Here is a 57,195-nt window from a genome sequence, read left to right as displayed (position 1 = left end):
TCAGACAGGACACCATGAACTCTCACGGCCGCCGCATCGCCCTGCTTCCCCTCGACGACCGCCCCGTCAATGTGCTGCTTCCCGCAGACGTCGCGAACGTTGCCGGTGTCGCTCTCGACGTGCCCGACGCCGCGATGCTGCCGAACTATCGCGAGCAGGGAGACACGGATGCTCTGGCCGCATGGCTGCGCGAGCGGGCGAGTGACCCCGACACGACGCACCTCGTCGTCTCGGTCGACATGCTGCTCTACGGCGGGCTGATCGCGAGCCGCACATCGCACGACCCGGTGCGCGACGTGATCGCGCGCCTCGACGTGCTGCGTGAGATCAAGCGGCAGCGCCCCGAGCTCACCATCTTCGCCGTCAGTCTCGTGATGCGCGCGAGCAACTCGTACTCCAATGCGGAAGAGCCTGACTATTGGAAAGACTACGGCAAAGACCTCCACGCCCTCGGGGGTGCGCTGCATCAGCAGCTCGATCGCACCGAGACCGACGGAATCGACACGCAGATCGAGGTGCCAGACGGCATCCTCACCGATTACGCCTCGCGCCGGGCGCGCAATCACATGGTCAACATGAACGCGCTGCTGCTGCGTAGCGAGGGAACTCTCGACTTTCTCGCGATCACGGCCGATGACACCGCGACGTTCGCCGCGGGTTCGGTCGAGCAGGTGTGGCTGCGGCACTGGATGCGCTTTCTGCCCGGCGCGCGTGACACGCTCATGTACCCCGGGGCAGACGAAGTGGGCGCGGCGCTCGTTGCCCGTGCGATCGCGGCCGAGAGCAGCGTTCGCCCCACCTTCGCCGCGCTCACTGCGCAAGACGGCGGGTTCGACCGGGTGCCGCCGTTCGAGAACGGGCCTCTCGGCGGCTCCGTCGACAGGCAGATTCGCGCGGCTGGCGCTGAGCGTGTTGCCGGAGAGCCCGACGCGGCGAATGTCGACGTCGTGCTCGTGCTTCACGCACCCGATCCGGATCGGCACGATATGTTCCGCGGCTACCCCGAGACCCCTGATCTGGATGCCGCCGAGGCGACGGTCGAGCTGGTGCGGCGCTCTCTCGACGAGGGCAGTCGCGTCGCGCTCGCCGACGTGCGGTTTCCGAACGGCGCCGATGCCGAGCTGCTGAAGCGTCTCGCCGCCGAGGGGCTGCTCGAACGTCTCGAGGCGTTCGGCGCGTGGAATACGGCGGGCAACACTATCGGCAGCGTCATCTCGCTGTGCGTCGCCGGTGAAGCGGGGCGTGCGTCGGGCAGGTTCGACGCCGAGGCATCACGTCGGGCGCTGCTGACTCGTCTGCTCGATGACTACGCCTACCAGGCGGTGATCCGCAGCGAGAAGGGGGCAGACCTGTTTCCCGACCGCTTCCCGCTGGCCGACGACGCTCGGGTCGAGCACGCCTGCGCGGTCATTCGCGACGACATGAACAGGATGCTGTGCGAGTCGCTGCCCGGCGGCGACTGGTCTGTCACATCGCTGACGTTGCCGTGGCGCCGCAGCTTCGAGGTGGCGATCACCCTCGAGCGCGCGTAGCGATGTGAGAGTGCGCCGAGGCAGCATCCTCGGCCGAAATGGAGTCGTGCGCGGCATCGATGAGGTCGGCGATTCGCTGCTCCATGCTGTTCAGCTCGGCGGCGCGCCGCGCGATATGCTCCCGCTGCGCTCGGAGCTTCTCGATGGTGTCGGGCGTCGCGACGCGCGAGTTCACGCACGAGAGCTGGTCGCGAATCACCTCTGTGGTGAGGCCGGCGCGAATCAGGTGCTGAATGAACTCGACGCGCTCGATAGCCGACTCGGGGTACCGGCGCTGACCTCCCGCTGTGCGCTCTGATGCCAGCAGGCCGCTCTGCTCGTAGTACCGAACGACACGCGGCGTGACGCCCGCGGCGGCGGCGACCGCTCCGATGCTCAGCATTGTTCGCTCCTCACTGCCTGCTCCTGACGAGCCTGACTGCTCCTGATACGGAAGCCGACGTCGTGCTCGGGCTTGACCGTGACACTAGCGTCATGTTCTACGGTGACCGTAACGGTTCTCGCTCCGGGCGTCGCAGCGGCGCAGCCAGCTTCCGATGGGAACAACCACTCCAGAGGTGAATCTGTTCCCCCCGGGCGTGGCCGCCAGCGGCATCCGGAATTCATGGGATAGCGCATACGAAAGGACATTGATCGATGCCAACTCTGTTCTCACGCATCATCTCGGGGGAGCTGCCCGGGCGGTTCGTCTGGAAAGACCCAGAGGTCACAGCGTTTCTCAGCACCTCTCCCCTGAAGCCCGGTCACACGCTCGTTGTTCCGCGGCTCGAGGTCGACCGGTGGACGGATGCCGACGGCGACACGCTGCGCCGGTGCATCGACGTCGCCCAGGCCATCGGTCAGGGTGTGCAGCGGGCGTGGGACGCCCCGCGAGCCGGCGTCGTCATCGCCGGCTTCGAGGTGCCGCACCTGCACATTCACGTGGCCCCGGTCTGGGGAATGCCAGACTTCGACTTCACCAAGGCCAATCTCGAGAAAGACGAGTCGGTGCTGGATGCCGCGGCCGAGAAGCTTCGCGCGGCCCTGCTCGAGCTCGGGTACGAGCAGGCAATGGACACAGAAGCCGGGGCGTGATGACGACAATGACACGAGAATTCAGACAGATGGATGCCGCGGCTTCGCCTCGCCTCGAACTCGCTGACCGCGTTGACGACGGCAGCACCTTTGATTACATCGTGTGCGGAGCGGGATCATCGGGATCCGTCGTCGCGGGTCGACTCGCGGCAGACCCGAACGTCTCGGTGCTGCTCATCGAGAGCGGCGGTGACGATGACGATGACCGAGTGCGTGACCCCGACCTTTGGCCGGCCAACCTCGGCACCGAGCGCACGTGGGACGACGTCACCGAGCCAAACGAACGTCTGAACGGGCGACGGCTCGCGTACGCGACGGGTCGCGGTCTGGGTGGCGGCGGGTCGATCAACGCCGGTGTCTGGGCGCGCGGGCACCAGAGCGACTGGAACTCCTACGCCGAGATCACCGGCGATGACGCGTGGGGATACGAGCATGTTCTGGGCCACTATCGCGACATCGAAGACTGGCAGGGCGCCGCCGATCCCGTGCGTCGCGGCATACTCGGGCCGATGCGCGTGCGGTCATCGCTCGACGTGCACCCGCTCTTCACCTCGTTTCTCGATGGTGCAGAGGCTGTCGGCATCCCTCGATTCGACAGCTCCAACGGCATCCTGATGGAGTCGGCGTTCGGCAGCGCCGTGCGCGAAGAGAACATTCACGACGGCGTGCGGCAGGCGCCATTCCGCCGATACGTCGCCGATCGTCTGGGGCAACCGAACCTCACGGTACTTCCGCACGCCACAGTCTCGCGCGTCGTGGTCTCTGGCGGCAGAGCTCGCGGTGTCGAGTTTGTGCACGACGGCACGCTGGTGCGCGCCAACGCCGAACACGACGTCGTGCTGTCACTGGGCGCGCTGGGCACCCCCGCCGCTCTCATGCGCTCGGGGATCGGCGACGAAGACGACCTTCGCGCCCTCGGCATCCCCGTTGTGCAGCACTTGCCTGGCGTTGGGCGCAACCTTGACGACCACATGCGCTTGCCCTGCATGTGGGAGGCGACAGGTGTGCCCCTTCCGATGCCCACGCGGAGTCAGGCGGTGGTCTTCGCGGAAGACGAGTCTCGCCCGGGCGCACCGGAGTTCGTCATGTATCTGTCGCCCGCGCCATCCGTCTCGCCCGAGAGCGCTGCGCAGTACCCGCCGCCCGAGCGGTGCTTCACACTGATGCCGGCGATGCGGCTGCGGCCAGAGAGCCGTGGGCGCGTGCGACTAGCGAGTACAGACCCGCTGATCAGGCCTCGTATCGAAACGAACTTTCTCGCTGACCCAGACGACATGCGGTCGGCACTGTCTGCCGTTGCTCTGGCCCGCGAGGTCGGCAACTCGGCGGCGCTTCGCCCCTTCACCGCGCGCGAAGTCTCGCCCGCGACGTCTGCGCGCGATGTCGTCGAGTCGTTCGTGCGGAACGCCGTCGAGACGTACTGGCACCAGAGCGGCACGTGCCGCATGGGCCTCGGTGACGGAGCCGTCGTCGATTCCCGCCTTGCCGTGTACGGAGTTGAGGGGCTTCGCGTCGCCGACGCCTCGGTGCTGCCCCACGTGACGGTCGCCAACACCATGGCGCCGTCCATCGTCGTGGGGGAGCGGGCGGCAGAGATTCTCATCGTCGAACAGGGTTGATTTGGGCAGCAGATCTCGTCGGTTGATCGACTCAGCGTTACTCGGTTCCAGACGCCGGTGAGTGGATGCTGACCAGTGCAGATTCCTCTCTGCGAGAACACGGCAGCCCACGACTTGACCCTGACATTAGCGTCACATTCTACGTTGGGTGTATCGCCTCCGCACCGGGTGCGGACTGGGCGAGATCACACGGAGAGGACGAAAGAAAAATGGTGGCACTAGACGGTGCAGTTGCGGTTGTGACGGGCGCGAACCGAGGCCTGGGTCGCGAGTTCGCCCGGCAGCTCGTGGAGCGCGGTGCGCGGGTATTCGCCGGTGCGCGCGACCCGCAGAGCGTTGACCTCGATGGGGTCGAGGCGCTGCCGCTTGACATCACGAACGCAGAGCAGGCTGCCGAGGCCGCACGCGTCGCCTCGAACGCATCCATTCTGATCAACAATGCCGGCGTCTCGACGCTCGCCCGCCTGAGCGACGGCGCGCTCGACGATATTCGTCAGGAGATGGAGGTGAACTACTTCGGCACCCTCAACCTGGTTCGTGCGTTCGCTCCTGTGCTCGCGCGAAACGGGGGAGGCGCGATGCTGAACGTGTCGTCTGTAATGGCCTGGCTCGCGCTCGAGCACTCGAACTCATACGGCGCATCTAAGGCTGCGGTGTGGGCGATGTCGAACGGGCTGCGCGTTGAGCTGGCGGATGCCGGCACGCAAGTGAGCTCGATGTTCCTGGCGAGCACGGACACCGACATGATGAGAGCCTTCGACATTCCGAAGCACCGGCCGGAAGACATCGTGCGCATCGCCCTCGACCAGTTTGAGGCGGGCACGCTGGAAATCCTGGCCGACGACGCGTCTATGGGGCTGAAGGCCGGGCTGTCGCACGACCTTGGAACGCACGCCGCGTAGCGAACGGGCACGATCAGAAGTGATCAGTCGCGTCGCTCGCACTCACGGCACGTCGGCTCAGACAGTACCGCCCGTATCGGGGATCGTCAGCGGGATGTGCCGCGGATACGCCCAGATGCCACCACGGTGTGCGTCTGGGCGTATCACCGTGAGCCCGGCCTCTTCGGCGATGAGGGCCCCGGCCGCCCAGTCGAACTCGTAGAGATCGGTTTCGACGAAGGCGCTCGTCGAGCCGTCGGCAGCCATGCAGAGGCCGAGAGCGGCCGAGCCGACACTGCGCACATCTGTGAAGTTCTGCATGTAGTGCGGCAGCTGGGCGAACTGCGTCGCCCGCATCTCGCTGCTGTACGAGAAGCCCGTGCCGAACAGCACGGTGCGCGCGTCGGGGTCGGGCCCGGTCAGCTCTGCCGTGCTGCCGCGAGAGACGCGCCACGCGCCCGCGCCCCGCTGCGCGTAGTACTCCTGGCGGAGGACAGGTGCGTTCACTGCGCCCGCGATCCAGTGGCCCGACTCGACATCTTGCACCGCAACAGACGAGCCGAAGTACGGGATGCCCGTGACGAAGTTCGACGTTCCGTCGAGCGGGTCGATTGACCAGCGGTAGCGCGAAGCATCATCGCCTGTCGCGTCGAGCTCTTCGCCCGTGATGGCGTCGTCTGGGCGGCGCGCGCTGATGTAGCTGCGGATCGTCTGCTCTGCGCGACGATCGACGTCGGTGACGACGTCGCCCAGCTCACTCTTCGCCGTCACGCTGATGTGGGCGCCGATGGAGTCGTCGAGAATCAGCGCTCCGGCCTGGGCGGCGCCGCGGGCGATGATGAGTAGCTCGTCGTCGATTGATGCAGCCATGTGTGCTCCGTTCACAAACAATGCGAGAACCTCACACGGTACCAACAGTGTGCGAGAAAATCTCAGCTAGGGTGGGAACAACGATGGGGACGCCAGAGAGGACAGCACCGGTGGCACTCGGCATCAACACGTGCTTCGCTGTGAAGCGGTGGACGCGACCAGACGAGATACTGCACATCGTCAGTAACCAGCTCGGCCTGCAGATGTGCCAGCTGAGCGTCGACACCCTGCCGTTGGCCGACCCTCGGTCGGCAGAGGCGCGCACGTACGTGCGCCAGTTCGCGCAGGCCGCCGAAGCCGCCGGCGTCGAGGTGCATTCGATCTTCACCGGCCTCGCCGCATATTCGACGAACCTGCTGCTGAGCGAAGACGTCGCCGCGCGTGACGCAGCTGAAGGCTGGTATGCGAGCCTGATCGAGCTCGGCGGCATCGCCGGAGCCCGCTCGGTCGGCGGGCACATCGGTGCGCTCACGATCGCGACGGCCTCAGAGCCCGCGCATCGCGAGCGTGCGCTCGATGAACTGCGCGAGCGGATGCTGCGGCTGTCGGAGCGCGCCGAGGCCGAAGGGCTGTCGACGCTCCTGTTAGAGAACATGGCGGTCGAACGTGAACCGGGGTCGCTGCTCGAGGATGCTGTGGAATGGGAAGCCTCGCTGGCGACAGCATCCGTTCCCTGGCAGCTGTGTCTTGACGTGGGGCACCCCGTGGCGATGGCGCCGAGTGACGACGATGACGCACTCGCGCCCTGGTTCGCCACACGCTGGACCACGAACCCCATGCTGCAGCTGCAGAACTCGCGCCCCGGCGCCGACATGCACGCGGGGGTCGACGAAGCCGACCCGATGAGCGGCGTGAACCCCGCCCGCGTTGCCGCGGCGCTCGCCGATGCGGGGTGGAGCGAGAGCCCGCTGCTGATCGAGGTCATGCCCGCACACGAGCTGCGCGACGACGCCGTCGTGCCGATGCTGCGCCGCACTGTTGATGTCTGGACGAAGGTGCTCGCCTGATGTCCAGCCACAGCGCGCCAGCTCGTGACACGACGGCGTCTGCGGTTCACTGCTACGCAGCGACCTCCGCGCGGTATGACCGCGCTGCTGACATGAGCTCTTCGACCCGCGATTGGTCGGCAGAGTTCTCGAACTTTCCATCCTTCTTGAAGAAGGTGCCCACGATGGCGCCGTCGGCGACAGAGAGCTGGTCGGCGACGTTATCGGCCTTCACGCCGGTGTTTACAAACACGGGCACATCGCCCGCCGCCTGCTTCACGATCGACACCGACTGCGTGTCTGTCGGAGCGCCGGCGGTGAGACCAGACACGCAGAGCGCGTCGGGCAGCGTTGCAAACACCGTCGAGCGGGCGATCGACGAGAGGTCGCGCTCGGCCAGGTATGCCGCTGATTCCGGAACGATGTTGAAGAACAGCTTGACGCCCCCGGCACCGATGCGATGACGATGACGAGAAACCTCACCGACGTTGGTGTTCCACAGGCCGAAGTCGCTCGCGTAGACGCCCGTGAAGATCTCGCGCACGAACGCGGCATCCGTCGCAACGGCCAGGTCGATCGACGCGCGAGCATCCCACAGAACGTTGACGCCGTATGGCACCGCGAGGTCGCTCGTCAGCTCGCCGATGACCCGGGCCATCGTCACCGACGTGATTCGCTCGGTGTCGGTCAGATACGGAAGGCTGAACTCGTTGGAGATCAGCACGCCGTCGACGCCGCCGCTTTGCAGGGCGTTCAGTTCGCGCTTCGCCCTGTCGACGATTGCGGCGATACCGGCGTTGGAGTCATAGCCTGGATCACCGGGCAGTGCGGAAAGATGAAGCATCCCCACAACGGGTTTCGGTGATGAGAAGACGTCGGGCAGCCAGTTGGTCATTGTTCCTCGTTTCAGCTCTGACGCAGAGGTGATGGTATGAATTCACAAGAGCCTAACCATAAGTGAACAATTAACACAAGAGAGACCCCGCGACGGGGTCAGAAGGGACGGATGCTATGGCGATGGAAGCCCACGAGCGTCGCGCACGTGTTGAGCAGCGGGTGCTTGCCGATGGAGAGGCGGAGTTTCGCACACTGGCCCTGGAGTTCGACGTGTCTGAGATGACGATCAGGCGGGATATCGAGCTTCTCGAAGAAAAGGGCAGCGTTCGCCGGGTGGTCGGCGGCGCCATCGCATCGCGCGGGAAGGCGTCAGAGCCGACGTTCACCTCTCGCGCGCTGATGGGTGCTCGCGAGAAGGCGCACATCGCGGCGGCGGCCGTGGAGCTGCTGAAGCCCGGCGAGACAGTCGCGCTCGACAGCGGCAGCACCGTGCTCGCCGTTGCACGTGCGATCAGAGGGCGCGGTCTCGGCCTCACGATCATCACTCCGAGCATTCTCGTTGCGCTTGAGCTTCACGATGAGCCGAATACGAAAATCGTGATGACCGGGGGAATGGTGCGCCCGGGCGAGCTCAGTCTTATCGGCGCGCCGTCTGTGGCGTCGTTCGCCCAATACAACTGCGACGTCTTCGTCATGGGCGTCGCCGGCGTCGATGGCAAACGGGGTCTCTCGGACTACAACAGCGAGGAAGGCGCCGTGAAGAAGGCGGCGATGCAGACGGCCGACCGCGTCATCGTGGTGGCGGATGCCTCCAAACTCGGCCGCGTGCAGCTGATGAACGTCGCCGGCCCCGGTGAGATCACCGCGCTTGTCACAGACGGGGATTCCGAAAACCCTGCCCTCACGGGCTTCCGCGCCGCTGGCGTTGCCGTGGAGTGCGTTCCCGCGCGCTGACGGCAGAACGCCGGCGTTACTCAATTGTTGTTAATTCACATGATGACGTCGTATTGACAAATTCACACAGATGCATTTAGGTTCCTGGGAGGGTGTCATTTAATCCCGTCACCGACCCGTGGTGAGGGAATATCACAAAGGAGTGCACATGCATCGGAAACTTACCTCGGGCCTCGCGCTCGGGGCCGTCGCCCTTCTCGCTCTCACCGGCTGCGGAACCGTCGGTGGCGGAGGCGGAGGAACAGACGACGGCGAAGCACTATCGCCCGAAGACATGACCATGGTCACTGTCGTGAAGATCACCGGCGTCGGCTGGTTCGACCGCATGGAGATCGGCGTCAATGAATTCGCCGAAGAGAGCGGAGTCGACGCGCGTCAGGAAGGCGCTGACGACGCGAGCCCTGAGAAGCAGGTTCAGATCATTCAGGACCTCATTCCGCAGGCGCCAACGGCGATCACCGTCGTTCCGAACTCGCCGAAGGCCCTCGAGACGGTTCTCGAGCAGGCGCGCGACCAGGGAATCATCGTCGTCACCCACGAAGCCGCTGGAATCGAGAACGCCGACATCGACATCGAAGCGTTCGACAATAAGGCGTATGGTGCCCAGATTATGGACAACCTCGCTGAGTGCACGGGTGAGTCGGGTGAGTACGTGACGTTCGTGGGCGGACTGACCGCGAAGACGCACATGGAGTGGGCCGCCGGAGCTCAAGAGCAGCAAGAGGCCGAGTACCCCGACATGAAGCGTGTCGAAGACCCGATTGAGACCAAGGAAGACGAGAACGTCGCCTACCAGCGCGCGAAGGAGCTGCTCGCGAAGTACCCCGATCTCAAGGGCTTCCAGGGCTCGGCAGGAACCGACGTCGCCGGCATCGCTCGTGCGGTTCAGGAGGCCGGTCTCGAAGACAGCGTCTGCGTGATGGGCACCAGCATCCCGTCAGTCGCCAAGAAATATCTCGAAGACGGATCGATCGACAAGGCGTTCTTCTGGGACCCGGCACTGGCCGGCAAGGCGCAGCTGAAGATCGCTGAGCTGCTGGCCAGCGGCAAGAAGATCGAAGAGGGCACCGATCTCGGGATCGAGGGCTATGAGTCGCTGACGAAGCTTGACGGCTTCGACAACGTCTACGTCGGAGATGCCGCGATCGAAGTTGACGCAGATAACGTCGACGACTTCGACTTCTGATCCTTTTCACCCCAGGCTGGCGGTGGGGCTCGCAGGAGCCTCACCGCCGAAAGGACAACAATGGCCGAACGCAATGAAGCGCCCGTTCTCGAAGTGCGCGGCATCGTCAAAGTCTTCGGAGGAGTGACGGCACTCGACGGTGTATCCATGTCGCTCCTGCCCGGGCGCGTGCACTGCCTCGCCGGTGAGAACGGCAGTGGCAAATCCACGCTCATCAAGATCATCAGCGGCGTGGATACCCCGGATGCCGGGGAGATTCTCATTGACGGCGAAGCGATGAGCGGCATGACGCCCGCCCGAGCGTTGCGAGCCGGCATCCAGGTGATCTATCAAGACTTCTCGCTCTTCCCGAACCTCACCGTGGCCGAGAACATTGTGCTTCCCGCGGCGATCGCCTCGCGCAAGAAACTGTTCAATCGGGCCAGAAGTCGCCCCGGCGCGCAGCGCATCGTCGACGAGCTGGGCCTCACCCTCGACTTGGACGCCGACGTCGAGAAACTCTCGGTCGCCGACCGTCAGCTCACGGCGATCTGCCGCGCTTTGGTGCAAGACGCCCGCATCCTCTTCATGGACGAGCCGACAACGGCCCTCACTCACTCCGAGGTCGCCAGGCTCTTCGGCCTCGTGCGCAAACTGCAGGAACGCGGCGTCGCCATCGTGTTCGTCAGCCACAAACTCGACGAAGTGCTCGAGGTGTCCCACGACATCACGGTGCTGCGCAGCGGTCAGCTCGTCGCCAGCGGAGACGCACGCGAGTACAGCGTGCAGTCGCTGACCGTCGCGATGACCGGGCGCGACGTCGACACCACACGCCTGGTGAACGACCTTGGCAAGCGAGGCGCGCCTCTGCTCGAGGTATCACGGCTTGACCTCCCCGGTGCCTTCACCGACATCTCATTCGACCTCGCGCCCGGGGAGATTCTCGGCATCACCGGGCTTCTCGGCTCCGGCCGCGGCGAGATCGTCGAGGCGCTGTTCGGCTTGCTGAAGCCCGAATCCGGAACCGTGACGGTCAACGGAGCGGCGCTGCGCCCCGGCAGCATCCGCTCATCGATCTCTGCCGGAATCGGCTACGTTCCCGAAGACCGGCTGACGCAGGGCCTGTTTCTCGAAAAGTCGATTGCCGACAACATCATCGCGGGGTCGCTCGACAGCCACGCGCGCGGAAAAGTCGTGCTCAGCCAGAAGCGCATCGCCGAGACGATCTCGACGCTGTTCACCCGACTGCGCATCAAAGCGCCAAGCGTCGCCGCGCCCGTGCGCTCGCTCTCGGGCGGAAATGCGCAGCGCGTCGTGCTGGCCAAGTGGCTCGCGACGAAGCCGAAGATCCTGATTCTCAACGGGCCAACCGTCGGCGTCGACGTCGGCTCGAAGAACGAGATTCTCACAATTCTGCGCGACGCGGCCCGCGAGGGCATGGGAGTCATCATGATCTCTGACGACGTGCCCGAGCTCGTCTCCATCTGCAACCGCGTGCTCATCGTGCGCCGCGGGTCTCTCGTCGCCGAGTTCGACAGCGAGCAGATCGAGGCACAGCGAATTCAGGAGGTGATGGCCGCGTGACACTCGCACAGCGCATGAAGACACTGGCGCCCCGGCTGGTCGGCGCGAACAACGAGGGCGTGCTCGCCATCATCATCGTCGTGCTCATCATCGTGATGAGCCTGCTCAGCCCGTCATTCTTCACCGTGCACACGCTGTTCTCGATCGTGCGCTCCGCACTCGTGCCGAGCATCCTCGCGATTGCCGTGCTGCTCGTCATCATCTCGGGCGGCATCGATGTCTCATTCGCCGCTATCGCGATCTTCGCCGCCTACACGACAGTGCACCTGGCGCAACAGGGGCAGTTCGATCCGGGCATCATCGGCATCCTGCTGTTCGCTTGCGCGATCGGAGCCGTGCTCGGGTTCGTGAACGGTGCGGTGATCGCGCGCTTCCGATTGCCGACGCTCATCGTCACCCTTGCCACCCAGGGCATTTTCCGCGGCATCCTTCTGGTCTACATCGGGTCGCGCTATATCGCGCAGCTGCCCGACAGCATGGCCGGTCTCTCGACGGCGAACCTCATCGCCATCGACAGCAGCCGCTCGTACCTGCCGCTTCTCGTGGTTCCCGTCGCCGTGATCGTGCTGATCGTTGCCTGGATGCTGCGCCGCACGATGTTCGGGCGCGGCATCTACGCCATCGGAGGCGACACCGAGGCGGCACGTCGTGCCGGCTTCCCCGTCGTGCGCTTCCAGATCATCCTCTACATGATGGTCGGGGCGATCGCGGCAATCGGGGGTCTCATCCACGTGATCCTGAACCGCAACGCGAACCCGCAAGACATCGTCGGCACCGAGCTCGACGTCATCGCCGCCGTCGTGCTGGGCGGCGCCTCCATCTTCGGCGGTCGCGGTTCGGTTCTCGGCACAGTGCTCGGCGTCGTGCTGGTGCAGCTCATCAACAACAGTCTGCTGCTGATGGGCGTTCCGACGGCGTGGCAGCGCGCAGCCGTCGGCCTGCTGCTCGTCGTCGGCGTGGGAATTCAAGCTCTCTCGGCACGGCGCGCGTCACGACGAACGTTCGTACTCGACACAGTGGAGGCGTAGCCCATGCCTATTCGCACTCATCAATCAGCAGCTGGGCAGGTCAATTCGCGCATCGACAACACGGTGCGCACGTGGATCTCGCACATTCATGTCGACCGCGGAATCGGGCGGATGCTGGTGCTGCTGGTCATCGCCTTTGCCCTGTTCGCCGTGCTGAACCCCCGGGTCTTCATGAACCCGCTGAATCTGCAGAACATCATGGTGTCGGCGCCCGAAGTCGGAATTCTCGCTATCGCGATGACTCTCGCGATGCTCACGGGTGGAATCGATCTTTCCCTCGTCTCGATCGCGAACCTCACGGCCATCACGATCAGCACGATGTACACCGGCCTCGTCGGCAGCGACCCGGCGCTCGCCGAATCGCTGGGCGGGGTGATCGTGCTCGTCGGCATCGCCGTCGGTGTGCTCGCCGGGCTCATCAACGCATTTCTGATCAGCACGGTCGGCATCACCCCGATTCTCGCCACACTCGCGACGATGCAGATCTTCAACGGCATCGCCATTGTGTGGACGGGCGGCAAGACCCTCTACGGCGCCCCGCAGGCGCTGTCTGCCGTGGGCAAGTCAACCGTCGCGGGCGTTCCCGTGCTGTTTCTGCTGTTCCTCGTTGTCGCCATCGTGATCGGGCTGCTCGTGAACCGCACGCCGTTCGGGCGAAAGACGCAGCTGCAGGGTGCGAACCCGACGGCGGCGCGCTTCTCCGGCATCCGGAGTGCATCAGTGCTGTACGGCACGTACCTCACCACCGGTCTGCTGGGCGGGCTCGCCGGTGTGCTGTTCGTCACACGCAACCCGACGGCCAGCGCCGACTACGGAACCTCGTACGTGCTGCTCGTCATCGTGATCGCCGTGCTCGGCGGAACGAACCCCATGGGCGGGTTCGCGACGGTCACGGGCGTCGTGCTCGCCACCCTCGTGCTGCAGGTCGTGCAGTCGGGCTTCAACGCGATTCGCCTCTCGTCGTACGAGTACTCGATCGCGCAGGGAGTCATTCTGATCGGGGTGATGGTGTTCGACCAGCTGCGGTTCCGACGACGAACGCGCTACGTCGCCTCGACGCAGACGCGTAACATCGCGTCGATGTCGAACGTCGGCGAGGATGCTGATGAGACCCCCGACACAGCAGGCGCAGACTCGGTGGAGACGAAGTGACGCAGTATTTTCTGGGAATCGACATCGGCACCTACGAGACGAAGGGAGTGCTCGTCGATACGGCCGGAGCTGTGTTCGCGACGGCACGCGCGCGCCACGGCATCTCGACCCCGCACCCCGGGCACGTCGAGCATGACGCACTGGATGTCTGGTGGAGCGACTTCACGCGCGTCTCTCGTGAGCTTGTCGGCCAGCTGGCGCCTGACGACGAGATTCTTGCGGTGTCGTGCAGCGCCATCGGGCCGTGCGTTCTGCCCGTCGACGCGCAGCTGAACCCGCTGCGGCCCGCTATCCTCTACGGCGTCGACACGAGAGCAGACGAGCAGATCGCCGATTTCGAGCGTCGCATCGGCGCGGACGAGATCTTCCGCCGCTCGGGCAACACGCTCACGAGCCAGTCGGCAGGGCCCAAGATCGCGTGGATCATCGAGAACGAGCCCGAGGTGGCCGAGGCGGCACGGTGGTACATGACGAGCCAGAGCTTTCTGGTGGCCAGGCTCACGGGCGAGGTGGTGATCGACCACGCGACGGCCGGCTACTATCACCCGTTCTACGACCTGGCACGGGGATGCTGGGATCTCACGGGCTTCACCGATCTGCTGCGCGTCGAGCAGCTGCCGGCACTGCGCTGGTCGAGTGAGGTCGCCGGGCAGGTCACAGCCGAAGGCGCTGCAGACACCGGCGTCCCTGAGGGCACTCCCGTGCTGACGGGAACGACTGATGCTGTTGCCGAGGCCATCGGGGCATCCGTTCTCGACGATGGCGACCTCATGCTCATGTACGGATCGAGCGGGTACATGATTCGCGTGGCGTCTGAGCCGATCGCCGACGCCGTGCTGTGGTCGGCGCCGTTCGCCTTCCCCGGCCGCTACGTTCTCGCCGCCGGAACTTCGACGGCCGGAACGGCGACACGCTGGATCGCGGACATGCTGGGGCTCGACGAGGGGGAAGGAGACGCGGCGCTCTTCACTGAGCTGATGCGTCTCGTGCACGACGCTCCGGTGGGGGCCGGCGGCGTCGTGCACATTCCGCACTTCAGCGGCGAACGCACGCCGTTTCACGATGCGGATGCCCGAGGCGTGTTCACGGGCATCTCACTGACGACGAGCCGGGCCGACATGGCGCGCGCCGTGATCGAGGGCGTAGCCCACTCGGTCGTCGCGGCCGTGCGCTCGTACGCCGAGATCGGCATGGAGCCGAAGCGGGTGATGGCGATCGGCGGCGGAACGAAGAACGACGTGCTCGTGCAGACGGTGAGCGATCTGCTCGGCTTCGACCAAAACTGCGCCGCAACGATCGGCGCTGCCTACGGCGACGCGATTCTCGCAGCCCTCGGCCTCGAGTCCACATCGCAGGCCGACATCCGCGACAACTGGGTATCGACCGACGCGACAGTCGAACCGCGTGCGAGCGATGACCCCGCCCTCACCACGCTGACCCGTGCCCACGACGAATTTATCGCAACCTACCGTGCGCTGCGCGGTGCCCGAACTGCCGAAGAGGAGACAACAGAATGAGCAGGTGGCCCGAGCTGGCTTCGCACCTGGCCAACGTCAACGAGGTGACAGAGGGGAGCCGCGTCAGCATCTTCATCACGTCGCCCGCCGTCGCCGATGCCGCCGACGCGTTCGTTCGCGAGGTGTATCGCCGCGGCGGTCTGCCGCAGGTGCAGTTAACAGACGAGACCTACGACAGGCATGCTCTCGACTTCGCGTCGGACGACGTGCTGAGCGCCCCGGGACCCATGGAGCTCGTGTCGATGAACTGGGCCGATGTGCACGTCTCGTTCCGCGGCATGGTGGTGCCGCCCGACAGCATCGACGAGCGCAGGCTCGGCCTGCAACGGGCGGGCAAGGGCACCGTGTCGACGGCGCGCTGGCAGAACACACGGTGGACTCTCGTGCGCGTTCCGAGTCCAGAGTGGGCCGAGCTGATCGGTGTGGGCTACACGGATCTCATGACCGAGTTCTTCGCATCGACGCTCGCCGACTGGCCAGCGCACAAGCGTTCGCTCGATGAGCTGTGTGCGCAGCTCGACGCGACATCGGTTGTGCGCATTCAGGATTCCGATACCGACCTCGTTCTCAATTGCGCAGGCAGAACCTGGGTGCCCTTCGCGGGCGACGCCAACCTTCCAGACGGTGAGATCGCGACGGCGCCACGTGAAGACGGCGTCGACGGCGGCATCCTGTTCCCTGGAACATTCTGGTTCGGCGGAGCCCGCATCACCGATCTCGAGCTCGAGTTCGAGCGCGGGGTGGTCACCGCAGCGAGCGCCCGCGAGGGAAGCGAGTTCGTCTCGCGCATCCTCGACACACCGGGAGCACGCACTGTCGGCGAACTGGGCATCGGCACGAACCCCGCGATGACGACGCTCACGGGCGACCTGCTGCTCGACGAGAAGATTCTCGGCACGGTTCACCTCGCCCTCGGGCGCTCATATCCGCAGTGCGGCGGGCTCAACGAGTCAACGATCCACTGGGATATCGTCAAAGATCTTCGCGGCGGCGGTAACCTGTTCGCCGACGAGACACCGCTCATCGAGAACGGTCAGGTGCAGCCCACGCTGACGCGCGAGTACTCCGGAGGATGACAATGCGAAAGATCATCAATTCAGCAGATGACTTCGTCGACGAGGTTCTTGACGGAATCCTCCTCGCACACGGCACTCGGCTGCGAGCGGCGACGAGTGACAGGCGGGCGCTCGTGCGGGCCGATGCGCCGGCGGAGGGCCGCGTGGGCATCGTCACCGGCGGCGGCTCGGGGCACCTGCCGTTCTTCCTCGGCTATGTCGGTACCGGACTCTGTTCGGCAGTTGCCGTCGGCAACGTGTTCTCATCACCCTCCTCGGCGCAGATTCACGCGGCATCCGTCGCTGTTTCATCTGGAGCCGGTTTGCTGTATCTGTACGGCAACTACGGCGGTGACGTCTACAACTTCGACATGGCCGCTGACCTCTGCCGTTCGGCGGGGATCGAGGTGCGCACGGTGCTCGGCATTGACGACATCGAGTCGGCCCCGGCGGGAAGCGAAGAGACGCGCCGTGGAGTCGCCGGTCTCGTTCTCGTGTACAAGGCGGCCGGTGCAGCTGCCGAGCGTCTGTACGATCTCGATGATGTCGAACGCGTCGCCCGCAAAGCGGTCGAATCGACGCGGACAATGGGGGTCGGACTCTCTCCGACCGTGCTCCCGGCGGCCGGAGAGGAAACCTTCTCGCTGGACGACGGTGAGATGGAGATCGGTGTCGGGATTCACGGCGAGAAAGGTACCCATCGCGGGCCCCTCGAGACGGCCGACCAAATCACCGATCGATTTATTGCCCAGCTCGAGACCGAGCTGGAGCTCACGGACGGTGCCCGAGTCGCCGTTCTTGTCAACGGGCTCGGATCGACGCCGCTTGAGGAACTCTACGTGGTGTACCGGCGCGTGCACCGTGTCCTTGCCGAGCGTGGCGTGACGATTGCGTACAAGCTGATCGGCGAGTATGTGACGAGCCTCGAGATGGCCGGTGCCTCCTTGTCAATCATGCAGCTCGACGATGAGCTGGAAGAGCTGCTGCATGATCCTGCGGCGTCACCGTTCTTTCAGCAGGGTGCAGTGGCAGACATCGACGTAGCACCGACATCCGGTCATGTGGATGCCGGTGGTGCAACCGCCGTGGACGTGGGGCGCACGGGAACGCGCAGTGTGCTGCGGGATGTTCTGCTCTCGGCGTTGCCGCGAATGAGTGCGCACACTGACGAGCTGCGCGACCTCGACGCGGCACTCGGGGACGGTGACTTGGGCATCACCGTGTCGGCAGGGAGCGACGCCGTGATTGGGGCGCTGGAGGGTCTCCCCGAAGACGCGGATGCACGCAGCATCCTGACGACTGCGGGTCTGGAATTCGCGGCGGCGAATCCGTCAACATTCGCCGCGCTTCTGGGCAACGGACTGATCGGCGCCGCCGAGATCTTCGAGCCTCAGGAAGATTTGACGTCAGGGCGGGTGTCGGTAGTGGTGCGCGCGGTCGTCGACCCTATTGCCGAAAGCGGAGGGGCGCACGTGGGCGACAAGACACTGCTCGATGTCCTGGATGCTGTTGCCGCAGCGCTTGAGCAGGGCGCGACGCCTGAGCGCGCCGTGGGCGTTGCGCGCGCAACTGTCGAGTCGACAACGCAGCTCCAGTCGAAGCGCGGCCGAGCGGCGTGGCAGCAGGAGCGCTCGATCGGGCAGGCCGACCCGGGCAGCGTCGCGGTGCTGCGGTTCATCGACGAGATCGTCAGAGCTGCGACGACCGCACGTTGACGGTTGGGGCAGTCGACAGGCGACGGGAAGGCTGGCTGTCGCGCTAGGCAGCGCAGTACTCGCGCAGGCGACCACTCCGTTCGTGTCTCCGAAGGGTTCAGCGTCGTTTGCGCGCTCGGTAGCACGGGCGATGAGCGACCACAGCGCTTCGTGACTGCAGGCGGAGCGGTTCTCTTTCTTGGCTCTGAGCCGATGGGGCCGTGACCGGTAACAATCGGTGTGGTTAGCTTGCGTTGCTGGTGCGCGCGTTGTACCTTAAGCACACAGGTCGGTTTACATAGAAATGACGTCTCAAATGGGTGCGCCATCGCCGACCCTCTTAGGAGCGATGATGAATAACCTCAATAGCGCGTCGGCGGTCACGAGCGAGCGGCACGAGAAACACAGCGGAGGACGACGCCGGGGCAGGGGTATGCGACTGCTGTGGCAACTGCTGGTCGTGCTCGCGGCTGTGGTCCTTGCCCGCCTGATCAGCGCGGCCGTCGGGGGCAACCCCTGGCTGACATTCGGCATCGGGTTGGCAACGGGTGTCTTGGCAATCGCGGTCTACGCCTGGGTAGTCCGGCGTACGGAGCATCGTGCTCCGGCGGAGGTGAGCCTGAAGAGTGCTGCGCCGTCGGTGGCCTGGAGCACAGGAGCGGGGATCGCCCTGTTCGGTGCCGTGATCGGGCTTATTGCACTCGGCGGTTTCTACGCGATCAACGGCCTGGGGTCGCCGGCGAACGCCCTCGGGCTGCTCGGTTTCATGGCAGGTGCCGCGGTGTCCGAAGAGCTGATTTTCCGCGGCATCCTCTTTCGGATCGTCGAGGAATGGACGGGCACGTGGATCGCTCTGGTCTTGGTCGGGCTCCTCTTTGGTCTCGTGCACTTGCTGAACGCAAACGCCACGCTTGTGGGGGCTCTCGCAATCGCGATCGAGGCAGGGGGCATGCTCACCGCCGCGTACATCGCGACCCGCAAGCTGTGGGTGCCGATCGGCCTGCACTTCGGCTGGAACCTTGCAGCGAGCGCCATCTTCAGCACCGAGCTTTCGGGAAGCGGCGCTCCGACGGGATTGTTGGACGCCACGACAGCGGGCCCCGCACTGCTCACCGGAGGCGACTTCGGGCCGGAGGCAAGCGTGTACGCCGTGGCCTTGGGCATGCTCGCTACCGCCGGGTTCATGTGGATGGCCTATCGGCGTGGATATGTCGTCCCCGTGCGCCGGTCTGACCGGGCCCACATGATCGAAACGCGCCCCTGGTAACCGTGCACCGTAATTCTCGCCTCGACGGGAAAAGTCAGAGGAATATGCGAGGGATACGCCCAGATGCCACCGCGGTGCGCATCTGGGCGTATCACCGTGAGCCCGGCCCCTACGTCAGATGAAGTCATAAGTGACGGTCTGCGCAGCGCCCTGTCAGCGCGAGACGGTCTCCCTGTGATTGTCGTTGCTTGGTCCAGCGGCGATCGCGCTGTCAATGAGCATCACGGCAATGGTCCCGGCGGTCGGGAATGCGTTTGAGTTGACAACCCGAGTGCGCGCTGCGGCTCCATCGAGCAGCAGTGCAAGCTGCTCGCCGAGCTCCTCAGGGTTGGCCGCGCCGGCTTCGCGTGCTGCGTTTGCGAGCTTTGCGGTGACCGTCTCTTTGTATTCTTTGGCGTACAGCGCCGCCGGGTGGTCGGGGTCGTGCAGCTCGACGGCCGCCGAGATGTAGGGGCACATCGGGTTCGTGGGAGGCATGTCGAACACAGCGAGCAGCTTCTCACGCGCAGTCAGCTCTTGGCTGTCGAAAATGCTCGACATCACCGTGGGGTCGACCTGCTGGAGGTACTCGGCGATCAGCTCGTCTTTGCCGGCGAAGTGCTGGTATGCCGTGCGCTTCGAGACCTGGGCTGCGGCACACAGCTGATCCATTCCGGTCTGGTTGATGCCCTGCTCGCGAAACAGGTGTTGCGACGCGCTGAGGATGCGCTCGCGAGCGCCCCGGCCACGGCGGCGACCCGTTGGTCCTTTCTCTAACTCCGTCATGGCAGCCATTGTATCCCCAAAAGGTAACGTTCGGTGTACATAGTTGCGCGAGACTCCTGCGCGGGGTATGTTATGCACACAGGTCGGTGTACTTAACATCGATATCCCCGGTGTGCATCGCACCACAACCCGAAGGAGCAATTGATGGGAAAACTTGATGGCAAGGTAGCGGTTGTGACCGGCGGAACAACCGGCATGGGACTAGCGGGCGCAAAACTGTTCGTCGAAGAGGGCGCCTACGTCTTCATCACCGGACGCCGTCAGGATGCGCTGGACCAGGCCGTGAATGAGATCGGCCGCAACGTCACGGGCGTCCGAGGTGACGCGGGCGATCTGGATGATCTTGACCGTCTGTTTGACACAGTGAAGCGCGAGAAGGGCAGGATTGACGTGCTGTGGGCAAGCGCAGGAATGGGCGAGCCTGGCGTTCTCGGTGAGATCACTGAGGCCCAGTACGACGCCGCCTTCGGGCTCAACGTGCGCGGCACGCTGTTCACCGTTCAGAAGGCACTTCCGCTCTTCAACGACGGCGGATCCATCGTGATGACTGGGTCTAATGCCTCCCTCGGTGCGTTCCCCGGCTGGAGCGTGTACGCCGGAAGCAAGGCAGTTCAGCAGGCCTGGGCGCGTGTCTGGCTCAACGAGCTCAAGGACCGCCGCATCCGTGTGAACGTCCTGACCCCCGGCCAGGTCGCCACGGCCAAGCAGGAAGAGCTCTTTGACGAGGAGACCATGCGTCAGTTCGAGGCGCTCATTCCCCGAGGCCAGATGGGCCGCCCGAACGAGCTCGCGACAGCAGCGCTCTTCCTCGCCTCAGACGACTCCAGCTACGTCAACGGAACGGAACTCGTCGCCGACGGCGGCACCACAGCAATATAAGCCACACATCACACAATAGAAAAGGAAATATCATGAGCAGCATCAGCATCATTGGCGCGGGGAACATGGCCCGCACACTCGGCGCGCGAGCGCTCGCCGGTGGAAACACAGTTGAGATCATCGCCCGTGACCGGTCGAAGGCCGCAGCCCTCGCCGAGACTCTCGGCGGCGGAGCAACGACCGGAGAGTGGGGAACGGCTCCTGCCGGCGACATCGTCATTCTGGCGCTGCTGTACGAAGGCGTCGTTCCGGCGGTCGCCCAGTTCGGAGAGACCCTCGCAGGCAAGACGATCGTCGACATCAGCAACCCGTTCAACGCAACGTTCGACGGGCTCGCTCATAGTGAAGAGACCTCGATCGCTCAGGAGGTCGCGAAGGTGGTGCCAGCGAGCGCCAGCGTGATGAAGGGGTTCAACACCATCTTCCGTCACGTTTTGGAGAAGGGCAGCCCTGCCGTCTTCATCGCAGGCGACGATGCGCAGGCCAAGGCACGTGTCGAGACGTTCATCACCAGTCTCGGGATGCGGCCCTTCGATGTCGGCGACCTGAAGATGGCCCATTGGCTGGAAGGAGCCGGTCTGTTGACCGTGGCACTCGCCAACAATGGCGTGGGGAACTTCGACTTCTCGATCGGAGTCGACAAGCTCTCTGCGTGACCGCACAGCTGACCTCGCACCGAAGACTTTCTTTCGTGCGAGGTCAGTGGTGTGTGCGGGCACCGCGTCGTGGCGACGTGCCTCATGGCGCGGCGACGCCGACACGGTGAACCCAGACGACAGTCTGCACGCCATCGCGTGTCGTTTGCAGAAGGTGATCGATGACGGCAAGGCGGACACTGTTACTGCCCGCAGTCGACTTGGTACGCATCAGCGGGCGGCACTCGTCATCGATTACGTGTACACAAAAATGTACAGATATTGCATGTGCTTGTGCAGGAGTTGGCGGGCGAAGAGGTTGTCACGGTCTCAGAGTTGCGTGCGTCTTTGACCTCGATTGTTCGCGAGTTTCGGGAGCATCCTGAGGCTGCGGCGCCGGTCGCTATCGGAGCCCACAGGCGTCCTACTGCCGTTATCGTTCCGATTGAGCAAGTCCGCCGCATGTCTGACGTGGTGCAGCTGGAGCCCGGTGACGTCCGATCGCTCTTGCGCGATCGACCGGGTCCACGGTGAGGAGCCCGGACTGGGCGCCCGCGAGTTCGTTTCGGGCTGGAGCGAGGGCTTCGCAGGCTCGGCCGAGAACAGCGTCATCGCCCACCGTGGAAGCCGCACGGGCGACGAGCGACCAAAGCGCTTCCGCCAGATGGTCGCGCGGCGGGTCATCGAGCGTACTCAAGGCTGCCCTCGCAGCATCCGGATTGCCGTGCTCGGCGAGCAGCAGCGGCTCGACCCACGGGGTGTACGGGCCCCAGCCAGTCGTGCCCGGCTCGGGCAGCGGACGACCGTGCTGGATGCGGACGCTCAGCAGCGCGAGCGGCAGCATCCCGCGGTGCATCCCCGGCATGCCAGAACTGTCAAGCAGCGGTGCTGCCGCACGATAGGCCTCGGCGACCTCGGGCGCCGGGCGGCCCGTGAGCACAAGGCGAAGCGCGCGATACCAGGTCGTGAAGACGCCGATGAGCGGAGAATCGTAACGGTCAGCGAGCTCGTCGGCTGCACGAGCCTGCGCGTCGGCGCCCTCAACATCGCCCACCGCGCAGCGTGACTGCAGGCGAATGAGGCGCCCGAGCAGCTCGTGGGCGGGCTGGTCGTGGCGGGAGGCGAGAGGGATGAGTTCGCGGCCGATCGCGTCGCGCTCGGCCGCAAGCCCCGTGCGATGGAAGGTCTGCATGAACAGGCCGTTCAGAGCAAAGGCGAGCAGCGGTGGATTGTCGAGTTGCCTCGCGATCCGCACAGCCTCAGACGCCGCAGCGCGCGGCGCGTCGCTTGATGAGCCGCGAGACTCGACGGCGATCGTGGCCAGAAGGCGGGCTCGCGCGGCATCGGTGTCGGCCTGGGGGAGTGCTGCGAGTGTGCGCTCGGCCGCAGCGACGACCTGCGCGGCGAGCTCAGGGTAATCGGAGCGCGACCAGATCGCTGGCACGTCGTAGGCGCCGATCACACGTGCTGTCAGATGAGGGTCGCCGAGATCCTCCGCGGCGCGGATCGTGGCAATGCGCTGCTGCTGGGCCGCCTCGAGGCTCTCGCCACCCGCGAGCGCCAGACTGCGCAGCAGATCAACGGTGGACCGCAGCCGGGCCCGCTCACCGAGCACGGCACCGCGGGCGTGGCTCTCCGCGGCCTGCGCCCACAGCGTGCTCGCGGCATCCGGCGGGCGTGTGGGCGCCCCGAGCGACGGCGCGTGCGCGAGGATGTCGGACTCCAGACGGGCAAGGTCCTCACCCGGATCGAGCCCGAGCTCGTCCGCGAGACGCTCGCGAGCCCGCCGCACAACATCGAGAGCATCCTTCTGCCGCCCCGAACGATACAGCGCAAGCGCCAACTGGTGCCACGCCCCCTCGCGCCACGGATTGTCGGTGACATGGGCATCCAGATCGGGTATCGCCTCGGCATGACGCCCGAGCGCAAGCAGAGCGTCGGCACGCGCCTCGACCGCACCGAGGCGCAGTTCGGCGAGCCGCGCACGTTCAGCGCGGGCCCACTGCTCTGCCGAAAAGTCCGCATACGCCGGTCCACGCCACTCTGACAGCGCCGCCTGCAGCAGGTCGAGAGCACCGCCCGGTTCGCGGCGGCGAGCCTCGGCAACCGCGCGTTCGAAGCGGGTCACGTCGACAGCATCCGGAGTCGCTTTCAGGGCATACCCGCCGCCCTGCGTCACAAGCAAGCCGGATGCTGCGCGCGGAGGCCGCTCGGGTTCGAGCGCACGCCTCAGGTCGCCGACGAATGTGCGGATCGCCCCGGTCGCTCGCGGAGGCGCAACCTCCCACAGATCGTCGATGAGCGTCTCGATCGGTACGACGCGACCCTGCGCCATGAGAAGCCGCGCGAGCACGGCACGATGCTTGGGCCCGCGCAAGCGGATCGGCGTGCCGGCAGCATCCCGCGCCTCGAGCGGACCGAGAACCGCGAACGACACCATGCTCTGTTGTTCCATCTCGGTGTGAGTCTATGCGGCACGCGACACCGAGGGTGTGTGCTGATTCGTTGCTGATCGAGTTGCGAGAACGTGTGAGCATCACCACACGAAAGGACACACGATGTCACTGACCATCCCGAACTTTGAGTACCACCGCATCCCCGTCGCCGACGGTGTCGAGCTGAACACCGCTGTGGGCGGCAGCGGAATCCCGATCGTGCTTCTACACGGCTTTCCACAGACGCACCTGATGTGGCGTCATGTCGCCGCCGCGCTTGCCGAAGACCACAGTGTTATCGTGCCCGACCTGCGCGGATACGGTGCGAGCGACAAACCTGCCGACGCCGGTGAGACGTACTCGAAGCGGACCATGGGGGCCGATGTCGTCGCGCTCGCCCGCGCCCTCGGGCACGAACGGTTCGCGCTGGTCGGCCACGACCGTGGGGCACTTGTCGCGTTTCGCACGGCGATGGACCACCCGGATGCTGTCACACACGCCGCCTTCCTGGATGTTCTGCCGACCCTCGACACGTGGAACGCGATGCACGGCGTGTCAGCGGCGGTGGGCTTCCACCTCTTCTTGATGGCACAGCCAGTCGGGCTGCCCGAGACACTGATCGCGAACAGCGCCGACGACTTCTTCGGGTACTTCCTCGATCTATGGACGAAGAACCCCGACGCGATTCCGCGGGAGTACCGGCGGGCGTACCTTGACGCGAGCGCAGCGGCGGTGCCGTCAATCGTCGCCGACTACCGGGCGACGGCGAGCATCGACATCGCGCATGACCAGGCGGATGCTGACCTGGGCGCCCAGCTGGCGATGCCCGTGAGCGTCGTGCAGCAAGACTGGGGCGCTGCCCTGGGCTACGACGCCACGGCGCTGTGGAAGCGGTGGGCGCCGAACCTCGCGCACTACACGACCGACGCGGGGCACTTCATGGCCGAAGAATCGCCGGCCGAGATCGAGGCGGTGATTCGCGAGCTGCTGGCCCGGTAGCCGTTCCGTTCGCGTCTATCCGGCGACGCGTCGCCGGTTGCTGCATGGTTGCGGTCTTACTGAGCGCCGCGGCGTTACAGGAAGACCGCAACCGTGCAGAAACACGCGCGCGGGTCGGCCATGCGGCGTTCTCCTTGTGGGTGCGGGCGGTGTTCTGCCGATCAGCGAAGCCGATGCCGCATACATCGATGCGACGCCGGGCGTCACTCGACGAGCTGCTGCGTTCCCAGCACGATCGCGAGCGAGAGGCGCTCGGCGTCTACCGTGCCCGGCTCCGCCGAGTAGATCATGAGACGCAGGTCGTTCTCAGCGACAACGAGGGTGTCGCAGTCGAGCTCGATGCGGCCGACCGACGGATGCTCGATGACCTTGTGGCGATCGGGCCGCGGCGCCGGGGCGTCTGAATCCCACAGTTCGACGAAGCGCGTGCTCTGCATGCTCAGCTCGCAGACCAGCTGGCGAAGGCGACGGTCTGCGGGGTAGCGCGCCGCCGTGAGGCGCAGGTCGGCGACCAGCTGCTCTTCGAGGTTCGCGCGTTCGGCCGGAGTCATGACCGCCCGGTTGCCGGCGCCGACGAGATTGCGCCACACGGCGTTGCGCTCGACGCCGCGCTGCGCCGTGGTCTCGCCCATCAGCGCATCGTAGGGAGCGTTCGCCGTGATGAGCGTCCACGCCGCATCGAAGACCGCGACCGGTGTGCTCGACAGGCGATCGAGCAGACGCTGCACGCTCGGAGCGATGCGTGACGACACGACGTCGCTGCCCGGCGCAGACAGCCCGGCGATGCGGAAGAGAAGCTCTCTCTCGTGGTCGCTCAGGCGCAATCCGCGGGCGAGAGCCTCAACCACCTGCTCAGATGGCGACGTGGCCCGCCCCTGCTCCAGCCGCGTCAGGTAGTCGACAGAGATGCCGACGAGACCCGCGAGCTCTTCCCTTCGCAGACCCGGCGCGCGGCGTCTGCCGCCGGAAGGCAGCCCGACAGCATCCGGAGTGACGCGTTCACGCCACCGCCGCACAGTGCTGCCGAACTCCCATTTCTCCACGTGTTAAGTGTGCACCTCGCTGCAGGCGCTGTCGTGGCCCCGGCAGTCCTACGACACACAGACGACTACCTGCGTGCTCGAAGCAGAGCGACGCTTGATGCATGACAACAACACTGATCACCGGGGCGAACAAGGGCCTCGGCAAAGAAACCGCACGTCGACTTATCGCGGCAGGGCACACCGTCTATCTCGGGGCCCGTGACGAGGCCAAGGGCCGCGCCGCCGCTCACGAGGTTGGCGGACGATTCGTGCAGATCGACGTGACAGACGACCCGTCAGTTCGGGCCGCAGCGGCGATGATCGAGAGCGAGGGCGGGCTCGACGTGCTCATCAACAACGCGGGAATGGAGCCTCGTCTCGCGGGCAACGCGGTGCCGACGCCAGCCGATACCACTGTCGACGAGATGCGCGAGACGTTCGAGACGAACGCGTTCAGCATGGTGCGCACGATCGGGGCTTTCCTGCCCCAGCTGCAGCGTTCCCCCGAAGCCGTCATCGTGAACCTCGCGAGCGGCCTGGCATCGCTCACGGGCCTCAGCGATCCGTCGAGCCCCAGCCACTTCTACCCGGGAGTGAGCTACCCGGCCTCGAAAGCAGCAGTGAACATGATCACTATTCAGTACGCGAAGGCATTCCCCGGCATCCGCATCAACGCTGTGGAGCCGGGCTTCACGAACACCGACCTCAACGGTCGAACGGGAACCCAGACCGTCGAAGAGGGCGCCGAGATCATCGTGCGCATGGCGCAGGTTGCTGCAGATGGCCCCACCGGAACGTTCGTCTCAGCGCACGGATCACTACCGTGGTGAGTGATCTGCGTCAGCTTACGTGACGCTCACAGAACGTGGCGCCCTCACCGAGAGACCGGTGTGAAGCGCAATCGGGTGTGGGAACATCGTGGCGTTCTCTCGACTCTCGATCAGTACGCCGACCCCCTTCGCCGGTCGACAGTGCACTGATCTCATTCATACATCGCGTCGGGGCAGCGCAGTGACGGCAGGATGGTCTTCCACCGGGCCGTGGGCCTCGGCGCCGCCCGGTGAGCCGACCTTCTCGAAGAGCTCGTAGGCGATGTCGACGAACTTCTCGTCTTCGGGCTCCACATCATCGACGTAGGTGATCGCCTCAACCGGGCACACCGGTTCGCACGCGCCGCAGTCCACGCACTCCTCCGGCTGAATGTAGAGCGTGCGCTCACCCTGGTAGATGCAGTCAACGGGGCACGCGTCGATGCACCCGAGATCCTTCACGTCGACGCACGCGGATCCGATCACGTAAACCATGGCTGCTCCTTGTCTCGAGGTGTGGTGTGTTGAGTTGCTGTATGTTTACGGTCTTTCTGAGCGCCGCGGCGTGACAGCACGTCCACAAACATGCAGAAAGCGGTGTGACGGAGCGGGAATCAGGCTGCTCACTGCACGGCTCCGCTCGACACCAACGCATCAATGCGCGCCGCGTCGTATCCGAGCCCCTGCAGCAGCTCACGGCTGTGCTCGCCCAGCTGCGGCGGTGTGTGTCGAATTTCGGGCGGGACCTCTGACATCGTGATGGGCGACGCGATCGTGCGCACCGCCTGCCCCGTACTGTTCTCGAATTCGATGATCATGTTGTTGTGCGCGGTCTGCGGGTCGGCCAATGCCTCGGCGAGGCTGCGTACGGGGCCACACAGAACGTCGTGCTTCTCGAGCTCGGCGAGCCACCGTTCAGAGGTGTCCTCCTTCAGTCGATCGGCAATGATCTGCCTGATCTCGCGCCGGTTCTCTTTCAGCCGCTCCAGCGTTGAGAACCGCTCTACCTCTGACAGATCAGCCAGCCCCAGCGCCGCGCAGATGTCGCGCAGCGGATTCGGCTTGAACGCGCCAACAATGACGATCTCACCCGTCGCCGTGGGAAAACACCCGCTCAGCGGCATGAGTGCCCAGTTGAGCTCCTGGTCGTACATCAGCCGTGTCGTTGCCTCTTGCATCTGCATCGCCAGCATCGAGTTGTACAGGCTGACCTCGACCCTCTGCCCCTCGCCGGTCTTCTCGCGGTGCAGCAGCGCCAGCAGGATCCCCTGCACCAGATGCTGCCCGGCCGTGTAGTCGGCGAGCGGCGTGGCATAGATCGAGACCGGATGCTCGGGGTCGGCGAGCCGCTTCATGACGCCCGAGTACGCCTGCCCCAGAATGTCCTGCCCGCCCTTGTGCGCATAGGGACCTGACGCGCCGAATCCTGAGCCCGCGGCCCAGATGATCCGCGGGTTGATGGCCGCGACCGCGTCGTAATCGAGGCCGAGTCGCTCCATGACTCCGGGGCGGAAGTTGCTGACCACGACGTCGGCATCGCGCAGCAGGTCGAGGATCACCGCGCGACCAGCATCCGTCGCCAGATCGACAGCGATGCCGCGCTTATTGCGGTTGAGGCTGAGGAATACCGGGTTGTCTTGCCCGGTGTGCGCGAGTACTCCCCGGCGAGAGAGGTCTCCGCTGCCCGGGCGCTCTACCTTGATGACGTCGGCACCGAAGTCACCGAGCGCCTGCGTGCAGGACGGCCCGAGCATCACCTGTGTGAAATCGATGACGGTGACGCCGTCGAGCGGTCTGGCCATGGTGTCCTCCTGCTGGTTCGAGTGGGGGAGCGAGGGCCGGTGCGCGCCATCCCGGCGGACACCGACCCAGATCGTGAGATCGTACCTACATCTTGGACTCTGCCGACCAGGTGACGAACAGCCGTTCAAGAATCGACACGATCGAGAAGAAGACGACGGCCACGAGCGACGCCATGATCATGGTGGCGTACAGCAGCGGAGTGTCGAAATTGTAGGTTGCCTGGATGATCATGTACCCGAGGCCCCGCTGCGAGCCAATCCACTCTGCGACAATCGCGCCGATCACGGATGTCGTGGCCGTGATGCGAAGCGATGAGAAGAGGAAGGGCATCGAGGCGAATACCCGCAGCTTCCAGAACGTCTCCGACCGCGAGGCAGAGAGCAGACGGAAGAGTTCAAGGTGCTCCTTCTCGACAGCCTTCAGTCCCTTGACCATGTTGACGAGCGTTGGGAAGAAGGAGATGAGCGCCGCGATGACGATCTTGGGGGCGTACCCGGTGCCGAGCATCAGCACGAGCACCGGTGCGATCGCGACGATCGGCACCGTCTGGATGAACACGGCGACGGGCATCAGCGCGTCTTCCGCGGCCTTCCAATGCACAAACAGCACAGCAAGCAGGATCGCTATCGAGTTTCCGACGAGAAACCCCGCGCCCGCTTCGATGACCGTCGGAGCGGAGTGCTCAAGAAGCGTCGAGATGTTCTCGCCGAACGATTGACCGACCTCGAGCGGCGACGGCACGATGTAGTACGGCACCTTGAAGACGACACACACGGCCTGCCAGAGAACGACGAGGACGAGCACAGCCAGCAGGGGAGTTCCGACGCGTCTGAGCGGCGATCGGCGAGGCTTCGCCTTCGCTCCTCGGCGAGTGCCGCCCATCACGAGAGTCTCGGTGTTTGTTCCGACCACGCTGATCACACCCCTTCCAGCAGATTGCGCAGTTTTGTGACGTACTGCGCGAATTCGGGCAGCGCGCGCACCTCCCGAGTGCGGGCATCGGGCAGGTCGATATCGACAACATCCCGGATGCGGCCGGGCTGCGCAGACATCACCACGACGCGCTGCGACAGGAAGACGGATTCGGCGATGCTGTGAGTGACGAAGATGATCGTCGTGTTCGTCACCTGCCAGATACGGAGGAGTTCCTCGTTCAGCCGGTCCCGCGTGATCTCGTCGAGCGCTCCGAACGGCTCGTCCATGAGGAGCACTTTGGGTTTGGTGATGAGCGCTCGTGCGATCGAGACGCGCTGCCGCTGACCGCCTGACAGCTGCGACGGCAATGAGCTTTCGCGGCCTTCAAGGCCGACGAGCGCAAGAAGTTCTCGCCCTCGCTCTTTGTCGGCATCCGTGACCTTCCCGTTGCCGATTTCGAGGGGGAGAGTCACGTTCTTCAAGGCGTCGCGCCAGGGCAGCAACGCTGAATCTTGAAACACGAAGCCAAGATGGCGACTCGTCCGTGCTGTTTCCGGAGACTCTCCGAGCACGCTCACGGAGCCGGACGTCGGTTCGAGCAGATCTGCGATGATTCGCAGCAGCGTCGACTTGCCGCATCCCGATGGCCCGAGCAGCGACGTGAAACTCTGTCCGTCCAGAGATGTCGACACCCCCTCGAGCGCCGTCACGCTGCCATCCGTCGTGTCGAACGTGATGCCGACGTTGTCAATACTGATCGGTTGCATCGTCGCTACCTCATTCAGCGTCATGAGCGTGCCTCAGCCGAGCTTCGGTCGTGCATCTGCGGTGGCATCGAGAATGTCCCACGTGGCAAGCTCATCGACCGTGGGGGCTGCGGAATTGAACTGACCCAGTTGATCCCAGAGCGCGATCTGGTTCTCCCAGATCGACTTGTCCATGGTCCCCCAGCCCTTCTCGGCCGTGGACTTCGTGAAGACGTACTTCATCATGGCCTCGCCGTCGTCTTGAATGTCTTTGAGCTTTGACTCCGGGGCCATCTCCACCGTCGCCTTCGCCGCCTCTTCGACGTTGTCGTAGGCGAACTCCCAGCCACGTGCCGTCGCAGTCGTGAATTCCTTGACGACATCCGACTGCTTCTCAAGCACGTCGTCCGTTGAGTAGTAGATGTAGCCGTACAGCGGAACGCCATTGTCAGCGAGGCGCATCGACACGAAGTCGTCGCCGAGGGGCCGGCGTTGTGAGATTGAGTTGAGCCACGTCCCCCACGCGTCGATCTTGCCGGTCATGAGTGGGGCGACAGATTCCCCCGTCGCGACAAACTCGACGTCGTCTTCGCTGATCTCGTTCGCCGCGAGGAGCGCCTTGACGAGAATGTCGGACGTGGCCGGTCCGCCGACGGTCTTGCCCACGAGATCCTCGGGAGACTCGATCGGGTTCTCGGGCGTGGAGAGCCAGGCGTACGGGTGATCCTGCACGCACACGGCAAACGCTTTGACCGGAATGCCCTGCGAACGGGCGAGCATATGCGATGGGCTCGACGAGATCTGACCGATCTGCGATTCCCCCGCCGCGACGAGTGCGATGCCGTCGATGCTGGGACCGCCGGGGTTGATCGAGAAGCTGATGCCAGCGTCGTCGTACCAGCCTTTCGAGAGGGCGATCGCTTCACCGAACTGGCCGGAGTTGATGAGCCAGCCGAGTTGCAGCGCGAGTGGCGTGCCGTCACCGCCGCCCTTTCCAGCCGGGCCGCGACCCGGCTCGCTGCAGGCGGTGAGCAGCGACGTTCCGAGCGCGAAGGCACCGACGGACAAACCGGCACCCGCCAGCAGATTCCGGCGTGAGAATTGATGAGTAGTGGACATGAGTGCTCTCCTCGTTGAGATGCTTCTGAGTTGTGTCATATCCATCTGCACAGACATGACGAACTGAGGTGTGCGGGGCTACGGACGTAGCGGCAGCGCCCCGCTGTCTCAGGGGACTGAAAATGATGCTTCCCGAGCGGTGTCGCGAAAGGCGGTTCGCTCAGATTCTTCGATTGCGCGCGGTGCGGGTACTTCCGTGCTGGGGTCTCCAAGCCCGTTCCCCCACGTGCTGCACGTGCGGAAACGGTGAAAGTAAATTTAGTATATTGAACTTTTTTACTGAGTCAACCGAACCGCGGAAAAAGATTTGGTCACCCATTGAGAGCTGACCCGCCGGCGGCGGCGGTGCGGCCCGTTGACGACAGGGTAATACAGGCGTATTCTCGTCACAGGAATACGAATGTATTCCGCGAAGGGATTGAAGTGTCCAGCACGTCCTCGAGAGTCGACAGATCCGAACCGGCAGTGTGGTCCGTTCGCCGTCGCTGGGCTACGGCGATTGCGTTCGCGGTCATTCCGGTCTTCTTCACCGCTGCCGCGTCCGCCGCGTCGCAGCTGCTGCACGCAGACGACGCATCCGCAGCTCTGATGATCGCGGGTGGTGCCGGAGTTAGCGCGGCCCTCGGCCTCCTTGTCATGAGGGTCTCGCCCGCCAGCCTTCGGCAGTATGGGTTTCGCGTTCCCCGGGGTGCCCGCGCAGGCCTGTGGTTCCTGCCGTTGCCGATCACCATCGTGCTCGTGCTGGCCACGCAGGGCGTGAGGGTGCCGGGTGCCGTTCTGATCGCCTACGCGGTGTTGACGGTCTGCGTTGCCGTCAACGAGGAGGTCTGGTTCCGGGGAATCATTCTTGCTGTATTACGAGGCGGTGGAGTGCGAGCCGCCATCATCGGCAGTTCGATCGTGTTCGCCGTGATGCACCTCGCGAACCTTGCCGGAGGTCAAGCACTCCCCGAGGCGATTCTCCAACTGACATTCGCCGCCCTCTTCGGGGTGGCGGCCGCAGAGCTGGCGGTGGTGACCGGCAGCCTCTGGCCCGCAATCGTGTGGCACGCCGCCTGGGACTTCGTCAACTACGCCGGCGGAAACGCCACGACGAATGCTGCTCTGGCCGGGACCGGAGCCGCCTCTGCCGTCATACTTGCCTACGTGCTCGTGATGTGGCGCACAGCGACGCTGCTTCGACGGCGAACGCTGCCTCTCGGCCATGCGGATCACCTACCCTCGTAGCTATGGAACTCACCCGGCGTCAAACGGAGCTCGCCGACGCCGCGTTGCGCATCATTGGGCGCGATGGCATGACCGCCCTCTCGTTTCGGACCGTCGCCGCAGAGGCGAAGTGTTCTCTCGGATCGGTGCAGAAGGCCTTTCCCTCAAAGGATCGGATGCTCGCCGCCGCCTTCGCGCGGTTGCGCGAGAGCGCAGCCCCACTGCCTTCGGGCGAACCGGGTCGCCCCACGATCCACAGCTGGCTTGTCGCCCTGCTGCTCGGAATCCTTCCCCTCGATGCCGAGCGCACCGCTGCGCAGCGTCAGGGTGACGCATTTGCGCAGGTGGCGCTCTCGGATAGCGCGATCGCCGCAGCAATCGCCGAGAGTGACTCGCAGGTGCGCGACCTGCTCACGTCGTTGATCGCACGCGCCCGGTCAGAAGGCGAGGTGCCCCAGCATGTCGATGCTGAAGCTGTCGCGTGGGCTGTGCTCGCACTTGCACAAGGTCTCGCCGCGCAGCTGCTCTATTTTCGGGAAGACGAAGCTGATATACACAAAAGACTGGACAGTGTCATTGCCGCGCTTCTCGATTGATCCACCGGGAGGCGCCCGGCGCGGATGTTCTTCCTGCAGCATCCGATTTTCCACAAAATATTTGACCTAGTAAAAAACTTCAATATACTAAAATCGTTCACATCGATCGGGGAGCTGCATTTATGGTCTTCACACCAAGCGAGACGTCGCCGGGGCCGGCCGTTGATGCAATCCTCTCGAGCGTTGGTTCGCAAGTGCGCACGCTGCGCAAAGAGAAAGGTCTGACGCTGCAGGGGCTCTCTGAGGTCACACACCTCAGCCCCGCAATCGTCAGCCAGATCGAACGTGGACTCGCCAACCCGTCATTCACAACAATGGCGCAACTGGCGCATGGTCTGGACATCCCCGTGGGGAAGCTGTTCCCCAGCCATGAAGAGAAGCGATCGCCGGTCGTGCGCAAAGCAGAGCGGCGAGATCTCAAAGGAGTGGCTCCCGAGGCCGTCGGCGAGGCAGCATACGAGCTGCTGACCCCTGACCTCAACGGAACCCTCGAAGCACTCTGGGTCGTCACTCCTCCGGGACACGACACCAGCGACATTCCGTTTACACACGGAGGCGAAGAGTTCGGACTCATCATCTCCGGCAAGAAAGATGTGTACCTCGATGGCCAGAGGCACCAGCTTGAAGCCGGGGACTCGATCACCTTCGACTCCACGATTCCGCATTGGTACAAAAACGACTACGACGAAACGTGCGTAGCGATCTGGGTAATCACACCGCCGACCTGGTAATCCGTCGGTGAGGCGAGCCCGCCGCATCCTATTCATCAGCTCCAGCGACATCCCGGGAGGGATGGGCGTCGATGGAGCCTGCCTTCAAGCGCAACGGTGATGCTTGATTAAGGAGCACCATGATTGACACCGACGTCAACAGCAAGGGACGCAAGCGCGAACGACTCTCTCCCCAGGTACGGCGAGGGATTCTCGGCCTCGGTCTCGGCAACACACTCGAGTGGTACGACTGGATGATCTTCGGTCTGCTGTCGTCGTACATCGGCCCGCACTTCTTCCCCAATGTCGACCCGGTCGTGGCGACACTCGACGCTCTCGCTATCTTTGCCGTCGGATTCCTCTTCCGACCACTCGGCGGCGTTGTTCTCGGCACATTCGCTGACCGTATCGGCAGACGCAAGATCATGATGCTGTCGATCACGATGATGGCGCTCAGCACACTGGTGATCGCCGTTGCGCCGACGTTTGAGACGATCGGCGTCTGGGCACCGATTCTGCTGCTGCTCTGCCGCGTGGTGCAGGGGATCTCGACCGGAGTCGAAGCACCGCTGTCGACAGCTCACGCTGTCGAGCTCGTTCCCGAGGGTCGCGAGGGTTTCGTGGCCGGAATCATCTCGTTCTTCGTCAACGTCGGCATCGTTCTTGCTCCGCTCGTGAGCTTTATCGTCACCACGAGCATCGGTTCTCAGGCCATGGACGAGTGGGGCTGGCGCATCCCGTTCGTTGTCGGAGCCGTCTTCGGATTCGTCATCCTCTACCTGCGCCGCACGCTGCCCGAGACCATGAAAAAGGACGAGCTCGAGCAGGCAACGACCGGCACCGTATGGATGGGCGTCCGTAAGAGCTGGATCAGCGTTCTGGCGATCGTCTTCGTCGTGGGTGCTGTTCAGGCATACAACTACGCATGGAACGTCGGTCTGCCGAATGCCGCGCGCTCGACGATGAAGGAAGATCCGTCTGCAGTCTTCGCTCTCACCACAGTGCTTGGCCTCATTCTCGTGGTCGGCAGCCTCGTTGTCGGACGGCTCGTCGATGGGCGTGCGATCTCGAAGTGGTTCGTGGTTGGCCGCATCCTCGTGATCCCCTCGGTCTTCCTCATGCTGCTGTACGTGGAGCCTGGCATCGGTGGCTTTGCCTCCGTGCTGCTCGGCGGTTCCGTCGTTCTCGTGCTCAACATGACGCTCTATAACGTCGTTTCGGCATCGCTAATGCCCAAAAGTTATCGCGGTGCCGGCACGTCGCTCGGCTACGGCCTCGGAGTTGCCATCTTCGGCGGCACCGCATCGTTCCTACTCGTCTGGTTCCAATCCATCGGCCTCGATTGGGCCTTCCCCGTCTACGTCGCAGCGCTCTCGGCGCTCAGCGTCGTCTTCTACCTGATTGCTCGCCGTGTCAACGGCATCCACGTCGGAAAGTGAGAACAACAATGACAACCTACGATCTTCGCGTGACCAGCGATGACCTCAGAGCGCCGATTGCCTCTCGCTCGAACGTGCTCGTCGTCGGCGGCGGGCCCGCCGGCGTCGCAGCGGCCGTGACGGCGGCTCGCTCGGGAGCATCCGTCACTCTTCTTGAGCGTTATCCGTCGCTCGGCGGCCTCGCCTCGGGCGGAATGGTGCTCGTGCTCGACGACATGATCAACGGGCAGGAGATCACCGTCACCGGCGTGGTCTCTGAGTACATCGAGCGGCTGAAGAAGCTCGATCTCGCGATCGTGCCTCCGGCTGAAGACCGCAAGGCATCCCGCGAGCTGTGGAACAAGTGGGGGCGCTACGGCACCTTCGACTTCCACACCCATGTCAATCCGAAGCCCATCTGCTATGCGGCGGCGTTCGATCCCGACGGCTGGAAGCGTGTGTCGAACGACCTCGTGCGCGAGTCGGGCGTCAACCTGCTGCTGCACTCGTGGTTCTCTCGTCCCATCGTCGATGACGGCGTGATGAAGGGCGTGATCGCCGAAACAAAGGCGGGCCCGCAGGCCCACATGGCCGACGTCGTCATCGACACGACGGGTGACATCGACGTCGCCTCGCGTGCTGGCGCCGACTTCATTCAAGGCAGCTACATCACCACGCTCGTGTTCCGCCTCGCCGGCGTCGACACGCAGCGTGCCGAGGAGTTCGAGCAGGGCGACCCCAAAGCAGCGCGAGCGATCAACCGCAAGGTCAAGCGAATCCTCGGCGGAGCGTGGGAACTGTGGTGGCTCAAGACGCCGCTGCCGGGCGTCGTCTGGTGCAACGCGCCGCACATGACCGGCTACGACGGTGCCGACCCCGCCTCTCTCACCGAGGCCGAATTCGCTGCACGTGAGCGCATCGCCGAGGCCGTGGAGTATGTCAAAGAATTCCTGCCCGGATTTGAAAACTGCTTTGTCATCGACACGGCACCGCAGATGGGCGTTCGTCAGACACGCCTGCTGCAGGGCGAATACGTAATGACGAAAGACGACGTCACGCAGCGCCGCCACTTCTCTGACACCGTGGCCCGGGGCCGTGACTACTACTACCCGTACCGTTCGCTCCTGCCGACAGGCGTCGACCAGCTGCTCGTCGCCGGGCGGCACTACTCGGCGACGTCAGATGCCCAGAAGTCGTCCCGCGAGATTCCCCCGTGCATGGCCATGGGGCAGGCCGTTGCCTCAGCAGCGACACTCGCCCTCGAGCAGAAGATCCTCGTGCGCGACGTCGACGCCGTCGAGATCCAGCAGCGCATGCGCCAGCACAACGCCGACCCGGGCGACATTCCCTCAGAGAATGCCACCATCGACGAAGACGAGACGGTGGGAGTATGACGATGTATGAGACAACAGAGACACGGGATGCTGCGGCCGTGGTGCCGCGCGGGCTTCCCCTCGATGGGGTGACGGTCGTCGACTTCACCCAGGTGTTCATGGGCCCGAGCTGCACACAGCTGCTCGGGGACTTCGGCGCCGACGTGATCAAGATTGAGCGGCCGGGCCGCGGCGACACGTCGCGCAACTCGCTGCCAGACAGAGACGGGCAAGACAACCCGATCTTCCTGTCGATCAACCGCAACAAGCGCGGCATGGCGATCGATACGAAGACGGACGAAGGTCGAGCGGCTCTGCGCGACGTCATCGCCCGCGCCGACGTGGTCGTCAGCAATTTCCGCGCCGGTGTCATGGAGCGCATGGGCTTCGGTTACGACGAGCTGAAAGAGCTCAACCCACGGCTCATCTGGGCATCGGGGACGGGATTCGGGACGACGGGCCCGTACTCGTCGCTCGGCGGACAAGACGTCATCAACCAGGCGTATTCCGGTGTGATGTGGCGGCGCAGCTCAGACGACGACCCGCTTACGGTCTACCCCACGACGCTTTGCGACTACACGACCGGCATGCACCTCTTCCAGGGCATCCTCCTCGCCCTGCGCTCGCGCGACGAGACGGGTCAGGGGCAGAAGGTCGAAGTGACAATGTACGACTCGATGCTGCACATGCAGATGCAAGAGGCGTCCATGCAGCTCAACCGCGGGTTCGAGGTGAACTGGGGGCGGATGCCGCTCACGGGGGTGTTCCCCACCACCGACTCCGCCGTCTGCCTCGTCGGGGGATTTGCGGCAGATCCGCTGCTGCACATCTCCCGGGCCCTTGACCTCGACGAGGACCTGACGCTTCGACCGGAGTTCGCTACTCACGAGAAGCAGGTCGAGAACCGAGCGGCGCTGCAGAGAATCTTCGCCGCCCGTTTCGCCACGAACACCACGGCGTACTGGACAGGCAGGCTCGAGGCCGAGGGGCTGCTCAACGCCCCCGTCCGCACACTCGAAGAGACGCTCGCCGACGAGCAGACGGCAGCGAATGACATGATCATCGAGGCACAGCATCCCACCGCGGGCACGTTCCGCATGCTGAATGCGCCGATTCACCTGTCGGAGACCCCCGCAACCGTGCGCCGGGTCGCGCCACGGCTCGGTGAGCACAACGATGAGGTTCTGAAAGAGAACGGCTTCGACGACGACGCGATTCGGCGTCTTCACGAGTTGGGAGTGTTGAAATGACAGACCAGCAGACGGCCGCGCAGCCCGATGAGGTGGGCTTCGACATCGACGATCGCGGTGTCGCCACCGTCGTCATCGACCGGCCGCGCGTACTCAACGCGGTTGATCGCGCGACGCACGACAGACTCAACGAGATCTGGGCGAGCATCGAAGCCGACGACCGAGTGCGACTCGTCGTGGTGACCGGGGGAGGGGAGAAGGCATTCTGCGTCGGAGCCGACATGTCGGCGGATGCTGTCGACAAGACCGGCCTTGAGTACTGGGCCGAACTCGACCCGAACGGCTTCGGCGGGCTCAGCCTGCGTACGACGCTCGATGTCCCTGTGATCGCGAAGGTGAACGGCTACGCCCTTGGCGGCGGCATGGAGATCGTGCTCGGTGCCGATATCGTCGTGGCCTCCGACCGGGCGCAGTTTGGGCTGACCGAACCCCGCGTCGGTCGGCTCGCGTTGGATGGCGGCATCCATCAGCTGGTTCGTCGCGTTCCGTATACGCAGGCGATGAGCCTGTTGGTCACCGGGCGTAAGGCACCGGCGGACGAGCTGCAGCGAATGGGCCTGGTCAACGAGGTCGTCGACGCGGCAGAGCTCGACGCCGCTGTCGAGCGGTGGATCGAGCAGATCCTCGCGTGTGCGCCCACCTCGGTTCGCGCGGTCAAGCAGATGGTGACCCGCACCGCGCACCTCAGCGCCCACGAAGCCCGCGCCATGCGGCTGCCCGCCCTCATGGCCGCCCTCGACAGTGAGGACTCCGCCGAAGGCGTCGCCGCCTTCCAGCAGAAGCGCAAACCTGTCTGGCCAGGGAAGTGATCGCATGACACAGCAGCCTCTTTCCGACCAGCGCGTCGACTCGCTCGCACGTGGAGTGTGGGGAGTCGTCGCCACCCCATTCACGGATGCCGCCGAGATCGACGAGGAGAGCCTCGTGCGCCTCGTGCAGTTCTACGAATCCGTTGGGGCTGCGGGACTCACTGTCCTGGGCGTCTTCGGTGAAGCCGCCGCGCTCACGGCGAGCGAACGGATGCAGGTGCTCGACGTCGTCGCCCAGAACAGTAAACTGCCGATCGTCGCAGGGGTCACGTCTCTGGCGACGGCTCCGGCTATCGCCGAGATCGAGAACGCGCAGGCTGCCGTCGGCGATCGGCTGCGAGCCGTCATGGTGCAGGCGAATTCCGGCTCCGCGGTCACTGTCATCGATCACCTCGCGCGCATCCATGACGCCACGGGAGCGGCCGTCGTGCTGCAGGACTACCCGAAATCGAGCGGCGTGACGATCTCAACCGACAACCTCATCGCCGTCGTCGAAGCGAGCCCGTTCATCTCGGCCGTCAAAGCCGAAGCGCCCCCGACCGCGGCAGCGATTGCCCGCATCACCGCACGCGTCGATGTGTCGGTGTTCGGTGGGCTCGGTGGTCAGGGGCTCCTCGACGAGCTCGCCGCCGGTTCCGCCGGCGCGATGACCGGATTCTCGTACCCCGAGGCGCTCGTCAGCTGCGTCACGGCCTGGCTCGCGGGCGACGCGGAGGCAGCGCGCGCCGAGCTGACGCCCTACCTTCCGCTCATCAACTTCGAGCAGCAGCCCGGCATCGCCCTTGCGCTCCGCAAAGAACTCTTCCATCGACGAGGTCTCTTCGCGACGGGGACCGTGCGCGCTCCCGCCGCCACGTTCCCGCCCGAACTCGACGCCATCGCAGCCGAACATCTCGCGCAACTCGACGGTGAGGAGGTGCGCTGATGGACCTGCAGCTTCAGGGAAAGACGGCGTTCGTCGCAGCATCCACAGGCGGACTCGGCCGCGCGATCGCTGAGGCGCTCGGTGCCGAGGGTGCGAACGTTGTCGTCACAGGCCGCCGCGGGGAACGAGCGGCGGAGATTGCCGCCGATGTGCCGTCGGCAATCGGCATCGAGCTCGACGTCACCGACGCGGCCTCGCGCGCCGCTGCGCTTGACAAGGCGACAGCATCCTTTGGCCCCATCGACATTCTCGTGATCAACGGGCCCGGTCCGAAGCCGGGTACGGCGGCGGAGGCCACAGCGTCCGACATCGCCGACTCGTATGAGCGACTCGTGGCGCCGGGGCATGACCTGGTCTCGCGCGTGCTTCCGGGCATGCGGCAGCGCGGCAGCGGCCGCATTGTGGCAGTCGGATCGAGTGGAATCGTGTCACCGATTCCCAACCTTGCCGGCTCGAACACCGGGCGCGCGGCGCTCGCCGGGTACCTCAAGACACTCTCCACCGAGGTCGCTGTCGACGGCGTCACCGTCAATCTGGTGCTCCCCGGCCGCATCGCCACCGATCGCGTCGCGCAGCTCGACGCGGCGCAGGCTGAGCGGCAGGGCATCGATCCGGTCGAGGCACAGCGCCGCTCCGAACAGACGATTCCCGCAGGGCGATACGGAGACCCGAGCGAATTCGGCGCCGCCGTCGCCTTCCTCTGCGGCGCTCAGGCTGCCTACATCACCGGCGTCGCACTGCGCGTCGATGGTGGCCTCGTGCGCACACTGTGACGGCACTCCCCACTGATACCTCAACACGTCGACATCGCTCGACACCTCGTGAAAGGACGACACTCATGACGTCACCCGCTATCGCCCAGCACTTGATCGACGGCGACCTCTTCGGCGACGCGACAAAGGAACGCCGCAATCCCGCGCACCCAGGCAATGTTGCTGTTCTCGCTCCCGACGGAGGAACGACGGAGACGGATGCTGCCATCGCGGCAGCCGTTGACGCGCAGCGCGCCTGGGCGACGACGTCGCCACCGGTGCGCGGCGCCGTACTCCTGAGGGCAGCGCAGCTGCTCACCGAACGCAAGACGCAGATCGCAGAAGATCTCGTGCGCGAAGAAGGCAAGACGCGCGCCGAAGCCGAGGGCGAAGTGGGCCGCGCGATCGGGGTGTTCCAGTTCTTCGGCTCGCTCGGCTGGGCTTCGAGCGGCTCGGTGTACCCGAGCGGCATGCCGAACACGACGGTGACCACGCGCCGCGAGCCGCTGGGCGTCGTCGGGCTGATCACGCCGTGGAACTTCCCGATCGCCATTCCCGCGTGGAAGACCGCCCCCGCGTTGATCAGCGGCAACGCTGTCGTGCTGAAGCCCGCCGAGATCACGCCGATGTCGGCGACGCATCTTGGCATGGCACTGCGCGATGCGGGGCTTCCAGCCGGAGTCTTCAACGTCGTGCACGGGCGCGGAAGTGTCGTCGGCGACGCCCTTGCCCGCGACCCACGTATTGCGGCGCTCTCGTTCACCGGGTCGACGGCTGTCGGGCTCAGCCTGCAGCAGACGCTGAATGCCCGTCGCGCCCGCGCCCAGCTGGAGATGGGCGGAAAGAACGGCGTGCTCGTTCTCGATGACGCCGATGTCACGAAGGCAGCGCAGGTCGTCGCCGCCGGAGCGTTCAGTCTCACCGGTCAGGCGTGCACCGCGACATCCCGCGTGTACGTGACGCCGGGCGTGCGCCAGGCGTTCCTCGACGAGCTCACCGCGCTTGCCGGCAGCTATGTTCCCGGCGACGGGCTCGAGGCCGGCACGACCATGGGGCCTGTCGTGAGCGACGCGCAGCTTGAGCAGGACGTCGCGGCGGTTCAGGATGCTGTTGACAGCGGTGCGCGCCTGGCGTTCGGCGACGCGAGTGCCGACGGTCTGCACTTCGCACCCGTCGTCGCCACCGACGTCGCGCATTCAGACCCGATCGCCACAGACGAGATCTTTGGCCCGGTCGTCGCCGTGCTCGATGTCGACGACTACGAGTCGGGCCTCGCCGCGATCAACGACTCGCCTTACGGGCTCACCGCGGGCATCTGTACGAACAGCCTTGGGCATTCGACCGACTTCGCGAATCGCGTGCAGGCGGGTGTCGTCAAGGTCAACCGACCCACCTCAGGGCTCGACCTGCATGTCCCGTTCGGTGGCGTGAAGGACTCGTCGTCAAACACCTTCCGCGAGCAGGGGCACACGGCCACCGAGTTCTACACGTGGGAGAAGACCGTCTACACCGGGATCGAGTAAGGGCGAGAGCAACGATTCGCACGATACGGGTACCCGTGCCGAAGAGACGTGCGATGACGGGCGACCGCACCGAAATGAGGAGTTCATGCAGAAGCTGACAGAAGCCGATGACGCGCTGCGGCGCGCAGCATCCGATGTTCTTGTGCGTGCGCACGATTCGCGGCAGCACCGCGTCGCGGCGGCCGTCCGTGGCACGTCGGGTGCCATCTACACGGGGCTCAGCCTGTCGACGGCGCGGGTCAACGTGTGTGCGGAGCCGTCAGCGATCGCGAACGCCAGGATCGGGGGAGAGGATGCTGTCGAGACAATCGTCGCCGTTGGCCTCGACCCCGATGACGTGCCGATCGTGATCAACCCCTGTGGCGTGTGCCGTGAGCTGGTGCCGAACTTCGGCGACAGCATCCGGGTCATTGTTTCTGACGGTGGCGAGGTCGGTGTCGTCTCGACGGCAGACCTGCTGCCGATCCCGTGGGTGAGGGCTCGCTCGTACGACTGAGTGTGCATCGCTATCGTGCCGTCGACTGGCAACTCTTGTTCGTGGAGTTCCGGCTCCACATCTTGATATCATTGATATCAAATCCGAGGAGGTCGGCCATGGCACAGATGCTGATCCGGAACCTTCCTGACGAGGTGAAGGCCGCGCTGCGAAAGCGGGCGCAGGCCCACGGCCACTCGATGGAAGCCGAGGCCCGAAGCATTCTCGTCGGGACCGTGCTTCCGCAGCACGATGATCCTGTTCTGAAGTGGCTGCGGGGTGCCGATGAGCTCCGAGAGGCCGGGGAAGGGGCGGACCTGCCGGAGCCAGAGCGTCAGTTGCCTCGTCCGATAGAGCTCGCATGATCATTGTTGACACGAACGTGTGGTCCGAAACGCTGCGTCGAGAGCCCGCTCCCGCGGTGACGGCGTGGTTGCGAAAGCATCATCGCGACCTGTACCTCTCAGCGACGTCCGTGTTCGAGCTTCGGTTTGGGCTGCTGCGCATGCCGGAGGGGCATCGACGATCGACGCTGGAACCTGCAGTAACACGGATGCTTGATGAGCTTGCTCCGCGCGTCGTCTCCTACGACATCTCGGCCGCTATGGTTCACGCTCGCCTCCGTCATGCTGCCCAGCGGGCGGGGAGGGCGCTCACCAGTGAGGACGGGCAGATTCTCGCGACGGCCTGGGCGAATGAGGCCTCTATCGCGACACGCAACGTCCGCGACTTCGATGGCTTTGACGTGCCGGTTGTCAATCCGTGGACGTTTTCGCCCGAGGGCTGAACGAGGCGGGGGAGCAGTTTCGGCTTATGCGAGCTGTACATGTGCGGACGTCCCGAGCGCCGCGGGTGACAGCACGTCCGTAAGAATACAGAAGGTGGCGTGCCGGTGCGCGTCGGGACGCGCGTGGACAGTGAATGCGTGGCGCGGCAGCGCTGCAGACGCGTACTCAAGTCCGCCGCAGCAGTGCGCATCGGCGTGAGAAGCAGCGGTGAAAATCCCCACTGCTCGGCGGGGACGGCTGCCACGAGAGTCGGCTGCTATCCGAGAGTCGACGTCAGCGTTCCGACGACGATCGCGACGAGCATGACCGCGAATGTACTCACGGCGATGAGCGTGGCGATGCGGTTCTCGACAAGCAGGGCGATGAACTCCCGAATGAATGCGCTGGGAACGTAGTAGCGTGCCGTGCGCGAACCCACCACCTGGGCATCCACGTTCATCTTTCGAGCGAGCGACGCCGTGCGGAGCACGTGGTAGTCGCTGGTCACGAGCATGATCGGGCCGCGCCGGTTGGCTTCGTCGAGCAGCTCAATTGAACGGGCAATGTTCTCGCGCGTGCTCGTCGACCGAGTCTCCGGCAGGATGTCCGCGTCGGGTACCCCCTGCTCGCGAAGATACTCGGCCATGGCCTCGCCCTCCGGGCGGGGTTCGTCATCGCCCTGGCCCCCGGAGGGCACGAGCACCGGGTGATTGCCGCGGGCGAGCTCGGCTCCATACACCTGGAGCCCTCGATCGAGACGCCCACGCAGCAGAGCGGGAACACGACCTCGAATGAGGCCCGACCCATGAATGACGATGGCAGACGGTGCGAACTGATGGCGCATCCGCCCGTACACGACCGAGTACACGGCGAACGAGACGAATGCGACACTCGCGTACGCCGACGCAAGCCCGATCAGTGCGGCGAACCAGAACCCCGTCATGTTGAACTGCACGATGAGCACGACAGAAATGACCGGGAGTGCCAGGACGATCACGCCGACGATCAGGGAGAGCTGATTGCCGAGGCTGCGACCCTCGCGCCTCAGCATCGTGATGCCGTTGGCGATGAGGCCCACGCCAAAAACGAGGATGCTGACGGGCACCGCGAGCGCGATGATCCACAGCAAGATCGCGGCGACGAAACTGTACGCGGAGAGGATCGTGAGGAGTCCGATTCCGCCGAACCCGATCGCGGCAACGAGGAGCGGTCCGTTGCGCAGAAACCGCGGATCCTTCGCGCGCGACACAGCAAAGCACACAGCGAACACGATGCCGAGGGCCAGGAAGAACATGTTTGTCAGACTATCGGCGGGCTGCGACTCGAAGCATCGCTCGCGAGGATGGTGTTGCATCAGTCCCTTGACTGACAGCATCCGCTCTCCTATGGTGTAAGCAAGTACTTACCGTAAGGAGTTACTTACGTGATAGTCAAAGACCGATTGAGCGAGGCATTCGCCGCACTGGCGGACCCGACCCGCCGCGACATCCTGAACCGGCTGCGTTCCGGGCCGCTCACCGTCAGCGAGTTGGCGCGGAACTACCCGATGAGCAGACCCGCCGTGTCGCAGCACGTGTCCGTGCTCGAGAAGGCGGGGCTCGTGGCACGGGATCGACGGTCTCAATGGACTGATTGTTCTCTTGAGCCAGCAAGCCTCAACGAGGCTGCCGCCTGGATCGAGCAGCAGCGTGCCGAGTGGAATGAGCGATTCGACTTCCTCGAAGAACACCTGAAGGCCACTCGAGAGCGAAGCGATGACACCGATGACGAGCGAAAGGGAGAAACGCGTGATTGACACGTCCAAGGGATTCACCATCGTCCGCACGTTCACGGCAACGCCCGAAGAGGTATGGAGGGCATGGACGGATGCTGATGCCATCGCTCAGTGGTGGCATCCACGTGGGGCGCATACCCCGCGCGAATCGGTCGAGGTCGACCTTCGAATCGGGGGACGATACGTCTATTCGATGGTCAACAATGACACGGGGGACTCCGTTGTCTCAGGCGGTGTCTATCGAGAGATTGAACCGTTCACGCGTCTCGTCTTCACCTGGGGATACCCAGACGGTGACCAAGACGATCAGCCCATTGCAACCGTTGAGCTGGAAGCCGTGCCCGAGGGAACACGGCAAACCTTCGATCTTCGCGGCGTCGAGGGCGCCCCGGGCGACGGATACTTCTATGACGGCTGGGTCGGCGTGCTTGACGTCCTGGGGGACTACCTCGACTGACACTCGCGCGTGAAAGGCGGCCGATCTCGTATGCAGTCGCTTGGCAGCGCTGATGAGGCGGTCGCGCGGGGTCGACGATACATCTGCTCGTCATCATGCACACGACGACCCCTCGGTACGGTTGCTGCATGGACATGACAGATCAGGCAACGCTTGCGCTTATCGCAACCGTGTGCGCTTACCTTCTCGGGTTCATCCTCTGGGTGATCATTATGTGGGCGATTATCCGCGGCGGAGTTCTCTCGGCACTGAGGAAGCACCATCGGGAGGTGCGCGAAGAGGAGCGCGCTCGGGCACAGCGGCCCTAGTCACGTGGGGTGCTGGTGTGCACGAGGTCGCGCCTCCTCACCGGCGGTAGGCTTGGTATGTTGCGCGCGAGGCAGCGGGAACCAGCATCCGGAATCGTGAGCGTTACCGCGGCGCGACGAATAAGACCTCACCTCACAGGGAGCGTATGAACGTGCGTGGCGGCTCAGCTGCAGCCCGCCCCGGGCCGCGCCAACGCGGGCTGATCGTACTGCTCGGCGTCATGGCAGCGCTCGGCCCGATGACCGTCGACATGTACCTGCCGGCGCTGCCGGAGATCACCCGGGAATTCGACACAACCGAGGCGACGATCCAGATCACGCTCACCGGGTCGCTGCTCGGCATGGGTGCCGGTTCGCTTCTTTTCGGGATGCTGTCGGATGCTCGCGGGCGACGCATCCCGCTCATCATCGGGCTGTCGATGCACGTCGTCTTCTCGATCGCGTCAGCCTTCGCCGGCAACGTGGTTCTGCTCATCGTGTTTCGCACGCTCCAGGGCGTCGGATCGGCGGCCGCGCCCAGCATCGCCATGGCGATCGTCCGCGATATCTCGCATGGCCGCGCAGCATCCGTGCGCTACTCGCTGATCATGATGGTGTCGATGAGCGCGCCGATCGTGGCACCGCTGATCGGATCACTCATTCTGCTCGGCACCGACTGGCACGGCATCTTCATCGCCCAGGGCGCGATGTCGGCGCTGCTGGTCGTGCTCGGTGTGCTGTTCCTTCCGGAGACCAAGCCCGAACGTGTGCCGTTTCGGGCATCGCGCATGTTCGCCGGTGCGGCATCCCTGTTCACCGATCGCATGTTCGTCGGTGCCGCCCTCTCGCAACTGGCGATGATGGCCGCGAGCTTCTGCTACATCTCCGGGCTCAGTTTCGTGGCGCAGGACTGGTACGGCGTCTCGCAGCAGGTGTACGGGGCGATCCTCGCCGTCGGCGCCGTCGTGATGCTGATGATGAACCCGCTCAGCCCGTTGTTGCTGAGGCGCTTCATGCCGCACAAGGTGCAGATCATCGGGCTGATCGGCGCGCTCACCTCGTCGGCGCTGATCATGGTGGCATCTGGATGGCTCGGGCTGCCCGGCGTCACGGCGTTCGCGTGGTTGTGCATCGGTTTTCAGCAGCTCGTCATTCCGAACAACCAGGCGATGGGGCTTTTCAATCATGCACCGCGGGCTGGCCTTGCCGCCGCGCTGATCGCCACGTCGGGCACCATCGGCGCCGCGCTCTCGGCGCCATTGCTGGGGCTCGCGGGAACCGATAACGGCTTCAGCATGGGCTTTGGCATGTTCGCGTTCTACGCGGTGTCGCTCGCAGCATCCGTCTTCATCATCGGCTTCAAGAACGACGATCTGACGACGCGGCCGGTGCCGATCGTGCGGTAGCGACTGACGTCAGCGGGTGGGCGGTGTGAAGACGTTGACGAGGTTGCCGTCTGGGTCACGGAAGAGCAGTGAGCGGTTGCCCCAGGGCATCGTCGTCGGTTCGTTCACGAATTCGTCGACAACGTCGCGCAGCGCCGGGTAGGCGGCGTCGACGTCATCCACACGAAGATCGATGATCACGGTTCGGTTCGCCCGCGCCTCGGCCGAGCCTTCGCCCAGAAACTGCACGGTCGCCGAGCTCGCGATTGCCAGGGTGCCCGTGTCTGTGCGCACTTCAGCGAACAGCTCGTGCAGCCGCGTCGCTTCGACTCCGGTGACGCGTTCGTAGAAGGCGACGAGACGGGGGACGTCGTCGGTGATGATGCGTGTTGCTGCAAGTTGCATGTGCTCCTCTTCCGTTCTGGCTACGGCGGGGCGCCGTGGCTCGTCAACGGTACGACCGGTTGAGGTCAGAAGCTGTCCTCTTTCGCGCGACCGGGTCGAACAGTGTCGAGCAGGCTGCGCCGGCGCGAATGGCAGGATGCTGCCACGCAGCACAGAGCCGATGTCTTCGTGCAGCGGGGAAGGGGTGCGATGGGAGAGGTCAGCACACCGAAGCAGGATTTGCCGCGCTCGGTGCTGGCACGAGGAGAAAGTGCCGAGACGAGGAGTTTTTCGCAGGAAAGTCCTCGTGCCGGCACTTTCTCCTCGTCTCAGCACTGTGCGGACGGGTTCTGCCCGCTCGGCACTCTGCGGAGGTCTATTGCCAGACCCGCGCATCATGCGAATCACGTTCGGCGAAACCACGAAATGACAACGGATGCTGGGGCGACAGCATCCACTAATAATGCGCATTATCATCTTGACCCCGACAGGAACTCCCCGGCATGATTCAGATGCACTGACACCCGAAGAGCCGATCAAGGAGGATCGATGCCGCGCCACCGGTTCACCCAATCAGATGTCGCCGCGATGGCGGGGGTCAGCCAATCGACGGTGAGCTTCGTGCTCAACGACAACCTCCCGCCGGGCGTCCGCATCTCTGACGAGACTCGAAGTAGAGTTCTCGAGGCAATACGCATTACGGGGTACGCCGCGAACCCCATTGCTCAGCGTCTCGCCGGCGGGCGCAACCAGATTCTTGGCGTGTTCACCTATGAGACGACGTTCCCGCGCGGTGGGCACGACTTCTACGGCGCGTTCCTCGTCGGCATCGAGCACGCGGCAGAGAAGCTCGGCGTCGACATGCTGCTCTTCACATCGGCTCGCGTCGTCGACGGCAGGCGGCGCCTTTCGCGCGACGGCTGGCAGAGGCTCGGAGCCGCGGACGGCTGCCTTCTTCTCGGTCAGCAGGAAGACCGCGGCGAGCTCGAGCACCTTCTCGACACCAGTTACCCGTTCGTCTTCATCGGCAAACGCGAGAGCGAAGGCCGCCGGCTGCCATATGTCGGCGCCGACTACGTCGCAGCGACGCGGCGCCAGGTTGAGCGCCTCGCAGACCTCGGGCACACGCGCATCGGCTACGCCGGTCAGCAGAGCGCAGACCAGCCAACACTCGATCGACTCGAGGGATATCGCCGTGCCATGCGCACGCGCGGCCTTCCTCTGCGGTACGTCGACGTGCACGACATCGCCGCGGGTGCGGAAGAGATCGCCGAGCGGCGCCTGACAGCCATGCTGGTTGCTCCTGAGATCGATTCGGATGCTCTCGCCGACGCGCTTGAGGCTCACGGAATGAGCGTGCCAAACAGCATCTCGCTTTTGCTACTCGGTCAGCCGAACCAGCTTCAGCACCGCAGTCGACGAGCCTGGTCGGGGTTCGTCGTTCCGCGAGAAGAAATGGGTGCGCGTGCGCTTGTGCTGCTCTCGCGCATCGTCGACCAGGAGTCGGCGGAAACACGAGCGCCCGAAGGCAGAATGCCTAACCCGCCCATTCTCGACGAAGCCGATTTCCATCAGATGCTCGACTGCCCCGATCTCGACGGTGAGACCCTCGCCGTCGCTCCAACGACCGCCACCACACCAGAAGGAACAATTCGTGACAACGCGTGAACTTTCGACCGAGATCCTCATCGTCGGAGCAGGGCTTGGCGGCGTCGCCGCAGCTCTTGCAGCGGCCGACCGCGGAGCGAAAGTGGTGCTGACCGAGGAATATCCCTGGATCGGCGGGCAGCTGACCGCACAGGCCGTGCCGCCGGATGAGCATCCGTGGGTGGAGTCATTCGGTATCACCGCCCGTTACCGCGCGCTGCGTGACGGCATCCGCGACGTGTATCGCCGTCGTTACCCGCTGACCGACGACGCCCGCGCCAAAGACGAGCTGAACCCCGGCGCCGGGTGGGTGTCGAAGCTGTGCCACGAGCCGAAGATCGCCGTCGGCGTGCTCGAAGAGATGCTCGCCCCGTACCGGTCGAACGGCAGCGTGCGCCTGCTTGAGCGGATGCGCCCTGTCGACGCGGTAACCGACGGCGACCGCGTCACATCTGTCACGCTCGACTCCGAGATCGGCGGGCCGAGCATTACCGTGCACGCCGATTACGTGATCGATGCCACCGAGACAGGCGAACTGCTTCCGCTCACCGGCACGGCGTACGTCACAGGGTTCGAATCTCGCGCCGAGACAGGCGAGCCCAGTGCCCCCGAGGTAGCGCAGCCCGATAACGTCCAAGCGCTCAGCGTCTGCTTCGCTGTCGAGCATGTCGAGGGCGACCACACGATCGAACGCCCCGAGAACTACGACTTTTGGCGCGAGTACACGCCCGAGGCATGGCAGGGGAACAGGATGCTGTCGTGGACAGCGCCGAACCCGCGCACACTCGAGATCGACACGCGCGCTTTCGAGCCGAACCCGGGAGACGACGCGCTCGCCGTCGACGCCGACCAGTCGCGCAACGCCGGCGACAAGAACCTCTGGTACTTCCGCCGCATCGCCGCTCGCGACCTTTTCGAATCGGGCTTCTACTCCAGCGACATCTGCTTGGTGAACTGGCCCAGCATCGACTACTTCGTCGCGCCCGTTCTCGATGCGCCGCGCGATGTGGAGCTTGAGCACTACGCCAAAGCGCGCGAGCTGAGCCTTTCGATGCTGTATTGGATGCAGACTGAGGCGCCGCGCGCTGACGGCGGAACAGGGTTCCCCGGGCTGCGCCTGCGCCCCGACGTCATGGGGTCGAGCGATGGCCTCGCACAGGCTCCGTATCACCGTGAATCGCGGCGCATCCGAGCGCTGACGACGGTCACCGAGAACGATGTGTCGTATGCCGTGCGCGGTGACGCCGGCGCGACGCACTATGCCGACTCGGTCGGAGTCGGCATGTACCGTATCGATCTGCACCCGTCGACGGGTGGCGACACGTACATCGACGTGGCCTCCACGCCCTTCGAGATTCCGCTCGGTGCGCTCATTCCGCAGCGTACGACGAACCTGCTCGCCGCCAATAAGAACATCGGCACGACGCACATCACCAATGGCTGCTACCGGCTGCATCCTGTCGAATGGAACATCGGCGAGGCAGCGGGGCACCTCGCCGCATACTGCCTCGATCAGAAGACATCACCGCACGCCGTGCACGCCGACTCCTCGCAGCTGACGGAGTACCAGGCAGAGCTCGATGCGGCAGGCGTCGAGCGGCACTGGCCTGAGGGTCGCACCTACGCCTACTGAAGCCCCAATTAAGCAGCACACCAAGAGAAGGAGAGATCATGAGCAACCCGCGCTCGCGCCGACGGCGCGTTCCCCTCGCGGTCAGCGCTGGCATCGCCGCCACTGCGCTCGCCCTGTCGGGATGCAGCGGCTCCGGCACCGATGCGGAGTCGGCGGACGGACCCGTCGATCTGCGCATGACGGTCTGGACGGCAGACGAAGCACAGCTGGCGCTCTTTCAGGAGATCGCCGACGCCTACGTTGACGAGAACCCGGACCTCGTATCGTCGGTGAAGTTCGAACCGATTCCGTTCGAGGACTACACCACGACGCTCACCACGCAGCTCGCGGGTGACAATGCCCCCGACCTGGCGTGGATTCTCGAATCGTACGCTCCCGAGTTCGTCGCCAGCGGCGCACTGACAGACATCGCGCCAACGTTGAAAGACACAGACGGCTACGACTACGACGACCTCATGGACTCGTCGCTCGAGCTGTGGCAGAAGGACGACGGGCTCTATGCCTACCCGTTCTCGAACAGTCCGTTCGCCATGTTCGTCAACACCGACCAGCTTGAAGCGGCTGGGCAGCCGAACCCGGCAGACCTCGTTGAGTCGGGCGACTGGACATTCGATGCAGCGCGCGACATGTCGGCGGCTGCTGCCGAGACCTCGGGCAAGGAAGGTCTCGTCGTTCGCGACTTCGATTTCAAGGCGTGGGAGGTTCTCGCATCGGTCTGGGGTGGCTGGGATGCCGCTCCCTGGAGCGCAGACGGTCAGACCTGCACGTTCGCCGACCCGGCGATGACCGACGTCATGACGTGGATTCACGACGCAATCTTCGAGCAAGGGGCGATGCCGAAGCCGGGAACGACAGCCGACTTCTTTGCGGGCGATGCCGCGATGACGATCACCCAGATCAGCCGTGCGTCATCACTTGACGACTCGTTCGGCTGGGATCTTGTGCCGCTTCCCGCTGGGCCCGAGGGCCAGCAGAACGTGATCGGCCAGGCAGGCATCGGCGTCTTCGCGAATGCAGCACACCCGACAATTGCCGCCGACTTCCTCGCGTACTTCACGAACCCAGAGAACGCAGAGAAGCTCGCGACCTACTTCCCGCCGCCGCGCGAGTCGCTGCTGAACGCCGAGACACTGGCAGAAGCAAACCCGAAGCTCAGCGAAGAGCAGCTGCAGAACGTGGTTGTCGAGGGCATCAAAGATGCAACGACGAAGCCGACGCACAAGAACTTCGCCAAGCTGCAAGACGCCGTGCGGCAGCAACTCGATGACTTGTGGACGGCGGATGCCGATGTCTCGTCGGTGCTCAGCGACACCTGCTCGGCGATCGAGCCGTTGCTGGAGGGCTGACGCAGCATGGTCACTACAACCGCCGCAGTGCTGGCGGGCGATACTGCGAAGCGGCGAGGGCGCGGCAAGCGCCCCCGTCGCTCCGCGGCAACGCGCGGCGATTGGATCGTCGGGTACACGATGGTCGCCCCCGTCGTGCTGGGCTCGCTCGCCTTTGTCATCGTGCCTCTCGTCACGGTGTTCTGGTACTCGCTTCACGACTGGAACGTGCTCGCCAATACGTTCACATTCGCCGGCGGCGAGAATTACGAGAGGATGCTGTCAGACCAGGGCCTGCACGATTCGCTGCTGGCCAGCCTCTGGTTCTCGATCGGTCTCGTCATTCTGAACATCGCGCTCGCCCTGTTCCTTGCCGTGATGCTCAACCAGAAGCTTCCCGGCACCACTACGTTTCGTACGTTCTTCTTCTCGCCCGTCGTCGTCTCCCTCGTCGCCTGGACGATCGTGTGGAGCTTCCTGCTTCAGGCGGACGGCGGCATCAACGGCTTTCTCAACCTCCTGGGTATCCACGGACCGAACTGGCTGCGCGGCGACTTCACTGCCATGCTCGCCGTGATCGTCGTGCAGGTGTTCAAGAACGTCGGAATGAACATGATTCTCTTCCTCGCTGCACTGCAAGGCGTTCCAGAAGAGCTGATGGAAGCAGCGCGCATCGACGGCGCGCGTGCCTGGCGTCGCTTCTGGTCGATTACCGTGCCGATGATCAGCCCGACGATCCTTCTCGTGTCGATCCTCACGATCGTGGGTTCTCTCGAAGTGTTCGCTCAGATTGACGTTCTGACGCAGGGCGGCCCGGGCAACTCGACGACAGTGCTTGTTTACTACCTGTATCAGCAGGCGTTCCAGTTCAACGACTTCGGCTATGCGAGCGCCGTCTCGGTGCTGCTGTTCATCATCGTGCTGATTCTGACCCTGCTCCAGTGGCAGACCCGAAAGAGGTGGGTCTTCAATGAAAACTGAGACCGAAACGGCACAGCATTCTCGCGTGACCGAGCCTTCAACGGGAACCTCGCAGAGTTCGTCCACTGGCTCGGGTCGAAGAAGCGCCCCACTGCGGGCGGTCACGGGCAGTGGCGTGCAGAAGCGGCGTTGGGGAAGGGCAGCGCTCGTCGTGGTGCTGGCTGTCATCAGCATCCCATTCATCTTTCCGACTCTGTGGATGGCGACATCGAGCCTGAAGCCGATGAGCGAGATTCTTGCCAAGGTGCCGACTCTCTGGCCGACCGACCCGAGCTTCGACGCGTACGGGGAGGTGTTCCGCCTGCAGCCCTTTGCGCAGCAGTACTGGAACAGCCTCTACATCGCGGCGATCGTCACGATCGGAACGATGCTCTTCGCAGCGATGGCCGGGTACGCGTTCGCGCGCATTCGATTCCCCGGCGTCAACATCCTGTTCCTGATCGTGCTCGTTGGTTTGCTCGTGCCCTCGGAAGTGACGATCGTGCCACTCTTTCGGTTCGTCAACGAGCTGGGGCTCATCAATACCCACTGGCCTTTGATCGTGATTCCGATCTTCGGGGCGCCAGCTGTGCTCGCTGTGTTCATCATGCGGCAGTTCTTTCTGGGGCTGCCTGGTGAGCTTGAAGAGGCTGGGCGCATGGACGGGCTAGGGCGCTGGGGCATCTTCTGGCGCATAGCATTCCCGCTTTCGAGGTCGGCGCTCGCCGCGGTGGCGATCTTCACATTCTTGAAGTCGTGGAACCTCTACCTCGAGCCGATCGTGTATCTGTCGAGCAAGAAGATGTTCACACTGCCGCAGGCTCTGACCCAGTACGTCGATGCGTATGGCGGGCCGATGTGGAATGTGCAGTTGGCGGCGACCACGCTGACCGTGCTGCCTGTGTTGGCTGTCTTCCTTATCGCGCAGAAGCAATTTGTGCAGGGTCTCGCGCAGTCGGGCCTGAAGGGCTGATCTAGCGGTGACCTGTGTGCGCCGCTGCCAGGCCGGGTAAGCGGCGCACGTGGCGTCGACGGTCGCGGGCTGCCTCGGTTCTCTTCTGGATGCCACTCTGCAACGTGTGCCGTATGCCCTGCGCTCTCAGCCCCCGCCGAACTCTGCTGCTGACTAGTTGTCCACAGGCATGTGTGTCTTCGGTGTTATCCACAGTATTGTGGCGTGACCGGGGATTCTGATGGTGAGGATGTCGGTGGATCGCGGGATAATTTGGGCATGCGACGATCTTGGCAGTGGCCACGCAGGCCGTGGAGACGTACCTCGTCAACTGTGGATAACGAGCACTGCGGCTTCCGCTGTGAACAACGGTCCGCTGAAGTTTTCTGCTCGTCATGGTGCTGCGGCGTCGGATGCGATTCTCGAGTTGGTCGCGGAGATCAAGTCGCACGATGTGTACCGCTGCGAAGAGCAGTCACTATGGAGAGCCGGTGGCGGGTCGGCGGCAGTTATCCACAGTTAAATTCGTATTTGTCTTCGATGCTAAGTTATCCACAAGGAGTCCGTTTTTCGAATCTATGTCGGTGGCTGATGCGATAATTTGATCATGCGAAACACAGCGGCGGCAGCGGCATTCGACCCGGATGAGGGTCCGGATGCTGCCGCTGTCCGTGCCGCAGAAGAGACGCTTTCGGCAGCGGCGAACCTCGTGTCGGTAGACCCGGCAAAACTGTCCTCGGATGTTCTGCTGACGTATGTCGGTTTGCTGGGCAACGTTGCCCGTGTGGTGGAGGGTCAGCAAGTCGGCAACGTTGGCGACATTGCTCGCCGTTCTGATGTGGATGCCGGATTCTCGGGGTTGGCTGCGTCTCATGGTGCGAAGGGCCCGACCGGTCTGTTTGAGAAGATCACCGGGGTGAAGAACTCCGCCGCTCACCGGTTCACTCGGGTGGCGAAACAGACGACACCGCGCCTGTCAGATACCGGGTTGCCGTTGGACCCGGTATTCGTTCAAACCGCGGAGGCACTCGCGGAGGGCACGATCGGTTTGGATGTGGCCGAAGCGATCACATCGGTCTTGGGGCCTGTTCTGTCGCGTGTGGCGCCGGAGCAGATGGATTGGGCGGAAGCGAAACTGATCGGCAACGCCACCGGTGCGTATGGAGAGGCACCCCATACAGCAGACGGGGTACGGGTGCAGGCACGCGCGTTTGTCACCGTTTTGGATCCTGACGGTGTGAAACCGTCAGCTGATGAGTTGCACGCTGCCCGCACTCTTGTGTTCAAACATTTGGACGACGGCAGCATGAAGATCACGGGTGTGCTCTCACCAGAACAAGCAGCACAGGTGACACCGGTGTTCGACGCGGTGATGTCGAAGAGGACCTCTCCGACGTTCCTGCACACCGAGGAGCTTGCGAGTAAACACGAGCCTGCTGAAGAGAGGTCGCGGTCGCAGGAGCGTGCTGATGTATTCACGGCAATGATCGCCGGCATCGGCAAACAAAAGAACACACCACAACTACACGGTCGCGGACCAACCGTGCTCGTCACGACAACAACGGAGAACGTGGACAACGACACCGGGGCCGCCTGGTCACCGGGAACACCAGCACCGTTACCCATGAGCTTCGTGAAGCAGATGCAGTGCGATGGCGACACGCACGATGTCACGATTGACGAGCACGGTGACGTGCTCAACCTCGGAGGCGCGACACGGTTCTTCACCGCGAAGCAGCGTCTCGCGTTGATCGCCCGCGATGGCACCACCTGTGTTGTCGACGACTGCAATGTCCCCGTGTGGATGTGCGAAGCCCATCACATCCTGAGGTGGGAAGACGGCGGACCCACAGACCTTCCCAACGGCGTTTTAGTCTGTTGGTATCACCACCGGTTACTCGACCATGACGACTGGACCATCACCCGCGACGACAACGAGCATCCGCAACTGGTTCCGCCGGGGTGGTATGTGAACCGCCGCTACCTCGGCAGACGCAAAGCACCCCGCGATGGCGTCGGCAACGGGACGCGTGCATCCAGCAGTGGGACAACGAGTACACGGGACCGGGGAAGTGCGCTCGGGAACGCGACAAGCACGCCAGAAAACGGAAGAAGCCGGTTCGCCGACGGGCGCGTCAACAAAGATCACGACCCACCCGATGACGGGCGAGATATCGGGCCGCGATCTTAAGACCGCGGCGGCCCCGAGACCAGTAACGCACAAGCAACACAGCTTGAAGCGCTACCAGGAGTGCGCCAGCAACGCGATGTACTGACCGGGAACCGTGGTCAACCGTGAGAAGGGCAGCTGATTGACCCAAATCGCATGCGGACGAAGCTGGTCGTGCTGGCGCAGCCAGGTCTCCAAGGCGTCGCGGCCTTCCTGTTCGCTGCGGTAGCAGCGGGCGTAGCTCCACCCGTTGGCCGTGGCGCGGTGGAGCCTCTGGACCTTCCCCTTGCTCCGCGGCCGGTGCGAAAGATAACCTCGCTGGTCGGCCAGGCCCGTCTACGACCAGGCGCGCGACTTTGAGGCGATGGTGTGGCGTGAGTGCTGCGTTCGGGTGCATCAGGCGACACCGCTGGTCTCGAGTTGCCATTCCTCAACCGAACACTGGCCATCGTTATTGCTGCCCGTCGACAGAACCGTTCCATCTGCCCGTAGGCCAAGGCTGTGTTCAGCTCCAGCGGCAACGGCGACTACGTCACACCACGACGACACGTCGCATTGTCTTTGGCTGTTATCTCCCGCAGCCCAGACTCGGCCGCGAGCATCGACGCCGAGGGTGTGTCGGCTACCAGCGGCTATGGCGAGAATGTCCTGCCAGTGGGCGGCCTCGTCGAGGCCGCCGCGAACGTCGCCGGTGGTGAGCACCTCCCCGTCGTGAGTGACGGCGGCGGTGTGCAGGTAACCCGCGGCGATGCCGCGAACGCGTCGCCAGTGCGCGACATCGCATTGACCGCGATTGTTGTTGCCCGTTGCCACCACGGTTCCGTCGTCATGTAGACCGACGGAGTGCCAGTCCCCGGCAGCCACGGCGATGATGTCGCGCCACTGGCCGATCTCGCCTGCTCCTTCGCTGCGCCGCCCGACGGCGTTCACGGTGCCGTCTGCCAGCACCCCGAGGGTGCGACGCCACCCGGCAGCGATGGTCACCACGGTGTTCCAATCGGTTACGTCGCACTGCCCGTCGCCGTTCCATCCGGTCGCCACAACTGTTCCATCGGCGCGCAGCCCGACAGTGTGT

The 57,195-nt window shown here is 64.4% G+C and carries 55 protein-coding genes; 41 read left to right on the top strand and 14 right to left on the bottom strand.

Annotated features, from left to right (window positions below; translation table 11 throughout):
- The first annotated feature begins 14 nt into the window (after window positions 1-14).
- Window positions 15-1,532 carry a DUF4127 family protein gene (locus OK352_RS16885; protein ID WP_265142696.1) on the top strand — a complete coding sequence of 506 codons (1,518 nt, stop codon included), beginning with the start codon at window positions 15-17 and terminating at the stop codon, window positions 1,530-1,532.
- Here the strand turns inward: OK352_RS16885 and OK352_RS16880 are convergent.
- Complete coding sequence (locus tag OK352_RS16880) at window positions 1,513-1,914, bottom strand: MerR family transcriptional regulator (RefSeq protein WP_265142695.1); 402 nt, start codon at window positions 1,912-1,914, stop codon at window positions 1,513-1,515. The genes OK352_RS16885 and OK352_RS16880 overlap by 20 nt on opposite strands.
- 254 nt (window positions 1,915-2,168) lie before the next feature.
- On the opposite strand from OK352_RS16880, the gene OK352_RS16875 reads away from it, so the two are divergent.
- The 3 genes from OK352_RS16875 (at window position 2,169) to OK352_RS16865 (ending at window position 5,127) form a co-directional block, all read left to right on the top strand.
- Entirely contained in the window at window positions 2,169-2,606 is a 438-nt protein-coding gene (locus OK352_RS16875; RefSeq protein ID WP_265142694.1) for an HIT family protein, read from the top strand.
- A gap of 8 nt (window positions 2,607-2,614) precedes the next feature.
- Window positions 2,615-4,225: a GMC family oxidoreductase gene (locus OK352_RS16870; RefSeq protein ID WP_265142693.1), complete on the top strand. Its 1,611-nt coding sequence runs from the start codon at window positions 2,615-2,617 to the stop codon at window positions 4,223-4,225.
- Window positions 4,226-4,434: 209 nt separating this feature from the next.
- Window positions 4,435-5,127: an SDR family oxidoreductase gene (locus tag OK352_RS16865; RefSeq protein ID WP_265142692.1), complete on the top strand. Its 693-nt coding sequence runs from the start codon at window positions 4,435-4,437 to the stop codon at window positions 5,125-5,127.
- Between the two features lie 57 nt (window positions 5,128-5,184).
- Here the strand turns inward: OK352_RS16865 and OK352_RS16860 are convergent, their stop codons facing one another.
- Window positions 5,185-5,976: an inositol monophosphatase family protein gene (locus OK352_RS16860; protein WP_265142691.1), complete on the bottom strand. Its 792-nt coding sequence runs from the start codon at window positions 5,974-5,976 to the stop codon at window positions 5,185-5,187.
- A 110-nt stretch (window positions 5,977-6,086) separates the two neighbouring features.
- On the opposite strand from OK352_RS16860, the gene OK352_RS16855 reads away from it, so the two are divergent.
- On the top strand, window positions 6,087-6,983 hold the full coding sequence (locus OK352_RS16855) for a sugar phosphate isomerase/epimerase family protein (RefSeq protein ID WP_265142690.1): 897 nt from the start codon (window positions 6,087-6,089) through the stop codon (window positions 6,981-6,983).
- Window positions 6,984-7,035: 52 nt separating this feature from the next.
- Here OK352_RS16855 and OK352_RS16850 read toward each other — a convergent pair whose 3' ends face one another.
- On the bottom strand, window positions 7,036-7,857 hold the full coding sequence (locus tag OK352_RS16850; protein ID WP_265142689.1) for a BtpA family protein: 822 nt from the start codon (window positions 7,855-7,857) through the stop codon (window positions 7,036-7,038).
- A gap of 116 nt (window positions 7,858-7,973) precedes the next feature.
- On the opposite strand from OK352_RS16850, the gene OK352_RS16845 reads away from it, so the two are divergent.
- The 9 genes from OK352_RS16845 (at window position 7,974) to OK352_RS16805 (ending at window position 19,215) form a co-directional block, all read left to right on the top strand.
- On the top strand, window positions 7,974-8,753 hold the full coding sequence (locus OK352_RS16845) for a DeoR/GlpR family DNA-binding transcription regulator (RefSeq protein ID WP_265142687.1): 780 nt from the start codon (window positions 7,974-7,976) through the stop codon (window positions 8,751-8,753).
- A 148-nt stretch (window positions 8,754-8,901) separates the two neighbouring features.
- The gene (locus OK352_RS16840; RefSeq protein ID WP_265142686.1) at window positions 8,902-9,939 is read left to right on the top strand and encodes an autoinducer 2 ABC transporter substrate-binding protein; all 1,038 of its coding nucleotides are present in this window, start codon (window positions 8,902-8,904) and stop codon (window positions 9,937-9,939) included.
- Between the two features lie 60 nt (window positions 9,940-9,999).
- Window positions 10,000-11,502 (top strand): sugar ABC transporter ATP-binding protein, encoded by a 1,503-nt coding sequence (locus OK352_RS16835; protein ID WP_265142685.1) that lies wholly within the window; start codon window positions 10,000-10,002, stop codon window positions 11,500-11,502.
- Entirely contained in the window at window positions 11,499-12,530 is a 1,032-nt protein-coding gene (locus OK352_RS16830) for an ABC transporter permease (RefSeq protein WP_265142684.1), read from the top strand. Before OK352_RS16835 ends, OK352_RS16830 begins: the two co-directional genes overlap by 4 nt.
- A 3-nt stretch (window positions 12,531-12,533) precedes the next feature.
- Window positions 12,534-13,682, top strand: coding sequence for an ABC transporter permease (locus OK352_RS16825; RefSeq protein WP_265142683.1), 1,149 nt, complete (start codon window positions 12,534-12,536; stop codon window positions 13,680-13,682).
- Window positions 13,679-15,199 (top strand): FGGY-family carbohydrate kinase, encoded by a 1,521-nt coding sequence (locus OK352_RS16820; protein WP_265142682.1) that lies wholly within the window; start codon window positions 13,679-13,681, stop codon window positions 15,197-15,199. The genes OK352_RS16825 and OK352_RS16820 overlap by 4 nt, the downstream gene beginning before the upstream one ends.
- On the top strand, window positions 15,196-16,275 hold the full coding sequence (locus tag OK352_RS16815; protein ID WP_265142681.1) for an aminopeptidase: 1,080 nt from the start codon (window positions 15,196-15,198) through the stop codon (window positions 16,273-16,275). The genes OK352_RS16820 and OK352_RS16815 overlap by 4 nt, the downstream gene beginning before the upstream one ends.
- Window positions 16,276-16,277: 2 nt before the next feature.
- The gene (locus OK352_RS16810; protein ID WP_265142680.1) at window positions 16,278-17,969 is read left to right on the top strand and encodes a dihydroxyacetone kinase family protein; all 1,692 of its coding nucleotides are present in this window, start codon (window positions 16,278-16,280) and stop codon (window positions 17,967-17,969) included.
- 331 nt (window positions 17,970-18,300) lie between these two features.
- Window positions 18,301-19,215 (top strand): CPBP family intramembrane glutamic endopeptidase, encoded by a 915-nt coding sequence (locus OK352_RS16805; protein WP_265142679.1) that lies wholly within the window; start codon window positions 18,301-18,303, stop codon window positions 19,213-19,215.
- A 153-nt stretch (window positions 19,216-19,368) separates the two neighbouring features.
- Here the strand turns inward: OK352_RS16805 and OK352_RS16800 are convergent, their stop codons facing one another.
- Window positions 19,369-19,980: a TetR/AcrR family transcriptional regulator gene (locus OK352_RS16800; RefSeq protein ID WP_265142678.1), complete on the bottom strand. Its 612-nt coding sequence runs from the start codon at window positions 19,978-19,980 to the stop codon at window positions 19,369-19,371.
- 144 nt (window positions 19,981-20,124) lie between these two features.
- Between OK352_RS16800 and OK352_RS16795 the strand changes: the two genes are divergently transcribed.
- Window positions 20,125-20,859: an SDR family NAD(P)-dependent oxidoreductase gene (locus OK352_RS16795; protein ID WP_265142677.1), complete on the top strand. Its 735-nt coding sequence runs from the start codon at window positions 20,125-20,127 to the stop codon at window positions 20,857-20,859.
- A gap of 32 nt (window positions 20,860-20,891) precedes the next feature.
- Window positions 20,892-21,515, top strand: a complete 624-nt coding sequence (locus tag OK352_RS16790) for an NADPH-dependent F420 reductase (RefSeq protein WP_265142676.1) — start codon at window positions 20,892-20,894, stop codon at window positions 21,513-21,515.
- A 412-nt stretch (window positions 21,516-21,927) separates the two neighbouring features.
- Here the strand turns inward: OK352_RS16790 and OK352_RS16785 are convergent, their stop codons facing one another.
- Window positions 21,928-23,949 (bottom strand): AfsR/SARP family transcriptional regulator, encoded by a 2,022-nt coding sequence (locus OK352_RS16785; RefSeq protein ID WP_265142675.1) that lies wholly within the window; start codon window positions 23,947-23,949, stop codon window positions 21,928-21,930.
- 103 nt (window positions 23,950-24,052) lie between these two features.
- On the opposite strand from OK352_RS16785, the gene OK352_RS16780 reads away from it, so the two are divergent.
- Window positions 24,053-24,928 (top strand): alpha/beta fold hydrolase, encoded by an 876-nt coding sequence (locus OK352_RS16780; protein WP_265142674.1) that lies wholly within the window; start codon window positions 24,053-24,055, stop codon window positions 24,926-24,928.
- 203 nt (window positions 24,929-25,131) lie between these two features.
- Here the strand turns inward: OK352_RS16780 and OK352_RS16775 are convergent, their stop codons facing one another.
- The gene (locus OK352_RS16775) at window positions 25,132-25,971 is read right to left on the bottom strand and encodes a helix-turn-helix transcriptional regulator (protein WP_265142673.1); all 840 of its coding nucleotides are present in this window, start codon (window positions 25,969-25,971) and stop codon (window positions 25,132-25,134) included.
- Between the two features lie 101 nt (window positions 25,972-26,072).
- On the opposite strand from OK352_RS16775, the gene OK352_RS16770 reads away from it, so the two are divergent.
- On the top strand, window positions 26,073-26,780 hold the full coding sequence (locus OK352_RS16770; protein ID WP_265142672.1) for an SDR family NAD(P)-dependent oxidoreductase: 708 nt from the start codon (window positions 26,073-26,075) through the stop codon (window positions 26,778-26,780).
- Window positions 26,781-26,936: 156 nt separating this feature from the next.
- On the opposite strand, the gene fdxA is transcribed toward OK352_RS16770, so the two are convergent.
- The 5 genes from fdxA to OK352_RS16745 form a co-directional block, all read right to left on the bottom strand.
- Window positions 26,937-27,254 carry a ferredoxin gene (gene fdxA / locus OK352_RS16765; protein ID WP_265142671.1) on the bottom strand — a complete coding sequence of 106 codons (318 nt, stop codon included), beginning with the start codon at window positions 27,252-27,254 and terminating at the stop codon, window positions 26,937-26,939.
- 128 nt (window positions 27,255-27,382) lie between these two features.
- Entirely contained in the window at window positions 27,383-28,561 is a 1,179-nt protein-coding gene (locus tag OK352_RS16760; RefSeq protein ID WP_265142670.1) for a CaiB/BaiF CoA transferase family protein, read from the bottom strand.
- 85 nt (window positions 28,562-28,646) lie between these two features.
- Entirely contained in the window at window positions 28,647-29,474 is an 828-nt protein-coding gene (locus tag OK352_RS16755) for an ABC transporter permease (RefSeq protein WP_265142669.1), read from the bottom strand.
- 5 nt (window positions 29,475-29,479) lie between these two features.
- Window positions 29,480-30,244, bottom strand: coding sequence for an ABC transporter ATP-binding protein (locus OK352_RS16750; protein WP_265142668.1), 765 nt, complete (start codon window positions 30,242-30,244; stop codon window positions 29,480-29,482).
- Window positions 30,245-30,277: 33 nt separating this feature from the next.
- A complete protein-coding gene (locus OK352_RS16745; protein ID WP_265142667.1) occupies window positions 30,278-31,342 on the bottom strand; it encodes an ABC transporter substrate-binding protein in 1,065 nt (354 codons plus the stop codon).
- Between the two features lie 423 nt (window positions 31,343-31,765).
- Between OK352_RS16745 and OK352_RS16740 the strand changes: the two genes are divergently transcribed.
- From OK352_RS16740 to OK352_RS16680, 13 genes are all read left to right on the top strand, one after another.
- Window positions 31,766-32,569: a CPBP family intramembrane glutamic endopeptidase gene (locus OK352_RS16740; RefSeq protein ID WP_265142666.1), complete on the top strand. Its 804-nt coding sequence runs from the start codon at window positions 31,766-31,768 to the stop codon at window positions 32,567-32,569.
- A 2-nt stretch (window positions 32,570-32,571) separates the two neighbouring features.
- Window positions 32,572-33,144: a TetR/AcrR family transcriptional regulator gene (locus OK352_RS16735; RefSeq protein WP_265142665.1), complete on the top strand. Its 573-nt coding sequence runs from the start codon at window positions 32,572-32,574 to the stop codon at window positions 33,142-33,144.
- Window positions 33,145-33,266: 122 nt separating this feature from the next.
- Window positions 33,267-33,875, top strand: coding sequence for a helix-turn-helix domain-containing protein (locus OK352_RS16730; RefSeq protein WP_265142664.1), 609 nt, complete (start codon window positions 33,267-33,269; stop codon window positions 33,873-33,875).
- Window positions 33,876-33,994: 119 nt separating this feature from the next.
- On the top strand, window positions 33,995-35,293 hold the full coding sequence (locus OK352_RS16725) for an MFS transporter (RefSeq protein ID WP_265142663.1): 1,299 nt from the start codon (window positions 33,995-33,997) through the stop codon (window positions 35,291-35,293).
- An 8-nt stretch (window positions 35,294-35,301) separates the two neighbouring features.
- Window positions 35,302-36,666 carry an FAD-dependent oxidoreductase gene (locus OK352_RS16720; RefSeq protein ID WP_265142662.1) on the top strand — a complete coding sequence of 455 codons (1,365 nt, stop codon included), beginning with the start codon at window positions 35,302-35,304 and terminating at the stop codon, window positions 36,664-36,666.
- Window positions 36,667-36,668: 2 nt separating this feature from the next.
- A complete protein-coding gene (locus OK352_RS16715) occupies window positions 36,669-37,895 on the top strand; it encodes a CaiB/BaiF CoA transferase family protein (protein ID WP_265142661.1) in 1,227 nt (408 codons plus the stop codon).
- The gene (locus OK352_RS16710) at window positions 37,892-38,704 is read left to right on the top strand and encodes an enoyl-CoA hydratase-related protein (RefSeq protein WP_265142660.1); all 813 of its coding nucleotides are present in this window, start codon (window positions 37,892-37,894) and stop codon (window positions 38,702-38,704) included. Before OK352_RS16715 ends, OK352_RS16710 begins: the two co-directional genes overlap by 4 nt.
- A gap of 4 nt (window positions 38,705-38,708) precedes the next feature.
- Complete coding sequence (locus OK352_RS16705; protein ID WP_265142659.1) at window positions 38,709-39,629, top strand: dihydrodipicolinate synthase family protein; 921 nt, start codon at window positions 38,709-38,711, stop codon at window positions 39,627-39,629.
- Complete coding sequence (locus tag OK352_RS16700; RefSeq protein ID WP_265142658.1) at window positions 39,629-40,402, top strand: SDR family oxidoreductase; 774 nt, start codon at window positions 39,629-39,631, stop codon at window positions 40,400-40,402. The genes OK352_RS16705 and OK352_RS16700 overlap by 1 nt, the downstream gene beginning before the upstream one ends.
- 65 nt (window positions 40,403-40,467) lie before the next feature.
- Window positions 40,468-41,904, top strand: coding sequence for an aldehyde dehydrogenase family protein (locus OK352_RS16695; RefSeq protein WP_265142657.1), 1,437 nt, complete (start codon window positions 40,468-40,470; stop codon window positions 41,902-41,904).
- An 85-nt stretch (window positions 41,905-41,989) separates the two neighbouring features.
- Window positions 41,990-42,400: a cytidine/deoxycytidylate deaminase family protein gene (locus tag OK352_RS16690; RefSeq protein WP_265142656.1), complete on the top strand. Its 411-nt coding sequence runs from the start codon at window positions 41,990-41,992 to the stop codon at window positions 42,398-42,400.
- A 98-nt stretch (window positions 42,401-42,498) separates the two neighbouring features.
- A complete protein-coding gene (locus OK352_RS16685; protein ID WP_265142655.1) occupies window positions 42,499-42,744 on the top strand; it encodes a FitA-like ribbon-helix-helix domain-containing protein in 246 nt (81 codons plus the stop codon).
- Window positions 42,741-43,166 (top strand): type II toxin-antitoxin system VapC family toxin, encoded by a 426-nt coding sequence (locus OK352_RS16680; protein ID WP_265142654.1) that lies wholly within the window; start codon window positions 42,741-42,743, stop codon window positions 43,164-43,166. Before OK352_RS16685 ends, OK352_RS16680 begins: the two co-directional genes overlap by 4 nt.
- A gap of 257 nt (window positions 43,167-43,423) precedes the next feature.
- Here the strand turns inward: OK352_RS16680 and OK352_RS16675 are convergent, their stop codons facing one another.
- On the bottom strand, window positions 43,424-44,440 hold the full coding sequence (locus OK352_RS16675) for a YdcF family protein (RefSeq protein WP_265142653.1): 1,017 nt from the start codon (window positions 44,438-44,440) through the stop codon (window positions 43,424-43,426).
- A gap of 129 nt (window positions 44,441-44,569) precedes the next feature.
- Here OK352_RS16675 and OK352_RS16670 point away from each other — a divergent pair, with 129 nt between their 5' ends.
- The 4 genes from OK352_RS16670 to OK352_RS16655 all read left to right on the top strand — a co-directional run bounded on the left by OK352_RS16670 (window position 44,570) and on the right by OK352_RS16655 (window position 47,070).
- Window positions 44,570-44,941, top strand: a complete 372-nt coding sequence (locus OK352_RS16670; RefSeq protein ID WP_265142652.1) for an ArsR/SmtB family transcription factor — start codon at window positions 44,570-44,572, stop codon at window positions 44,939-44,941.
- The gene (locus tag OK352_RS16665; RefSeq protein ID WP_265142651.1) at window positions 44,934-45,377 is read left to right on the top strand and encodes an SRPBCC family protein; all 444 of its coding nucleotides are present in this window, start codon (window positions 44,934-44,936) and stop codon (window positions 45,375-45,377) included. The genes OK352_RS16670 and OK352_RS16665 overlap by 8 nt, the downstream gene beginning before the upstream one ends.
- Before the next feature lie 128 nt (window positions 45,378-45,505).
- Entirely contained in the window at window positions 45,506-45,685 is a 180-nt protein-coding gene (locus tag OK352_RS16660; protein WP_265142650.1) for a hypothetical protein, read from the top strand.
- 146 nt (window positions 45,686-45,831) lie between these two features.
- Window positions 45,832-47,070: a multidrug effflux MFS transporter gene (locus OK352_RS16655; protein ID WP_265142649.1), complete on the top strand. Its 1,239-nt coding sequence runs from the start codon at window positions 45,832-45,834 to the stop codon at window positions 47,068-47,070.
- A 9-nt stretch (window positions 47,071-47,079) separates the two neighbouring features.
- Here the strand turns inward: OK352_RS16655 and OK352_RS16650 are convergent, their stop codons facing one another.
- On the bottom strand, window positions 47,080-47,454 hold the full coding sequence (locus tag OK352_RS16650) for a VOC family protein (protein WP_265142648.1): 375 nt from the start codon (window positions 47,452-47,454) through the stop codon (window positions 47,080-47,082).
- Window positions 47,455-47,982: 528 nt separating this feature from the next.
- Between OK352_RS16650 and OK352_RS16645 the strand changes: the two genes are divergently transcribed.
- The 6 genes from OK352_RS16645 (at window position 47,983) to OK352_RS16620 (ending at window position 56,141) form a co-directional block, all read left to right on the top strand.
- A complete protein-coding gene (locus OK352_RS16645) occupies window positions 47,983-49,101 on the top strand; it encodes a LacI family DNA-binding transcriptional regulator (protein WP_265142647.1) in 1,119 nt (372 codons plus the stop codon).
- Window positions 49,088-50,713 (top strand): FAD-dependent oxidoreductase, encoded by a 1,626-nt coding sequence (locus OK352_RS16640; protein WP_265142646.1) that lies wholly within the window; start codon window positions 49,088-49,090, stop codon window positions 50,711-50,713. The genes OK352_RS16645 and OK352_RS16640 overlap by 14 nt, the downstream gene beginning before the upstream one ends.
- 38 nt (window positions 50,714-50,751) lie before the next feature.
- A complete protein-coding gene (locus tag OK352_RS16635; RefSeq protein WP_265142645.1) occupies window positions 50,752-52,059 on the top strand; it encodes an ABC transporter substrate-binding protein in 1,308 nt (435 codons plus the stop codon).
- Window positions 52,060-52,065: 6 nt separating this feature from the next.
- Complete coding sequence (locus tag OK352_RS16630; protein WP_265142644.1) at window positions 52,066-53,019, top strand: carbohydrate ABC transporter permease; 954 nt, start codon at window positions 52,066-52,068, stop codon at window positions 53,017-53,019.
- Between the two features lie 25 nt (window positions 53,020-53,044).
- Entirely contained in the window at window positions 53,045-53,971 is a 927-nt protein-coding gene (locus tag OK352_RS16625; RefSeq protein ID WP_265142643.1) for a carbohydrate ABC transporter permease, read from the top strand.
- Between the two features lie 586 nt (window positions 53,972-54,557).
- Window positions 54,558-56,141, top strand: coding sequence for an HNH endonuclease signature motif containing protein (locus tag OK352_RS16620; RefSeq protein WP_265142642.1), 1,584 nt, complete (start codon window positions 54,558-54,560; stop codon window positions 56,139-56,141).
- 375 nt (window positions 56,142-56,516) lie between these two features.
- Here OK352_RS16620 and OK352_RS16615 read toward each other — a convergent pair.
- Window positions 56,517-57,195: RCC1 domain-containing protein (locus OK352_RS16615; protein WP_265142641.1), on the bottom strand; the 679-nt coding region annotated here is incomplete at its 5' end.

This window comes from Microbacterium sp. MPKO10 (assembly GCF_026107415.2).
Classification (GTDB): Bacteria; Actinomycetota; Actinomycetes; order Actinomycetales; family Microbacteriaceae; genus Paramicrobacterium.
Note: the sequence above shows the minus strand (reverse complement) of the source record. Positions and strands in the feature narration are given on the sequence as shown.

Coding starts and splice junctions, on each gene's coding strand:
- OK352_RS16885 (WP_265142696.1), top strand. CDS start 15: ATGAACTCTCACGGCCGCCGCATCGCCCTGCTTCCCCTCGACGACCGC.
- OK352_RS16880 (WP_265142695.1), bottom strand. CDS start 1,914: ATGCTGAGCATCGGAGCGGTCGCCGCCGCCGCGGGCGTCACGCCGCGT.
- OK352_RS16875 (WP_265142694.1), top strand. CDS start 2,169: ATGCCAACTCTGTTCTCACGCATCATCTCGGGGGAGCTGCCCGGGCGG.
- OK352_RS16870 (WP_265142693.1), top strand. CDS start 2,615: ATGACACGAGAATTCAGACAGATGGATGCCGCGGCTTCGCCTCGCCTC.
- OK352_RS16865 (WP_265142692.1), top strand. CDS start 4,435: ATGGTGGCACTAGACGGTGCAGTTGCGGTTGTGACGGGCGCGAACCGA.
- OK352_RS16860 (WP_265142691.1), bottom strand. CDS start 5,976: ATGGCTGCATCAATCGACGACGAGCTACTCATCATCGCCCGCGGCGCC.
- OK352_RS16850 (WP_265142689.1), bottom strand. CDS start 7,857: ATGACCAACTGGCTGCCCGACGTCTTCTCATCACCGAAACCCGTTGTG.
- OK352_RS16845 (WP_265142687.1), top strand. CDS start 7,974: ATGGCGATGGAAGCCCACGAGCGTCGCGCACGTGTTGAGCAGCGGGTG.
- OK352_RS16840 (WP_265142686.1), top strand. CDS start 8,902: ATGCATCGGAAACTTACCTCGGGCCTCGCGCTCGGGGCCGTCGCCCTT.
- OK352_RS16835 (WP_265142685.1), top strand. CDS start 10,000: ATGGCCGAACGCAATGAAGCGCCCGTTCTCGAAGTGCGCGGCATCGTC.
- OK352_RS16825 (WP_265142683.1), top strand. CDS start 12,534: ATGCCTATTCGCACTCATCAATCAGCAGCTGGGCAGGTCAATTCGCGC.
- OK352_RS16815 (WP_265142681.1), top strand. CDS start 15,196: ATGAGCAGGTGGCCCGAGCTGGCTTCGCACCTGGCCAACGTCAACGAG.
- OK352_RS16810 (WP_265142680.1), top strand. CDS start 16,278: ATGCGAAAGATCATCAATTCAGCAGATGACTTCGTCGACGAGGTTCTT.
- OK352_RS16805 (WP_265142679.1), top strand. CDS start 18,301: ATGAATAACCTCAATAGCGCGTCGGCGGTCACGAGCGAGCGGCACGAG.
- OK352_RS16800 (WP_265142678.1), bottom strand. CDS start 19,980: ATGACGGAGTTAGAGAAAGGACCAACGGGTCGCCGCCGTGGCCGGGGC.
- OK352_RS16795 (WP_265142677.1), top strand. CDS start 20,125: ATGGGAAAACTTGATGGCAAGGTAGCGGTTGTGACCGGCGGAACAACC.
- OK352_RS16790 (WP_265142676.1), top strand. CDS start 20,892: ATGAGCAGCATCAGCATCATTGGCGCGGGGAACATGGCCCGCACACTC.
- OK352_RS16785 (WP_265142675.1), bottom strand. CDS start 23,949: ATGGAACAACAGAGCATGGTGTCGTTCGCGGTTCTCGGTCCGCTCGAG.
- OK352_RS16780 (WP_265142674.1), top strand. CDS start 24,053: ATGTCACTGACCATCCCGAACTTTGAGTACCACCGCATCCCCGTCGCC.
- OK352_RS16770 (WP_265142672.1), top strand. CDS start 26,073: ATGACAACAACACTGATCACCGGGGCGAACAAGGGCCTCGGCAAAGAA.
- fdxA (WP_265142671.1), bottom strand. CDS start 27,254: ATGGTTTACGTGATCGGATCCGCGTGCGTCGACGTGAAGGATCTCGGG.
- OK352_RS16760 (WP_265142670.1), bottom strand. CDS start 28,561: ATGGCCAGACCGCTCGACGGCGTCACCGTCATCGATTTCACACAGGTG.
- OK352_RS16750 (WP_265142668.1), bottom strand. CDS start 30,244: ATGCAACCGATCAGTATTGACAACGTCGGCATCACGTTCGACACGACG.
- OK352_RS16745 (WP_265142667.1), bottom strand. CDS start 31,342: ATGTCCACTACTCATCAATTCTCACGCCGGAATCTGCTGGCGGGTGCC.
- OK352_RS16735 (WP_265142665.1), top strand. CDS start 32,572: ATGGAACTCACCCGGCGTCAAACGGAGCTCGCCGACGCCGCGTTGCGC.
- OK352_RS16730 (WP_265142664.1), top strand. CDS start 33,267: ATGGTCTTCACACCAAGCGAGACGTCGCCGGGGCCGGCCGTTGATGCA.
- OK352_RS16725 (WP_265142663.1), top strand. CDS start 33,995: ATGATTGACACCGACGTCAACAGCAAGGGACGCAAGCGCGAACGACTC.
- OK352_RS16720 (WP_265142662.1), top strand. CDS start 35,302: ATGACAACCTACGATCTTCGCGTGACCAGCGATGACCTCAGAGCGCCG.
- OK352_RS16715 (WP_265142661.1), top strand. CDS start 36,669: ATGTATGAGACAACAGAGACACGGGATGCTGCGGCCGTGGTGCCGCGC.
- OK352_RS16710 (WP_265142660.1), top strand. CDS start 37,892: ATGACAGACCAGCAGACGGCCGCGCAGCCCGATGAGGTGGGCTTCGAC.
- OK352_RS16705 (WP_265142659.1), top strand. CDS start 38,709: ATGACACAGCAGCCTCTTTCCGACCAGCGCGTCGACTCGCTCGCACGT.
- OK352_RS16700 (WP_265142658.1), top strand. CDS start 39,629: ATGGACCTGCAGCTTCAGGGAAAGACGGCGTTCGTCGCAGCATCCACA.
- OK352_RS16695 (WP_265142657.1), top strand. CDS start 40,468: ATGACGTCACCCGCTATCGCCCAGCACTTGATCGACGGCGACCTCTTC.
- OK352_RS16690 (WP_265142656.1), top strand. CDS start 41,990: ATGCAGAAGCTGACAGAAGCCGATGACGCGCTGCGGCGCGCAGCATCC.
- OK352_RS16685 (WP_265142655.1), top strand. CDS start 42,499: ATGGCACAGATGCTGATCCGGAACCTTCCTGACGAGGTGAAGGCCGCG.
- OK352_RS16680 (WP_265142654.1), top strand. CDS start 42,741: ATGATCATTGTTGACACGAACGTGTGGTCCGAAACGCTGCGTCGAGAG.
- OK352_RS16675 (WP_265142653.1), bottom strand. CDS start 44,440: ATGTTCTTCCTGGCCCTCGGCATCGTGTTCGCTGTGTGCTTTGCTGTG.
- OK352_RS16660 (WP_265142650.1), top strand. CDS start 45,506: ATGGACATGACAGATCAGGCAACGCTTGCGCTTATCGCAACCGTGTGC.
- OK352_RS16655 (WP_265142649.1), top strand. CDS start 45,832: ATGAACGTGCGTGGCGGCTCAGCTGCAGCCCGCCCCGGGCCGCGCCAA.
- OK352_RS16650 (WP_265142648.1), bottom strand. CDS start 47,454: ATGCAACTTGCAGCAACACGCATCATCACCGACGACGTCCCCCGTCTC.
- OK352_RS16645 (WP_265142647.1), top strand. CDS start 47,983: ATGCCGCGCCACCGGTTCACCCAATCAGATGTCGCCGCGATGGCGGGG.
- OK352_RS16635 (WP_265142645.1), top strand. CDS start 50,752: ATGAGCAACCCGCGCTCGCGCCGACGGCGCGTTCCCCTCGCGGTCAGC.
- OK352_RS16630 (WP_265142644.1), top strand. CDS start 52,066: ATGGTCACTACAACCGCCGCAGTGCTGGCGGGCGATACTGCGAAGCGG.
- OK352_RS16620 (WP_265142642.1), top strand. CDS start 54,558: ATGCGAAACACAGCGGCGGCAGCGGCATTCGACCCGGATGAGGGTCCG.